This is a genomic window from Shewanella indica, assembly GCF_033842865.1.
Taxonomy (GTDB): Bacteria; Pseudomonadota; Gammaproteobacteria; order Enterobacterales; family Shewanellaceae; genus Shewanella; species Shewanella indica.
Window position 1 is genome coordinate 1,263,851 of record NZ_JAWXXR010000001.1, and the last position, 54,654, is coordinate 1,318,504.

Annotated in this window: 62 protein-coding genes, 4 tRNA genes and 2 pseudogenes (2 of these 68 only partly in view); 17 read left to right on the top strand and 51 right to left on the bottom strand. The window is 51.3% G+C overall.

Annotated features, from left to right (window positions below):
* From rpsM to SIL79_RS05955, 29 genes are all read right to left on the bottom strand, one after another.
* Positions 1-217 carry the 5' portion of a 30S ribosomal protein S13 gene (rpsM, locus tag SIL79_RS05815; RefSeq protein ID WP_039036047.1) on the bottom strand. The gene continues 140 nt to the left of window position 1, outside the view, so the window shows 217 of its 357 coding nt (coding positions 1-217); it begins with the start codon at positions 215-217; its stop codon lies beyond the left edge, outside the window.
* A 115-nt stretch (positions 218-332) separates the two neighbouring features.
* Positions 333-446, bottom strand: a complete 114-nt coding sequence (gene rpmJ / locus SIL79_RS05820) for a 50S ribosomal protein L36 (RefSeq protein ID WP_006083579.1) — start codon at positions 444-446, stop codon at positions 333-335.
* Positions 447-468: 22 nt separating this feature from the next.
* Positions 469-1,809, bottom strand: coding sequence for a preprotein translocase subunit SecY (secY, locus tag SIL79_RS05825; protein ID WP_039036046.1), 1,341 nt, complete (start codon positions 1,807-1,809; stop codon positions 469-471).
* Positions 1,810-1,816: 7 nt separating this feature from the next.
* Positions 1,817-2,251, bottom strand: a complete 435-nt coding sequence (gene rplO, locus SIL79_RS05830; RefSeq protein WP_039036045.1) for a 50S ribosomal protein L15 — start codon at positions 2,249-2,251, stop codon at positions 1,817-1,819.
* A 3-nt stretch (positions 2,252-2,254) separates the two neighbouring features.
* On the bottom strand, positions 2,255-2,437 hold the full coding sequence (gene rpmD / locus SIL79_RS05835) for a 50S ribosomal protein L30 (RefSeq protein WP_025011974.1): 183 nt from the start codon (positions 2,435-2,437) through the stop codon (positions 2,255-2,257).
* 6 nt (positions 2,438-2,443) lie between these two features.
* Positions 2,444-2,947 (bottom strand): 30S ribosomal protein S5, encoded by a 504-nt coding sequence (gene rpsE, locus SIL79_RS05840; protein WP_025011973.1) that lies wholly within the window; start codon positions 2,945-2,947, stop codon positions 2,444-2,446.
* Positions 2,948-2,958: 11 nt separating this feature from the next.
* Positions 2,959-3,309 (bottom strand): 50S ribosomal protein L18, encoded by a 351-nt coding sequence (gene rplR, locus SIL79_RS05845; RefSeq protein WP_025889969.1) that lies wholly within the window; start codon positions 3,307-3,309, stop codon positions 2,959-2,961.
* A gap of 10 nt (positions 3,310-3,319) precedes the next feature.
* Complete coding sequence (rplF, locus tag SIL79_RS05850; protein WP_039036044.1) at positions 3,320-3,853, bottom strand: 50S ribosomal protein L6; 534 nt, start codon at positions 3,851-3,853, stop codon at positions 3,320-3,322.
* Between the two features lie 10 nt (positions 3,854-3,863).
* Positions 3,864-4,259: a 30S ribosomal protein S8 gene (gene rpsH / locus SIL79_RS05855; protein ID WP_025011970.1), complete on the bottom strand. Its 396-nt coding sequence runs from the start codon at positions 4,257-4,259 to the stop codon at positions 3,864-3,866.
* A 24-nt stretch (positions 4,260-4,283) separates the two neighbouring features.
* The gene (rpsN, locus tag SIL79_RS05860; protein WP_025011969.1) at positions 4,284-4,589 is read right to left on the bottom strand and encodes a 30S ribosomal protein S14; all 306 of its coding nucleotides are present in this window, start codon (positions 4,587-4,589) and stop codon (positions 4,284-4,286) included.
* A gap of 11 nt (positions 4,590-4,600) precedes the next feature.
* Positions 4,601-5,140, bottom strand: a complete 540-nt coding sequence (gene rplE, locus SIL79_RS05865) for a 50S ribosomal protein L5 (RefSeq protein WP_025011968.1) — start codon at positions 5,138-5,140, stop codon at positions 4,601-4,603.
* Between the two features lie 12 nt (positions 5,141-5,152).
* A complete protein-coding gene (rplX, locus tag SIL79_RS05870; protein WP_025011967.1) occupies positions 5,153-5,467 on the bottom strand; it encodes a 50S ribosomal protein L24 in 315 nt (104 codons plus the stop codon).
* 11 nt (positions 5,468-5,478) lie between these two features.
* Positions 5,479-5,847 (bottom strand): 50S ribosomal protein L14, encoded by a 369-nt coding sequence (gene rplN / locus SIL79_RS05875; protein ID WP_011494644.1) that lies wholly within the window; start codon positions 5,845-5,847, stop codon positions 5,479-5,481.
* A 179-nt stretch (positions 5,848-6,026) separates the two neighbouring features.
* Complete coding sequence (gene rpsQ, locus SIL79_RS05880; RefSeq protein WP_025011966.1) at positions 6,027-6,275, bottom strand: 30S ribosomal protein S17; 249 nt, start codon at positions 6,273-6,275, stop codon at positions 6,027-6,029.
* Positions 6,275-6,466, bottom strand: a complete 192-nt coding sequence (rpmC, locus tag SIL79_RS05885; RefSeq protein WP_011758342.1) for a 50S ribosomal protein L29 — start codon at positions 6,464-6,466, stop codon at positions 6,275-6,277. The genes rpsQ and rpmC overlap by 1 nt, the downstream gene beginning before the upstream one ends.
* A complete protein-coding gene (gene rplP / locus SIL79_RS05890) occupies positions 6,466-6,876 on the bottom strand; it encodes a 50S ribosomal protein L16 (RefSeq protein ID WP_039036042.1) in 411 nt (136 codons plus the stop codon). Before rplP ends, rpmC begins: the two co-directional genes overlap by 1 nt.
* An 11-nt stretch (positions 6,877-6,887) precedes the next feature.
* The gene (gene rpsC / locus SIL79_RS05895; RefSeq protein WP_039036041.1) at positions 6,888-7,577 is read right to left on the bottom strand and encodes a 30S ribosomal protein S3; all 690 of its coding nucleotides are present in this window, start codon (positions 7,575-7,577) and stop codon (positions 6,888-6,890) included.
* Between the two features lie 9 nt (positions 7,578-7,586).
* The gene (rplV, locus tag SIL79_RS05900) at positions 7,587-7,919 is read right to left on the bottom strand and encodes a 50S ribosomal protein L22 (RefSeq protein ID WP_039036040.1); all 333 of its coding nucleotides are present in this window, start codon (positions 7,917-7,919) and stop codon (positions 7,587-7,589) included.
* A 15-nt stretch (positions 7,920-7,934) separates the two neighbouring features.
* The gene (gene rpsS, locus SIL79_RS05905; RefSeq protein ID WP_025011962.1) at positions 7,935-8,213 is read right to left on the bottom strand and encodes a 30S ribosomal protein S19; all 279 of its coding nucleotides are present in this window, start codon (positions 8,211-8,213) and stop codon (positions 7,935-7,937) included.
* Between the two features lie 14 nt (positions 8,214-8,227).
* Positions 8,228-9,052 carry a 50S ribosomal protein L2 gene (gene rplB, locus SIL79_RS05910; protein WP_039036039.1) on the bottom strand — a complete coding sequence of 275 codons (825 nt, stop codon included), beginning with the start codon at positions 9,050-9,052 and terminating at the stop codon, positions 8,228-8,230.
* An 11-nt stretch (positions 9,053-9,063) separates the two neighbouring features.
* Entirely contained in the window at positions 9,064-9,366 is a 303-nt protein-coding gene (gene rplW / locus SIL79_RS05915; protein ID WP_039036038.1) for a 50S ribosomal protein L23, read from the bottom strand.
* Entirely contained in the window at positions 9,363-9,968 is a 606-nt protein-coding gene (gene rplD, locus SIL79_RS05920) for a 50S ribosomal protein L4 (protein ID WP_025011959.1), read from the bottom strand. The genes rplW and rplD overlap by 4 nt, the downstream gene beginning before the upstream one ends.
* A gap of 17 nt (positions 9,969-9,985) precedes the next feature.
* Complete coding sequence (rplC, locus tag SIL79_RS05925; RefSeq protein WP_025889970.1) at positions 9,986-10,624, bottom strand: 50S ribosomal protein L3; 639 nt, start codon at positions 10,622-10,624, stop codon at positions 9,986-9,988.
* Between the two features lie 27 nt (positions 10,625-10,651).
* The gene (gene rpsJ / locus SIL79_RS05930) at positions 10,652-10,963 is read right to left on the bottom strand and encodes a 30S ribosomal protein S10 (RefSeq protein WP_011635639.1); all 312 of its coding nucleotides are present in this window, start codon (positions 10,961-10,963) and stop codon (positions 10,652-10,654) included.
* Positions 10,964-11,324: 361 nt separating this feature from the next.
* Positions 11,325-12,509 (bottom strand): elongation factor Tu, encoded by a 1,185-nt coding sequence (tuf, locus tag SIL79_RS05935; RefSeq protein WP_233962833.1) that lies wholly within the window; start codon positions 12,507-12,509, stop codon positions 11,325-11,327.
* 115 nt (positions 12,510-12,624) lie between these two features.
* Positions 12,625-12,700, bottom strand: a tRNA-Thr gene (locus SIL79_RS05940).
* A gap of 9 nt (positions 12,701-12,709) precedes the next feature.
* Positions 12,710-12,783: transfer RNA gene (locus tag SIL79_RS05945), tRNA-Gly, on the bottom strand.
* A 35-nt stretch (positions 12,784-12,818) separates the two neighbouring features.
* Positions 12,819-12,903, bottom strand: a tRNA-Tyr gene (locus SIL79_RS05950).
* Between the two features lie 8 nt (positions 12,904-12,911).
* Positions 12,912-12,987 (bottom strand) — tRNA-Thr (locus SIL79_RS05955).
* A gap of 233 nt (positions 12,988-13,220) precedes the next feature.
* Here SIL79_RS05955 and coaA point away from each other — a divergent pair.
* Entirely contained in the window at positions 13,221-14,168 is a 948-nt protein-coding gene (coaA, locus tag SIL79_RS05960; protein WP_039036033.1) for a type I pantothenate kinase, read from the top strand.
* Here the strand turns inward: coaA and birA are convergent, their stop codons facing one another.
* The 6 genes and pseudogenes from birA to SIL79_RS05990 all read right to left on the bottom strand — a co-directional run bounded on the left by birA (position 14,169) and on the right by SIL79_RS05990 (position 20,177).
* Complete coding sequence (gene birA / locus SIL79_RS05965; protein WP_162207307.1) at positions 14,169-15,128, bottom strand: bifunctional biotin--[acetyl-CoA-carboxylase] ligase/biotin operon repressor BirA; 960 nt, start codon at positions 15,126-15,128, stop codon at positions 14,169-14,171.
* A 2-nt stretch (positions 15,129-15,130) separates the two neighbouring features.
* A complete protein-coding gene (gene murB, locus SIL79_RS05970; protein ID WP_162207306.1) occupies positions 15,131-16,156 on the bottom strand; it encodes a UDP-N-acetylmuramate dehydrogenase in 1,026 nt (341 codons plus the stop codon).
* 300 nt (positions 16,157-16,456) lie between these two features.
* On the bottom strand, positions 16,457-17,830 hold the full coding sequence (locus tag SIL79_RS05975) for a M16 family metallopeptidase (protein WP_405130431.1): 1,374 nt from the start codon (positions 17,828-17,830) through the stop codon (positions 16,457-16,459).
* Positions 17,831-17,886: 56 nt separating this feature from the next.
* On the bottom strand, positions 17,887-19,215 hold the full coding sequence (locus SIL79_RS05980) for a M16 family metallopeptidase (RefSeq protein WP_039036029.1): 1,329 nt from the start codon (positions 19,213-19,215) through the stop codon (positions 17,887-17,889).
* A gap of 170 nt (positions 19,216-19,385) precedes the next feature.
* Positions 19,386-19,670 (bottom strand): annotated as a pseudogene (locus tag SIL79_RS05985) (M20/M25/M40 family metallo-hydrolase); the annotation flags it as partial.
* A 153-nt stretch (positions 19,671-19,823) separates the two neighbouring features.
* Entirely contained in the window at positions 19,824-20,177 is a 354-nt protein-coding gene (locus SIL79_RS05990) for a hypothetical protein (protein WP_052248289.1), read from the bottom strand.
* A gap of 332 nt (positions 20,178-20,509) precedes the next feature.
* Here SIL79_RS05990 and SIL79_RS05995 point away from each other — a divergent pair, with 332 nt between their 5' ends.
* Positions 20,510-22,612, top strand: a complete 2,103-nt coding sequence (locus tag SIL79_RS05995; protein ID WP_162207304.1) for a putative bifunctional diguanylate cyclase/phosphodiesterase — start codon at positions 20,510-20,512, stop codon at positions 22,610-22,612.
* 178 nt (positions 22,613-22,790) lie between these two features.
* On the opposite strand, the gene SIL79_RS06000 is transcribed toward SIL79_RS05995, so the two are convergent.
* Both SIL79_RS06000 and SIL79_RS06005 read right to left on the bottom strand, forming a co-directional pair.
* Positions 22,791-23,381, bottom strand: coding sequence for a tRNA-uridine aminocarboxypropyltransferase (locus SIL79_RS06000; protein WP_071476139.1), 591 nt, complete (start codon positions 23,379-23,381; stop codon positions 22,791-22,793).
* Positions 23,382-23,833: 452 nt separating this feature from the next.
* Positions 23,834-24,682: a PfkB family carbohydrate kinase gene (locus SIL79_RS06005; protein ID WP_039036026.1), complete on the bottom strand. Its 849-nt coding sequence runs from the start codon at positions 24,680-24,682 to the stop codon at positions 23,834-23,836.
* Between the two features lie 342 nt (positions 24,683-25,024).
* On the opposite strand from SIL79_RS06005, the gene SIL79_RS06010 reads away from it, so the two are divergent.
* Positions 25,025-26,191, top strand: coding sequence for an MFS transporter (locus SIL79_RS06010; RefSeq protein WP_039036025.1), 1,167 nt, complete (start codon positions 25,025-25,027; stop codon positions 26,189-26,191).
* Between the two features lie 75 nt (positions 26,192-26,266).
* Here the strand turns inward: SIL79_RS06010 and SIL79_RS06015 are convergent, their stop codons facing one another.
* Positions 26,267-27,175 carry a patatin-like phospholipase family protein gene (locus tag SIL79_RS06015; protein ID WP_071476144.1) on the bottom strand — a complete coding sequence of 303 codons (909 nt, stop codon included), beginning with the start codon at positions 27,173-27,175 and terminating at the stop codon, positions 26,267-26,269.
* Between the two features lie 333 nt (positions 27,176-27,508).
* On the opposite strand from SIL79_RS06015, the gene SIL79_RS06020 reads away from it, so the two are divergent.
* Complete coding sequence (locus SIL79_RS06020) at positions 27,509-27,682, top strand: hypothetical protein (RefSeq protein ID WP_157822972.1); 174 nt, start codon at positions 27,509-27,511, stop codon at positions 27,680-27,682.
* Between the two features lie 345 nt (positions 27,683-28,027).
* A pseudogene (locus SIL79_RS06025) lies at positions 28,028-28,171 on the top strand (excalibur calcium-binding domain-containing protein); the annotation flags it as partial.
* A 253-nt stretch (positions 28,172-28,424) separates the two neighbouring features.
* On the opposite strand, the gene SIL79_RS06030 reads toward SIL79_RS06025, so the two are convergent.
* Positions 28,425-29,342 (bottom strand): LysR family transcriptional regulator, encoded by a 918-nt coding sequence (locus tag SIL79_RS06030; protein ID WP_039036024.1) that lies wholly within the window; start codon positions 29,340-29,342, stop codon positions 28,425-28,427.
* A gap of 178 nt (positions 29,343-29,520) precedes the next feature.
* On the opposite strand from SIL79_RS06030, the gene SIL79_RS06035 reads away from it, so the two are divergent.
* Both SIL79_RS06035 and SIL79_RS06040 read left to right on the top strand, forming a co-directional pair.
* Positions 29,521-31,497, top strand: a complete 1,977-nt coding sequence (locus tag SIL79_RS06035; protein WP_071476137.1) for a ligand-gated channel protein — start codon at positions 29,521-29,523, stop codon at positions 31,495-31,497.
* Between the two features lie 174 nt (positions 31,498-31,671).
* The gene (locus tag SIL79_RS06040; protein ID WP_319619067.1) at positions 31,672-33,198 is read left to right on the top strand and encodes a tetratricopeptide repeat protein; all 1,527 of its coding nucleotides are present in this window, start codon (positions 31,672-31,674) and stop codon (positions 33,196-33,198) included.
* Between the two features lie 96 nt (positions 33,199-33,294).
* Here SIL79_RS06040 and SIL79_RS06045 read toward each other — a convergent pair whose 3' ends face one another.
* On the bottom strand, positions 33,295-33,639 hold the full coding sequence (locus SIL79_RS06045; protein WP_200888005.1) for a hypothetical protein: 345 nt from the start codon (positions 33,637-33,639) through the stop codon (positions 33,295-33,297).
* A 285-nt stretch (positions 33,640-33,924) separates the two neighbouring features.
* On the opposite strand from SIL79_RS06045, the gene SIL79_RS06050 reads away from it, so the two are divergent.
* Complete coding sequence (locus SIL79_RS06050) at positions 33,925-34,989, top strand: type I restriction endonuclease (protein ID WP_039036201.1); 1,065 nt, start codon at positions 33,925-33,927, stop codon at positions 34,987-34,989.
* Positions 34,990-35,138: 149 nt separating this feature from the next.
* The gene (locus SIL79_RS06055; RefSeq protein WP_071476135.1) at positions 35,139-35,681 is read left to right on the top strand and encodes a type II secretion system protein; all 543 of its coding nucleotides are present in this window, start codon (positions 35,139-35,141) and stop codon (positions 35,679-35,681) included.
* On the opposite strand, the gene SIL79_RS06060 is transcribed toward SIL79_RS06055, so the two are convergent.
* Complete coding sequence (locus SIL79_RS06060) at positions 35,678-36,547, bottom strand: AraC family transcriptional regulator (protein WP_039035744.1); 870 nt, start codon at positions 36,545-36,547, stop codon at positions 35,678-35,680. The two genes, SIL79_RS06055 and SIL79_RS06060, sit on opposite strands and share 4 nt — an antisense overlap.
* A gap of 192 nt (positions 36,548-36,739) precedes the next feature.
* Between SIL79_RS06060 and SIL79_RS06065 the strand changes: the two genes are divergently transcribed.
* On the top strand, positions 36,740-37,897 hold the full coding sequence (locus SIL79_RS06065) for an iron-containing alcohol dehydrogenase (protein ID WP_071476134.1): 1,158 nt from the start codon (positions 36,740-36,742) through the stop codon (positions 37,895-37,897).
* 210 nt (positions 37,898-38,107) lie between these two features.
* On the opposite strand, the gene rpoH is transcribed toward SIL79_RS06065, so the two are convergent.
* The 4 genes from rpoH to ftsY form a co-directional block, all read right to left on the bottom strand.
* A complete protein-coding gene (gene rpoH, locus SIL79_RS06070) occupies positions 38,108-38,965 on the bottom strand; it encodes an RNA polymerase sigma factor RpoH (RefSeq protein WP_028780766.1) in 858 nt (285 codons plus the stop codon).
* A gap of 171 nt (positions 38,966-39,136) precedes the next feature.
* Positions 39,137-40,102, bottom strand: a complete 966-nt coding sequence (gene ftsX, locus SIL79_RS06075) for a permease-like cell division protein FtsX (protein ID WP_071476133.1) — start codon at positions 40,100-40,102, stop codon at positions 39,137-39,139.
* 3 nt (positions 40,103-40,105) lie between these two features.
* On the bottom strand, positions 40,106-40,798 hold the full coding sequence (gene ftsE, locus SIL79_RS06080; RefSeq protein WP_025012145.1) for a cell division ATP-binding protein FtsE: 693 nt from the start codon (positions 40,796-40,798) through the stop codon (positions 40,106-40,108).
* A 3-nt stretch (positions 40,799-40,801) separates the two neighbouring features.
* Positions 40,802-42,421 (bottom strand): signal recognition particle-docking protein FtsY, encoded by a 1,620-nt coding sequence (gene ftsY / locus SIL79_RS06085; protein WP_319619068.1) that lies wholly within the window; start codon positions 42,419-42,421, stop codon positions 40,802-40,804.
* Between the two features lie 225 nt (positions 42,422-42,646).
* Here ftsY and rsmD point away from each other — a divergent pair, with 225 nt between their 5' ends.
* Both rsmD and SIL79_RS06095 read left to right on the top strand, forming a co-directional pair.
* On the top strand, positions 42,647-43,234 hold the full coding sequence (gene rsmD / locus SIL79_RS06090; RefSeq protein WP_071475533.1) for a 16S rRNA (guanine(966)-N(2))-methyltransferase RsmD: 588 nt from the start codon (positions 42,647-42,649) through the stop codon (positions 43,232-43,234).
* Complete coding sequence (locus SIL79_RS06095) at positions 43,231-43,533, top strand: DUF1145 domain-containing protein (protein ID WP_071475532.1); 303 nt, start codon at positions 43,231-43,233, stop codon at positions 43,531-43,533. Before rsmD ends, SIL79_RS06095 begins: the two co-directional genes overlap by 4 nt.
* On the opposite strand, the gene SIL79_RS06100 is transcribed toward SIL79_RS06095, so the two are convergent.
* From SIL79_RS06100 to SIL79_RS06110, 3 genes are read right to left on the bottom strand one after another with little or no spacing between them, the layout of a single operon-like run.
* Complete coding sequence (locus tag SIL79_RS06100; RefSeq protein WP_071475531.1) at positions 43,530-44,006, bottom strand: hypothetical protein; 477 nt, start codon at positions 44,004-44,006, stop codon at positions 43,530-43,532. The two genes, SIL79_RS06095 and SIL79_RS06100, sit on opposite strands and share 4 nt — an antisense overlap.
* A gap of 47 nt (positions 44,007-44,053) precedes the next feature.
* A complete protein-coding gene (locus tag SIL79_RS06105) occupies positions 44,054-44,389 on the bottom strand; it encodes a DUF4870 domain-containing protein (protein ID WP_039035737.1) in 336 nt (111 codons plus the stop codon).
* Between the two features lie 17 nt (positions 44,390-44,406).
* A complete protein-coding gene (locus SIL79_RS06110; protein WP_071475530.1) occupies positions 44,407-45,111 on the bottom strand; it encodes an MOSC domain-containing protein in 705 nt (234 codons plus the stop codon).
* A 147-nt stretch (positions 45,112-45,258) separates the two neighbouring features.
* Between SIL79_RS06110 and SIL79_RS06115 the strand changes: the two genes are divergently transcribed.
* The 3 genes from SIL79_RS06115 (at position 45,259) to SIL79_RS06125 (ending at position 48,512) form a co-directional block, all read left to right on the top strand.
* Positions 45,259-46,047: a MipA/OmpV family protein gene (locus SIL79_RS06115; protein ID WP_052248256.1), complete on the top strand. Its 789-nt coding sequence runs from the start codon at positions 45,259-45,261 to the stop codon at positions 46,045-46,047.
* Positions 46,048-46,473: 426 nt separating this feature from the next.
* Positions 46,474-47,169: a response regulator gene (locus SIL79_RS06120; RefSeq protein WP_039035735.1), complete on the top strand. Its 696-nt coding sequence runs from the start codon at positions 46,474-46,476 to the stop codon at positions 47,167-47,169.
* On the top strand, positions 47,169-48,512 hold the full coding sequence (locus SIL79_RS06125; protein ID WP_052248255.1) for an ATP-binding protein: 1,344 nt from the start codon (positions 47,169-47,171) through the stop codon (positions 48,510-48,512). The genes SIL79_RS06120 and SIL79_RS06125 overlap by 1 nt, the downstream gene beginning before the upstream one ends.
* Positions 48,513-48,666: 154 nt before the next feature.
* Here SIL79_RS06125 and SIL79_RS06130 read toward each other — a convergent pair whose 3' ends face one another.
* Positions 48,667-49,875, bottom strand: a complete 1,209-nt coding sequence (locus SIL79_RS06130; protein ID WP_039035734.1) for a multidrug effflux MFS transporter — start codon at positions 49,873-49,875, stop codon at positions 48,667-48,669.
* Positions 49,876-49,988: 113 nt separating this feature from the next.
* On the opposite strand from SIL79_RS06130, the gene SIL79_RS06135 reads away from it, so the two are divergent.
* On the top strand, positions 49,989-50,948 hold the full coding sequence (locus tag SIL79_RS06135) for a LysR family transcriptional regulator (RefSeq protein WP_071475527.1): 960 nt from the start codon (positions 49,989-49,991) through the stop codon (positions 50,946-50,948).
* A 24-nt stretch (positions 50,949-50,972) separates the two neighbouring features.
* Here SIL79_RS06135 and SIL79_RS06140 read toward each other — a convergent pair whose 3' ends face one another.
* Positions 50,973-52,844: a methyl-accepting chemotaxis protein gene (locus tag SIL79_RS06140; RefSeq protein WP_319619960.1), complete on the bottom strand. Its 1,872-nt coding sequence runs from the start codon at positions 52,842-52,844 to the stop codon at positions 50,973-50,975.
* A 293-nt stretch (positions 52,845-53,137) separates the two neighbouring features.
* On the opposite strand from SIL79_RS06140, the gene SIL79_RS06145 reads away from it, so the two are divergent.
* The gene (locus SIL79_RS06145) at positions 53,138-53,437 is read left to right on the top strand and encodes a hypothetical protein (RefSeq protein ID WP_039035732.1); all 300 of its coding nucleotides are present in this window, start codon (positions 53,138-53,140) and stop codon (positions 53,435-53,437) included.
* Here the strand turns inward: SIL79_RS06145 and SIL79_RS06150 are convergent.
* Positions 53,434-54,654 carry the 3' portion of a tetratricopeptide repeat protein gene (locus SIL79_RS06150; protein ID WP_039035731.1) on the bottom strand. 192 nt of this gene lie beyond the right edge of the window, so 1,221 of the gene's 1,413 nt are visible here — the last part of the coding sequence; its start codon lies off the right edge, out of view; the stop codon is at positions 53,434-53,436. The genes SIL79_RS06145 and SIL79_RS06150 overlap by 4 nt on opposite strands.

Genomic DNA, 54,654 nt, shown 5'->3' on the forward strand with positions numbered 1-54,654 from the left:
CCTCGCGGCGTAAGTCACCCTCTACTGAGTATTTGGCAACTTCTTCGCGTAGAGTATCGATTTGAGCTTCGCTCAATTCCTTGATCTTAGCGTCTTCGGCAATGGAAGTAGCCGCGCAGATAGCTTTAGCGCGAGTACGACCGATACCGTAGATAGCAGTCAGTGCAATGACTGTGTGCTTTTGATCAGGAATGTTAATGCCAGCGATACGGGCCACTATGCACTCCTTAAGTTAAAGGCCATCTGTGAAAAGCCCGAAAGGATACTCGACAGATGACTAGTTTGCAAACAATATTTTTGGCCAGCCCAGTTAAGAGCTGGCCAAGATTTTTTTAGCCTTGACGCTGTTTGTGTTTTGGTTCAACACAGATAACGCGTACAACGCCACTACGCTTGACGATCTTGCAGTTACGGCAGATCTTCTTCACGGAAGCTCGAACTTTCATTTCATCACTCCGTAAAGCTATCTTATCGACCAAAGCGATCGAGATTCGCTTTGTTCACCAGATTAGCTTTCTTCATCACAGACTCATATTGATGAGACATCATATGGGTCTGAACCTGAGCCATGAAGTCCATGATCACAACTACCATAATCAGTAGTGAAGTACCGCCAAAATAGAACTGTACTTTCCATGCGATTAACATGAACTCCGGAATTAAACAGATAAAGGTAATATACAACGCGCCTGCCAGAGTCAAACGGGTCATCACTTTATCAATGTAACGCGAAGTCTGTTCGCCGGGACGGATCCCGGGAATGAACGCACCACTCTTCTTCAGGTTATCTGCTGTCTCACGAGGGTTAAACACCAACGCAGTATAGAAGAAACAGAAGAAAATAATTGCTGCTGCATACAACAGAGAGTACAGCGGCTGTCCAGGAGAAACTGCGAGGGAAACCTCAGTCAGCCATTCCATAGACGGATTCTGACCAAACCACTGAGCCAGTGTGCCTGGGAACAGAATAATGCTGGACGCAAAGATTGGCGGAATTACGCCGGCCATATTAACCTTCAGCGGCAAGTGAGTTGACTGCGCAGCAAACACCTTACGGCCCTGCTGACGCTTGGCATAGTTAACGACGATACGACGCTGACCACGCTCCACAAATACCACGAAATAGGTTACGGCAAACACGATCACCGCAATCAACAACAATACTAATACGTTCAAGTCGCCTTGACGCGCTTGCTCGGCCGTTTGACCGATAGCAGAAGGCAGACCGGCTACGATACCTGCGAAAATCAGGATCGAGATACCGTTACCTATACCGCGCTCGGTAATTTGCTCGCCAAGCCACATCAGGAACATGGTTCCTGTGACTAAACTGACGACTGCAACAAAATAGAATCCGAAACCGGGATCGACCACCAGGCCGGTCACCAAATTTGGCAACCCTGTTGCAATACCGATCGACTGGAATGTACCCAGCACCAGCGTACCCCATCTTGTGTACTGACTGATTTTTTTACGTCCTGACTCACCTTCCTTTTTCAGTTCAGCGAGTGCAGGATGCACAACAGTCAGCAACTGCATGATGATCGAAGCCGAAATGTACGGCATGATCCCCAATGCAAAAATAGAGGCGCGCTCAAGGGCGCCACCCGAGAACATGTTAAACATGCCCAGGATGGTTCCCTTTTGCTGAGCAAACAGCTCTGCCAATACAGCAGCGTCAATACCAGGAATTGGCACAAATGAACCGGCACGAAACACGATAATTGCGCCAATCACGAACAGGAGGCGAGCTTTCAATTCGGAAAGTCCACCTTTCGCGCTTTTTAAATCAAGTCCTGGTTTTGCCATCGACGTATTATTCCTCGATCTTACCGCCGGCAGCTTCGATAGCTGCACGTGCACCTTTGGTTACCTTCAGACCTTTTACGGTCACTGGGCGCTCAATGGTACCTGAAAGAACGATTTTCGCAAACTGGATGTTGCGAGTTATTACGTTCGCATCTTTCAGTGCGTTCAGGTCGATAACGTCACCATTAACTTTTGCCAGTTCGCTCAAGCGAACTTCAGCAGTTACCATAGCGATACGCGAGGTAAAGCCAAACTTAGGCAGACGGATCTTAAGTGGCATTTGACCACCCTCGAAGCCAGGACGTACACCGCCACCGCTACGAGATTTTTGACCCTTGTGACCGCGACCAGCGGTCTTACCCAAGCCAGAACCAATACCACGGCCTACACGCTTAGGTGCAGACTTAGCGCCTGCAGCTGGAGATAAAGTATTCAGACGCATTGATTAGTCCTCCACCTTTACCATGTAGTAGACCTTATTGATCATACCGCGAACAGCAGGAGTATCTTCCAGCTCTACGGTGTGACCAATACGACGCAGACCAAGACCAGTCAGAGTGGCCTTGTGCTTAGGCAGACGCCCGATAGCACTTTTGGTCTGGGTTACTTTGATAGTTTTAGTAGCCATGGTGCATTACCCCCGAATTTCGTCAACATTCAGGCCACGCTTGGCTGCTATCTGCGCTGGTGACTTCATATGTACCAGTGCGTCAACAGTTGCACGAACGATGTTGATCGGGTTAGTAGAACCGTATGCTTTCGACAGTACGTTGTGAACGCCTGCTACTTCCAATACGGCACGCATTGCGCCACCGGCGATAATACCGGTACCCTCTGAAGCAGGTTGCATGTAAACACGTGAACCAGAGTGACGACCCTTCACCGGATGGTGCAGAGTGCCTTCGTTCAGGTTTACAGTAACCATGTTGCGACGGGCTTTTTCCATTGCTTTTTGAATAGCAGCTGGAACTTCACGCGCTTTACCATAGCCGTAGCCGATCTTACCGTTACCATCACCCACTACAGTCAGAGCGGTGAAGCTAAAGATACGACCACCTTTAACTACTTTAGAAACACGATTAACTGCAATCAGCTTTTCTTGCAGATCGTCTTTTTGCTGAGCTTCTAATTTAGCCATTGTTTTACCCCTTAGAACTGGAGGCCAGCTTCACGAGCGGCTTCTGCCAGAGCAGCAACACGACCGTGATACTTGAACCCAGAACGATCGAAAGCAACAACAGTTACGCCTTTTTCGATCGCGCGCTCAGCAATAGCTTTACCTACTGCCTTGGCCGCATCTACGTTACCGGTGTACTTCAGTTGTTCCTTTACTGCTTTCTCAGCAGTAGAGGCAACAGCCAGCACCTGAGCTTCAGGGTTGATTACCTGAGCGTAAATGTGACGCGGTGTACGATGTACAACCAGACGGTTGACGCCCAGCTCTTGGATCTTCTTGCGAGCGCGAGTGGCGCGGCGCAAGCGAGATGTTTTCTTATCCATATCGCGTTACCTACTTCTTCTTAGCCTCTTTACGGCGTACTTGTTCGTCATCATAGCGAACACCCTTGCCCTTATAAGGCTCTGGTGGACGATAGCCACGAATTTCAGCCGCAACCTGACCAACCAGCTCTTTATCGATACTTTTCAGTACGATGTCTGTTTGGCTTGGGCATTCAGCTGTAACGCCTTCTGGCAATTGATGAACCAGAGGGTGAGAGAAACCCAAGGTCAGGTCCAGAGCGCTGCCGCTAACTTTGGCACGGTAACCCACACCAACCAGCTTCAGCTTCTTTTCGAAACCCTGAGAAACACCAACAACCATGTTGTTGATCAGTGCGCGAGCAGTACCTGCCTGTGCCCAAGCGTTAACAACGCCTTCAACAGGAGAGAACTTGATTTCTGCACCTTCAACAACAACGTTAACTGCGCTGTTGATTACTCGAGTCAGACTACCTTTACCGCCTTTAACGGTAATAGTTTGGTCGTTTAAAGTCACCTCTACGCCGGCTGGAATAGATACTGGTGCTTTTGCTACACGAGACATTCCTAGCTCCTTACGCTACGTAGCAGATAACCTCACCACCCATGCCTGCAAGGCGGGCGGCACGATCAGTCATCAGGCCTTTAGAAGTGGACACAATTGCGACACCCAGTCCGCCCATAACCTTTGGCAGCTCGTCTTTACCTTTGTAAATACGAAGACCAGGACGGCTTACGCGCTGGATAGTCTCAACAACAGGTTGGCCCTGGAAATACTTCAGAGTGATTTCCAGTTCAGGCTTAGCGCCTTCTTCTGCTACGGCGTAGTCAGTGATGTAACCTTCATCTTTCAGCAGCTTTGCGATAGCAACTTTCAGTTTGGCAGAAGGCATCTTCACAGATACTTTGTTAGCAGCTTGGCCGTTACGAATACGGGTCAACATATCCGCAATAGGATCTTGCATGCTCATATTAGCTTACTCCGTGACAAGTGCTTACCAGCTGGCCTTACGCAGACCAGGAACTTCACCACGCATGGTTGCTTCACGCAGCTTGATACGGCTCAGGCCGAATTTGCGCAGGAAACCATGAGGGCGGCCAGTTTGATTACAGCGATTGCGTTGACGCGATGCGCTTGAATCACGTGGTAGAGCTTGCAGCTTAAGAACCGCATCCCAACGAGCTTCGTCAGAAGACTCTGGGCTGCTGATGATAGCCTTAAGAGCTGCACGCTTTTCAGCATACTTGGCCACGAGCTTTGCACGTTTTGCTTCACGTGCCTTCATTGACAATTTTGCCATTTCGCTACCCCTTATTTCTTGAATGGGAAGTTGAAAGCATCAAGCAAAGCGCGACCTTCTTCGTCAGTATTCGCAGAGGTAGTGATAACAATATCCATACCACGAATCTTATCGACTTTATCGTAGTCGATTTCTGGGAAGATGATCTGCTCGCGCACGCCCATCGCGTAGTTACCACGGCCGTCGAACGACTTAGCGCTCAGACCACGGAAGTCACGGATACGAGGGATTGCGATGTCAACCAAACGCTCAAAGAATTCCCACATGCGCTCACCGCGCAGGGTTACTTTACAGCCAATAGGGTAGCCTTCACGGATTTTAAAACCAGCAACTGACTTACGAGCTACAGTCACAACTGGTTTTTGGCCAGCAATAGCAGTCATATCACGGACAGCATTTTCCATGATTTTCTTGTCAGCTACGGCTTCGCCAACACCCATATTCAGGGTGATTTTCTCAATCCGAGGGACTTGCATGACACTGGTATAACCGAACTTTTTAGTTAGTTCAGCAACAACAGTCTCTTTGTATCTATCATGCAGTTTCGCCATCGTTTACTCCAGTTACTTAACGAGTTCACTGTTCGATTTGAAGAAACGGACTTTTTTACCGTCTTCGAATCGGAAACCAACACGATCCGCCTTGCCAGTGACAGGGTTAAAGATCGCAACATTAGATGCTTGAATCGGTGCTTCTTTCTCAACGATACCACCAGTCACACCCAGTTGAGGGTTAGGCTTCTGGTGTTTCTTAACGAGATTGATGCCTTCAACAATTAACTTACCGGTAGTAAGTACACGAGTAACCTTACCGCGCTTACCCTTATCCTTACCGGCCAGTACAATTACTTCGTCTTCACGACGGATTTTTGCTGCCATTTTGAAGCTCCTTACAGTACTTCTGGTGCCAGCGACACAATCTTCATGAATTGCTCAGTACGCAGTTCACGTGTCACAGGTCCAAAGATACGAGTACCAATCGGGGCAAGGTTTGCGTTAAGCAATACCGCTGCATTCCGATCGAAGCGAATGACAGAACCGTCTGGACGACGTACGCCTTTCTTAGTACGGACTACCACCGCGTTATACACATCACCTTTCTTCGCTTTAGCGCGAGGAATGGCTTCTTTAACAGAAACCTTGATGATGTCGCCGATACCGGCATAACGACGATGAGAGCCACCCAAGACCTTAATACACTGAACTCTGCGCGCGCCGCTGTTACATGCGACATCGAGAGTCGATTGCATTTGGATCATTTTAAGTGCTCCGCTATCGTTACTACACAATCCCCACCATGGGGCTAAATAAACACCATTTTTGCCGTTCAAATCGGTCAAAAATGGCGCGCAAGTATAACACCATAAATAGAGGATGGATAGTATTAAAAAACAAACGGCCCCAAAAAGGAGCCGTTTACCAGTTTACCTAATAAAAATTAGGCCTTGCTTACTACTTCAACCAGAGTCCAAGACTTAGTCTTAGACAGAGGGCGACATTCGCGAATAGACACGAAATCACCTTCTTTACACTGGTTTTGTTCGTCATGTGCATGGATCTTAGTAGTACGTTTGATGTACTTACCGTAGATTGGGTGCTTAACTTGACGCTCAACAGCTACAGTGATGGACTTATCCATCTTGTCGCTGATGACTTTACCCTGCAAAGTACGGATTTTCTCAGACATTATGCACCTGCCTTAGAAGTAATAATGGTCTTAACGCGCGCAATGTTACGGCGCACTTGCTTCAGCTGGTGAGTTTGTGCCAGCTGACCAGTGGCGTGTTGCATACGCAGGTTAAACTGCTCACGCAGCAGACCAAGCAGTTCAGCGTTCAATTCCTCAACGCTCTTTTCTCTCAGTTCGCTCGCTTTCATTACATCACCGTCTTAGTTACGAAGGTAGTCTTGATAGGCAGTTTAGCAGCGGCCAGTGCGAAAGCTTCGCGAGCCAGCTCTTCTGAAACGCCATTCATTTCATAGAGTACCTTGCCTGGTTGAATCTGACATACCCAGTATTCAACGTTACCTTTACCTTTACCCATACGCACTTCAAGAGGCTTAGAGGTAATTGGCTTGTCAGGAAAAACCCGAATCCAGATTTGACCTTGACGCTTAATGTGACGTGTCATGGCACGACGTGCAGATTCGATCTGACGGGCAGTTAAACGGCCGCGGCCAACTGCTTTCAGACCAAATGTACCGAAGCTAACTTCAGTACCGTTCGCCAGACCGCGGTTGCGGCCTTTGAACATTTTGCGAAACTTCATACGTTTAGGTTGCAGCATTGCCGGCTCTCCTATTTACCACGAGGCTTGCGCTTAGGTTGCTGCTTCGGCTCTTCGATCTGAGGCACGATACCGTCCAGGACTTCACCTTTGAAGACCCAAACTTTAATGCCGATCACACCGTATTGAGTGTGACTTTCAGAGGTTGAATAGTCGATGTCAGCACGCAGTGTATGCAGAGGCACACGGCCTTCGCGATACCACTCGGTGCGCGCAATCTCAGCGCCGCCTAAACGGCCACTAACTTCAACTTTGATACCTTTAGCGCCCAGACGCATAGCGTTCTGTACCGCACGCTTCATAGCGCGACGGAACATAACACGACGCTCCAGCTGTTGAGCGATAGAATCAGCTACCAGCTTGGCGTCCAGCTCAGGCTTACGGATCTCAGCGATGTTAATTTGCGCAGGAGTGCCAGTAATTTTGGCAACTTCAGCACGCAGAACCTCAACGTCTTCACCTTTCTTACCGATCACAACACCTGGACGGGCAGTGTGAATAGTAACGCGGATGCTTTTCGCTGGGCGTTCGATAACGATCTTAGATACTGATGCGGCTTTCAGCTTCTCTTCGAGAAACTTACGCACTTCCCAGTCGCCGTGCAGATTAGCAGCGTAGTCTGCTTTATCAGCGTACCAGGTAGAGACCCAAGGCTTAGTGATACCCAGACGGATACCATTAGGATGTACTTTCTGTCCCATTGCTCTCTCCTAGCGATCTGATACAACCACAGTAATGTGGCTGGTACGCTTCATGATACGGTCGGCGCGGCCTTTAGCACGTGGCATGATGCGCTTCATAGTTGGACCTTCATCGACGAAGACTTTTCCAACTTTCAGTTCATCAATGTCAGCACCTTCGTTATGCTCAGCATTGGCAATGGCTGAATCCAGTACTTTTTTGACCAGTACGGCGGCTTTCTTGGGGCTGAAGGTCAGGATCTCGAGGGCCTTGGAAACAGGCAAACCACGGATCTGATCAGCTACCAAACGAGCCTTTTGAGGCGACGTACGGGCAAAACGATGTTTAGCTAAAACTTCCATCTCATTCCTCCCGTATTAACGCTTCTTCGCTTTCTTATCAGCAGCATGGCCGCGATAAGTGCGAGTTGGTGAGAATTCACCAAGTTTGTGGCCGATCATTTCGTCAGTTACGAACACAGGAACGTGCTGACGACCATTATGGACAGCGATGGTCAAACCAATCATGTTTGGAATGATCATTGAGCGACGTGACCAAGTCTTAATAGGCTTTTTGTCACCTGCTTCCACCGCTTTCTCTACCTTCTTCAGCAAGTGCAGGTCAATGAATGGACCTTTCTTGAGAGAACGTGGCATGGCGAATCCTCTTACTATTTATTACGACGACGTACGATGTACTTGTCAGTGCGCTTGTTACTACGGGTCTTGTAACCCTTAGTTGGCACACCCCATGGAGTCACTGGGTGACGACCACCAGAAGAACGGCCTTCACCACCACCATGTGGGTGGTCTACTGGGTTCATTGCAACACCACGAACTGTTGGGCGTACGCCTCTCCAGCGTTTGGCACCGGCTTTACCCAGTTGACGCAGCATGTGCTCGGCGTTACCAACTTCACCCAGAGTCGCGCGGCAATCAACTGGCACTTTGCGCATTTCGCCAGAGCGAAGACGCAGAGTGGCATAAGCGCCATCACGAGCTACAACTTGTACATAAGCACCGGCAGAACGTGCAATCTGAGCACCTTTGCCAGGTTTCATTTCAACAGCGTGAACTACGCTACCCACTGGGATGTTACGCAGCGGCAGGGCGTTACCTGTCTTGATTTCAGCTTCTACGCCAGAAACGATTTTGTCACCAGCCTGCATGCCTTTGGCAGCGAGGATGTAGCGACGTTCACCGTCTGCGTACAGTACCAGCGCGATGTGCGCAGTACGGTTTGGATCGTATTCCAGACGCTCAATCTTCGCTGGGATACCATCTTTATCACGTTTGAAGTCAATCAGACGGTAGTGTTGCTTATGACCACCACCAACGTGACGAACAGTGATACGACCAGTGTTGTTACGGCCGCCACTCTTAGATTTTTTCGCCAACAGGCCAGCAAAAGGTTTACCCTTGTGCAGGTCAGAGTTAACCACTTTAACGACGTGGCGACGACCTGGAGAGGTTGGCTTACACTTAATAACTGCCATGAGTAATCTCCTTACGCTTCAGCGCCGACGAAATCGATGTCAGCACCCTCAGCCAGAGTAACATAGGCTTTTTTCCAATCGCTGCGACGACCAACACGGGCACCGTGACGCTTGGTTTTGCCTTTGTTCACCAGAGTGCGAACTGAATCAACTTCAACTTCAAACAGTTTTTCAACTGCAGCTTTGATCTCAGCTTTAGTGGCGTCGATAGCTACACGGAAAACTACAGTGTTGTTCTTCTCAGCAACCACAGTGCTCTTTTCAGAGATGTGAGGCGCCAGAATAACTTTCAGTAAACGTTCTTCGCGGATCATGCCAGCATCTCCTCGATTTGCTTAACAGCATCAGCAGTTACCAGCACTTTGTCGAACGCGATTAGGCTTACTGGGTCAATACCAGCAACATCACGAACATCAACCTTGTACAGGTTGCGAGCTGCCAAGAACAGATTCTCGTCAACTTCGGAAGTCACAATCAATACGTCTTCCAGACCCATGTCTTTCAGCTTGGCCTTCAGCTCTTTAGTTTTAGGAGCTTCAACAGCAAACTTTTCAACAACGATCAGACGTTCTTGACGTACCAGCTCGGACAGGATGCTCTTCAGAGCGCCGCGGTACATTTTCTTGTTGACTTTCTGGCTGTGATCTTGGGTTTTAGCAGCGAAAGTTACGCCACCGCCACGCCAGATTGGACCCTTGACACCACCCGCACGAGCGCGGCCAGTACCTTTTTGGCGCCATGGCTTCTTGCCAGAGCCAGTCACTTCAGCGCGAGTTTTCTGAGCACGAGTGCCCTGACGCGCGTTTGCAGCGTAAGCTACAACTACCTGATGAACCAGTGCTTCATTAAAGTCACGGCCGAAGGTAGTTTCGGAAACTTCAAGAGCGCTTTGCGCGTCTTTCAATACCAATTCCATTACTATCTCCTCAGACCTTAGGCTTTAACGGCAGGCTTGATGATCAGGTCGCCATTGGTAGCGCCTGGAACAGCACCTTTAACCAGCAGCAGGTTACGCTCAGCATCTACACGTACTACGTCCAGATTTTGAGTGGTAACACGCTCAGCACCCATGTGGCCTGACATTTTTTTGCCTTTGAATACGCGACCTGGCGTCTGGTTCTGACCGATAGAACCGTTAGCACGGTGCGCCAATGAGTTACCGTGAGTCATATCCTGGGTACGGAAGTTCCAGCGCTTAACACCGCCTTGGAAACCTTTACCTTTTGATTGACCGGTAACATCTACTTTCGCTACGTCAGCGAAGATATCTACGTTCAGCTCAGCACCAACTTCAATGCCTTCGCCTTCACCGTCTGCCAGACGCATTTCCCACAAACCACGGCCGGCGTCAACGCCCGCTTTGGCAAAGTGACCTGCTTCTGGCTTAGTGATGCGGTTGGCTTTTTTGGCACCAGTAGTAACTTGAAGTGCACGGTAGCCGTCGTTTTCCAGAGTTTTCACCTGAGTAACGCGGTTTGCATTTACTTCAATTACAGTAACAGGGATAGACACGCCATCTTCGGTGAAGATGCGGGTCATACCCACTTTACGACCAATAAGACCGATAGCCATCTCTCAAACCTCTTCTAAGGATCTCAATTAACCCAAGCTAATCTGTACGTCGACACCAGCCGCAAGATCCAGACGCATCAGCGCGTCGACTGTCTTCTCAGTTGGCTCTACGATGTCAACCAAACGCTTGTGAGTACGGATTTCGTATTGGTCACGAGCATCTTTATTAACGTGCGGAGAGATCAAAACGGTATAACGCTCTTTGCGCGTAGGCAGTGGGATAGGACCACGTACCTGGGCGCCAGTACGCTTAGCAGTTTCAACGATTTCCGCGGTAGACTGATCAATCAAACGATGATCAAATCCTTTCAAGCGGATACGGATTCTTTGGTTCTGCATTGACCAGAGCTCCTAAAATGGACACATAAAAAATCACCCTCTAGCCATTTCCTTTCTTGGAAAGACAGAGCGAGATGATTTAACCGTTCGACTCCCAATCGGAGTCGCTGTATTTGTGTTTAGCCCCGAGGGCTAAATCAACTTTTGTCGCTTACTCAAGTTAAGCGAGGAGGCTATTATACTCATCCAGTTACGGATTACAAGCCTACTGTCGGAATTATCAACAGCATTAACGCCGTCAAAAAGTGGCGCAAATTATACTGACTTCAACGCTCATTGCCAACCATTTTTGAACGACTGACAAACGGCCAATAAAAAGGCGACCTCAAGGTCGCCTTTTTATGATAGCTGAGATCCGCAATTAAGCGATGATCTTGGCTACAACACCAGCACCAACTGTACGGCCACCTTCACGGATTGCGAAGCGCAGACCTTCGTCCATCGCGATTGGGCAGATCAGAGTAACAACCATCTTGATGTTGTCGCCTGGCATTACCATCTCTACGCCTTCTGGCAGTTCGATAGTACCGGTCACGTCAGTTGTACGGAAGTAGAACTGTGGACGGTAGCCTTTGAAGAATGGAGTGTGACGACCACCTTCTTCTTTAGACAGTACGTAAACTTCTGATTCGAACTTGGTGTGTGGAGTGATTGAACCAGGCTTAGCCAGTACTTGACCACGCTCTACTTCATCACGCTTGGTACCACGCAGCAGGATACCGCAGTTCTCACCGGCACGACCTTCGTCCAGCAGCTTACGGAACATTTCTACACCAGTACAGGTAGTCTTGGTAGTGTCGTGGATACCCACGATTTCTACTTCGTCACCAACTTTGATGATACCGCGCTCTACACGACCTGTTACTACAGTACCGCGACCAGAGATTGAGAATACGTCTTCGATAGGCAGCAGGAATGGCTTATCGATATCACGCTCTGGCTCAGGGATGTATGTATCCAGTGCTTCAGCCAGTTCAACAATCTTGGCTTCCCACTGAGCGTCGCCTTCCAGAGCTTTCAGAGCTGAGCCCTGAATTACTGGCAGGTCATCACCTGGGAAATCGTACTCAGACAGCAGTTCACGAACTTCCATCTCTACCAGTTCCAGCAGCTCTTCATCGTCTACCATGTCACACTTGTTCATGAATACGATGATGTAAGGTACGCCTACCTGACGAGACAGCAGGATGTGCTCACGAGTCTGTGGCATTGGGCCGTCAGTAGAAGCTACTACCAGGATTGCGCCGTCCATCTGGGCAGCACCGGTGATCATGTTTTTAACATAGTCAGCGTGACCTGGGCAGTCTACGTGAGCGTAGTGACGAGTTGGAGTGTCATACTCAATGTGAGAGGTATTGATGGTAATACCGCGCTCACGCTCTTCTGGAGCGTTATCGATCGCTGCGAAGTCACGCGCCTCACCACCGTAAGTCTTAGACAGTACAGTTGAGATAGCAGCAGTCAGAGTGGTTTTACCATGGTCAACGTGACCAATGGTGCCCACGTTAACGTGGGGCTTACTACGTTCAAATTTAGCTTTAGACATGGTATTGCCTCAATCTAAGATTTTCTGGTGGTGAAACCATATATAGTGAAAAAGTCCGATGCAAATGAATGTCATCGAACAGATTATAAAGGTAAAAGTAGAATTTAAGAGAGGCTGGTGCTGATAGGCAGATTCGAACTGCCGACCTCATCCTTACCAAGGATGCGCTCTACCACCTGAGCCATATCAGCATGCAAATTTGGAGCGGGCAGCGGGAATCGAACCCGCGTTATCAGCTTGGAAGGCTGGAGTAATACCATTATACGATGCCCGCGCAACCTACTTAAGGCTACCTACTTACCTTGAAAATGGTGGAGGGAGAAGGATTCGAACCTTCGAAGGCGGAGCCGTCAGATTTACAGTCTGATCCCTTTGGCCACTCGGGAACCCCTCCGATAAAATTGGTGCCGGCACCAAGAGTCGAACTCGGGACCTACTGATTACAAGTCAGTTGCTCTACCAACTGAGCTATGCCGGCACTTCATTTCGGTAGCGGATATTAGGTAAATGTTGGGGCGAGTGCAATAGGAAATTGGTTTTTTTTCGCAAAAAACCCCTGAGTGGCGTTTTTTTACCCTGACAATGCGTAGCGATTAGACTTCCCCTTAGCCCTCTGTACACGGGATAAACAATTCGGTCCGGCATAGGGATTTTTTATTGTTCATGAATAATTCATGGTGTACTGTGCCTTGCCTGAGCAGAGGAAATCAGATGACAACAGCCAACTCAATTCAACAGGCATTGTATATGCCTTTTCACCGCCAGCAATGGGCCGAACTTCGTGAGTCTGTGCCTTTGACCTTGAGCGAAACCGAATTGAAGAAGCTGCGAGGGATTAACGAAAAGGTTTCCCTCACAGAAGTCACCGACATCTATCTGCCCCTCAGCCGTCTGCTTAATTTGATTGTTGGCGCCAAGCAGCAAAGAGGTTTGGTGTTAAATGAATTTTTGGGGCAAACTCCGGCCAAGAGCCCATATATTATCAGTATTGCCGGCAGTGTCGCCGTAGGGAAAAGCACCACAGCTCGTATATTGCAGGCACTGTTGAGCCATTGGCCCGAACATCCCAAGGTCGATCTGATCACCACTGATGGGTTTCTCTACCCCTTGGCAGAGCTGAAACAAAAAGGATTATTACAGCGTAAGGGATTTCCGGAAAGCTATGACATGAAACTCTTGGTGGAGTTTATCGCCGCCATCAAGTCAGGCGCCGAATTGGTCGAGGCTCCGCTATATTCCCACATCAGTTACGACAGGCTTCCCGAAGTGCAACAGGTCAGACAGCCAGATATTTTGATCTTGGAAGGCTTGAATGTACTGCAGACAGAGCTGGATTCTCCTGTGAGTATCAAGCGGCCTTTTGTCTCTGATTTCGTAGACTTCTCTATCTATGTAGATGCCGATGAATCACTGCTGAAACATTGGTATATAGATAGGTTCCTGCAGTTCCGGCATACGGCGTTTGCCAATGAGCGCTCCTATTTTCACCACTACGCCAAGCTGAGCGATGCCGAAGCTGAACATATAGCCGCCAATATCTGGGACACCATCAACGGCCCGAACCTGAATCTGAATATTGAGCCCACCCGCGAGCGGGCACATCTTATTCTGAAAAAGGGTCAGGACCACTTGATGGATCAAGTGCTGCTGCGAAAATAATCAAGCGCCGCGTAAACTGATTTCCCCACCAACAAAATGCTGTGTGCCTGTATCTGTCTGCAGGATAACACCGCCTTGCTCATCCACTCCAAGGTAGTGGCCGTTAATCTGTTGCTCACCCAGTAGCAGTTTGACCTGTTGACCGGCAAAGATATCGGCACTCTGCCACCTGCTGCTGAATGCTGCCAATCCTTGAGTTTCAAACAGCTTGAGATCTTTCAATAACTGTTGGTGAAGCTTGATAGCCAACTCAGTCTTATTCGGCATAGATTCAAGCCCACTGAGATCGCTCCAGGGTTGATCCAGTTGTTCACCCAGTTCAGCAGGCATAGCCATATTCAAGCCTATCCCGATCACCAGATCGCATTCACTGTCGGCAGTCCCGGTCATTTCAATCAGTACACCGGCAAGTTTACGCCCATCGAGATAGATATCGTTGGGCCACTTCACTCCCAAACCGGCAATACCGAAAGACTCCAACACACTAACCAGTGAACAGGCAACCACCAGACTTAAGCCCATCGCCTGGGAAAGACCTTGAGAGAACTGCCAGTACATAGAGAAATAGAGGTGACTGCCGTAGGGCGACAACCACTGGCGTCCTCGACGTCCTCGCCCGGCCGATTGGTACTCGGCGATACAGAGATCGCCATTACTCAATTCATCGACATGGTTGAGCAGAAAGGTGTTGGTACCAGCCAACTCATCAAAGTAAAAACAGCGGTTATCTATAGCGGAGAGTAAGCGCGGCTTGTCGATAAGATGCAAACTTCTAGCTAACTTATAACCTTTACCTTTCACGCTGAAGATATCGATCCCAAAGGCGGTCAAGGCACTGATATGTTTGCTGACAGCCATACGGCTGATACCCAGTTGCTCGGCCAGCCTTTCACCGGAGACAAACTCACCCTGCTGCAACAGCTGTAATATTTCCCGCTTGCGCTTCCACTGTTCGCTCATCGTCAGAGACTCCTCTCTCCTGTTGCCGCAAAAATTCGCGGCTCGGGTAGTAATTCAACACCGAAAAGCGCTTGCACTTGCCGGATAATTTCCCGCGCCAAATTGGCCACATCTTCACCGCTGGCGCCGCCTTTATTCACTAGAACCAAGGCTTGCTTATCATGAACTGCGGCTGCTCCCATCTGGAAACCTTTCAAACCTGCCTTATCGATAAGCCAGCCTGCGGCCAGCTTAATCGTTCCATCTTGCTGAGCATAACCCACCAGATCAGGAAAGCGTTCGGCCAACTTAAGATAGTCGGCAGCAGCAACCACAGGATTCTTGAAAAAGCTACCGGCATTGCCAAGCACTACAGGATCCGGCAGTTTTTCCTGACGAACCTGACATACCTGCTCAAAAATCATAGGCGCGGTCACTTCTGTCTCTTCAGCAAGTGACTGCAACGGCCCATAACTCAGTTTGGGCTGCCAATCTTTAGGCAGTTTCAAACCGACAGAGGTGATCACAGCCCTGCCCTTGAGCTCATTTTTGAAAATTGACTCTCGATAGCCAAAATCACAATCAGCGGCCTCGAGGCGAGTTAGCGCACCGGTTTGCAGATCCAGATACTCAACCCAGTCACATACCTGGCACAGTTCAACCCCATAGGCACCTATGTTTTGAATAGGCGCTGCGCCAACCGTGCCCGGGATCAGAGCCATATTCTCAAGTCCCGGCATCCCCAGCTTAAGCGTTTCGCAAACCAAATCGTGCCAGTTTTCACCGGCGGCAACCTTTAAATAGAAATGTGTTTGGTCCTCACTGACCTCGATTCCCTTGGTAGCGATTTGAATCACAGTCCCTTGATAATCCTCAAGCAATAATAGATTACTGCCGCCACCGAGGATCAGCATTGGGACATCATCATCCTTGTGCTGCATACAAGCCCGGACAAGCTCAACGGTAGAGCTCACTCTGATGAGTTCCCGGCAATAACAATTGATTCCAAAAGTGTTCAAGGATTTAAGGGAGTGGACTAGGGCTGGCATCTAAAGCTTTCACTGCAAATAAAAGCAGCATTGTAACGGGATTAACCGACTATTTCAGCCTTCAGCGGTTAAACATACTCAAACAAGTCAATCGTCTACCCAATAGGACTGATATCGCACTTTAGCGTTCAACAGGAAATTCATTAGGGGGACTATGATGTAGCGACCATAGTGGTAAAAAGCTTCCGGTATTATGGCAGGCAATTGCAGATTAGCTTTACCGGGAATGTGTCTGAATCACTATGCTCCAAGCAAGACAGTCAAACAACAAGAGAGCGTTGTTTGACTGCCATGAAAGGGTTAACCGCCGAAACCGACATCCTTGATATCGACCCGGGTCACTTCACCATACTTGGCTGCTATCGGGGCTATCTTGTCGCCGCTGCCAATCAGCACCATCTGCAACTTATCCTTGGGGAAGTAGTTGTCGACCAACTGCTTGGTCTGCGCCAGAGTCAGTCCATCCACCCGTTGCTGGAATTGATTGATATAGGACTCATCAAAACCGTACAGGTACATGTCTGACAGCAGACCTGCCAACTGGCCACTGGTTTCAAACTTGGGTGGGAACTGGCCTTTGACGTAGGCCTTGGCCGAATCCAGAGTCTGCTGATCTATCCCTTTCTGCCACAGGCGACTGTAGGTCTTGAGTGCCAAGTCAATGGCTTCCTCTGTCGTAGCCGACTTGGTGAAAGTACTGATCATAAACACCCCTGAGTCACGATAGGGGACGAAACCCGAGCGCGCGCCATAGGTTAAACCGGCATTAACCCTCAGCTCATCGTTGAGCCAGGAGGTAAAACGGCCACCGAGTATGGTGTTGACCACAGTCAGGCCCACATAATCAGGGTTATCCTGAGTCACACCCAGGCCACCTATGGTGAAGGTGGTCTCTATCGCGTCCGACTTATCCACCAGCAAGACTCGGCTGGCAGACAGAGTCGGCAGCCCCTGCTTGAGGTCGACGGCACGCAGCGATTCGCTGTTGCTCCATTGACCGAATGCCGCCTGCAGCTTGGCCTTCATCTGCGCCGGGTCGAAATCACCCACCACGCTGATAGCGGTATTGGCCGGTTGATAGTAGCCCTTGTGGAAAGCTCTCAACTGGTTGACCGTCAACTGGGACACAGACTCACTGGTTCCCGAACTGGCATTGCCATAAGGATGCTGACCGAAGACCAACTTGTTGAAGTAGCGCCCAATCACGGACTTGGGACTCTCTTTCTCCTGCGCCAGCTCGGCGACTCTGCGACTCTTGAGTTTATCAAACTCGCTGGTCTCAAAGTCGGGACGGGTCAGCACATCGGCAAACAATCCCAGCATGGTATCGACATCTTTGGCCATAAAATCGGCACTGAGGTAACTGCCCTCACGGCCGGCATCAGCATTCAGACTGGCACCGAGAAAGTCCACCTCCTGCTCTATGCTGGCCTTGGTGCGACCGGCGGCGCCGAGCAACAAGCCCTGAGCCGTCACCGCTGCCACACCGGCTGTGGTGTCATTGACGCTGCCGACTTTCACCACGGCGTTCAGGGTGATCAGCGGCACCTCTTTCTGCGGCATCAGCATCAGCGTCAGGCCGTTATCCAGAGTGACTCTTTCATATGTTGGCAGTACAAAGTGGCCGGTATCCTGGCTCACTTTCACCTGGGTAGACTGACAACCTGAAACCATCAAGGCTGCGGCAATGGCCACAGCGCCCAGAGAGGCCTTGAGAGAAAAAACCTTGCTCATTGATCCGCCTCCTCTTGTGCAGCCAGTACCCCCACAGTGCGGTTGGCACGGCGCAGGTATGTTTCTGCCACCCTTTGAATGTCGGCCACTGTGACCTGGTTATAGGCATCCGGCGCCTGGAACAGCTTGTCGAAACTACCGAAATAAAGTTCGTAGGTGCCCAGGGTATTGGCCTTGCCATTGATGGTTTCCATACTGCGATAGAAATCCATCAGCTTGATATTTTTTGCTTTTTCCAACTCTTCAACCTTAATGCCGTCACGGGCAATACGGTTGACCTCTTCGATCAATGCCTGCTCCAGAGTGGTGGCGCTGACGCCTGGGGCCGCCACCCCAAGGATATACAACAGGTTGGGGTCAAAAGACATGGGCATATAAGTCTCGGCGGCAATCGCCAACTGCTTGTCCACCAAAGCCTTGTAGAGGCGCGAGCTATTGCCTTCACTCAGAATCGAGGTCAGCAGATCCAGCGCGTAATAGTCTTTATTGGTGGTGGCCGGTACGTGATAGGCCAGCATGATATTGGGCGTGCTGACAGACTCTTTCTTGACGAAGACCCGTCGTTCCCCTTTTTGCAGCGGCTCGACTGTCTTCACCGCCTTGGGTGGCTCTTGCGCCGGGATAGGGCCAAAGTAACGCTGGGCCAGACGCTTGACCTCGGCCAGCTTAACGTCACCGGCAATCACCACAACCGCATTGTTGGGGGCATAGTAGGTCTTGTGATACTGCACCAGATCTTCCAAGGTCCAGGCCGCAATATCAGATTCATGGCCAATCACTGACCAGCTATAGGGATGCGCCCTGAAGGCCACACCTTTTACCTCTTCCTGCAGGGTTCGCCAGTTGGAGTTTTCCAGCCCCGTGGTACGCTCGGAGGCAACTACGCCGCGCTCACTCTCTACCATCTCGGCATTGATATCCAGCGCCGCAATCCGATCGGCTTCCAGATCAAAAATGGTTTCCAGAGCATTGGAAGGGAACCAGTCGGTATAAACGGTCACGTTTTCAGTAGTGTAGGCGTTGTTGGCGCCACCGGCCGCTTCCATGGTGCGGTCAAACATCTTGGGGCCGTATTTCTTGGAGCCATTGAACATCATATGCTCGAAGAAGTGGGAGATCCCTGTGATCCCGGGCACCTCGTTGCGTGAGCCCACCTTCCAAAACAGATACATGTTGGCATTGGGAATGGATGAGTCTTCCAATACCATGATTTTCATGCCGTTATTCAGGGTAAAACTCTGAATATCTTCGGCCGTGGTCGCCTGTGTTGTCGCCGCCCCAAGAAGGCTGGCTGACATCAGCAGGGCGGTCAGCGTACGCTTCATTGGGTCGCTCCTTGGCTGATTGCTGATTTCAAAAGATCCAATATCGGGTAAAAAAGCACTGCAAATCAAGTAACAAGTGATACGGAATTGTCAGATTTTGTAAGCAAAATGCTTTATCCCGTACGGTTTATTTGCCGCTTAAGCTGGCGAGGCCAGTGTGGCCAACGCCTCTACCCCGTCTTGAACGCTGCTTCATCAGCATAGAAATAGGGGGAGTGATTGCTGGCCGCCGTTGCCGGGTCAGTCCCCTCAGGAGTTACCCCAAGAAAGAAGAACCCCCCCGGGGTTTCTTGCGCGTAGAAAGCAAAGTCCTCAGCCCCTGTGATAAGCCCGGGTTCAACCAGCCTCCCCTTGCCCGCCACTTGCTCCAGCAAAGGCCTGACTTCGGTCACCAATTCAGGACTGTTCACCGACACAGGATAATCCTGGGCTATCTCCGTTTTCGCTTCAGTGCCGTTGGCTTACGCTATCATTTTGGCGGTCTTGCTCAGTGTTGTTTAATATTGGCCCGACCCGGCTAGAGGTTTTGATAGTAAATTGAGCGTCAGCCACTATTGAAAGTCTAATTAAACAACAAGCTAACTTGGAGGCTGAAGTACAGATCCAGCTTAAGGCTCTATTTTCTTCTGTTTCAGCTTCTTCATCTTGGGCTCGTCGATTTTACGCTCTTTGGCCGCAGCCTCTTTGGCTTGCTGCAGGTATTTCTGTTCCCGCTGCGCCCTCTCATCAAACTGTTTACTGGCTTTTAACCTTTGCTCCTCCTGCCAATCTCCGGATTGCTGGCGTTTGAGCACTTTCTGTTCCCGCTCGGCGGTTTCCTTGGCGGCGGCTCTGGCCTTTTCCAGCTGTTCCTGCTCCAGACGCCGGGCATCTTCACTGGCCTGTTCACCCAGCTGAGTCAAATCAGCCGCACTCACGCTAAAGGCCAGCAGCCAGCTCAATAACAGTATTAATCTCGCCATCATTCGCTCCTGCTTAAAGAGAACAAAAATCCATCTTCCAAGGACTATCACACATTTTTTCACCAGTTTGACCGATAATGAAGGTTTTTAGCAACAAAACGAAATTTTGATTGAGCCAAAGAGTAGATCTGTTTAGCTTTAAACTAACGGATTGAAATGCTGTTCCACATAACCGTTTGCCCAACCCGTAAGCTATAGGGTGCAAGGCAGGTCACCACATAGTCGGAAGTGTTAGCTTCCTTCCTGTAGGTTGAAGAGCCAAATATGCGGAGTAGTGTAACCATAACAAAGGGAAGTGGTTCTCAACGGAGAACGACAAGGGAGTATCCTGGATGATCCGATGGACACAACTGTTACAGAGCCTGGTGGCCGACACAAAACTCGGGCCCCAGTTGCAACTCTGGCGCAGCGAGCCTCACTCGACACCTCTGGCCTTATTCATGGGGTGTAAAATTTTTGCCGCCAATCAGGCAGCATTGGATTACTTCGCCTGTGTTCACCAGGAAATTCTCGATGCCACTCTCTATGACTTTGCTCCCAGACTGCAATTAGGCGGTCAGAGCAGCATAGAGTTGGCAAAAAAACTCATGCAAGCCGCAGCGGCCAGCTCTCAAGTACAGGAGTGGTTACACCTCAATCGCCACGGTAAAGAGCTGCCAACCCGCCTCTACCTGGAACCAGTCAGAATAGACAGTAATAAGATGATCTTGGTGCGGTTCGAAGCCTTGGATCGTCGCCTCAGTCCCAGAGGTGAAGCTCAGGATGTATTCGGCCTGCTGCCCCGCAGTGTATTGGCCGGTATTCTCGAAGAAAGTGCCGAAGCCGTTGTCATCAGTGATACCTCGGGCAAAATCCTTGCGGTCAATCGGGCCCTCTGTCGTCTTTGCGGCTTTAGTCAGGCGCAGTTAATAGGTCAGCAGTTGCAGATCCTCGAAACCGCAAACGATCCCAAGCAGAGAGAATGCCGTGCTGCGCTGGCACAGCGGGACTTCTGGCAGGGAGAGGTCAGCCATACCCGAGCCGATGGCAGTCACTTCCCCGCCTGGCAGAGCAGTCGCAGATTGCAGACTGAATCCGGTTGTTATCTGGTCACCATCTTCAGCGATATCAGCGAACGTAAACAGCTGGAATCACGCCTGACAGAACAAGCCATGTTTGACATGCTGACAGGGCTTCCCAATCGCCGTCATATGAAGCGCAAGCTGCGCCAGGTTCTCAGTGCCAGTCTAGAGGCCATCAACCAAGGAAAGCCAACCACTGGAGCCTTGATGTTTCTCGACCTCAACGGCTTTAAACATGTCAACGACAGTTTCGGTCATTCCATGGGGGACAGAATACTGCAACTGGTCGCCGCCAGGCTGGAAGCCGGCTGTATAGAGAGAGCCGATATCGCCCGTATGGGCGGCGATGAATTTACTCTGGTGTTGCAAGATTGCCGCGACAGGGAAGATATCTACCGTTTTGCACAACAGATATTGGCTCTATTCGAGACGCCGTTTGAGTTGGAAGGACAAAAGTTTTACCTGGGTACCAGTATAGGTATCAGTCTTTTTGGCAACCGAGAAATAGACCCTTCCGAACTGCTGAGCCAAGCCGACACCGCCATGTACAGTGCCAAACGCAGCGCCAGTCATATCAATTTCTATGACAGCTCTATGAGTGAAGCCGCCGAACATAAACTTAAACTGCTCGGCGATCTGCGTCACGCCTTGGGGCTGGGACAACTGAGCCTGTTTTATCAACCCATAGTCAGGCTCAAAGATAACCATATGGCCGGTGCCGAAGCGCTGCTGCGCTGGCACAAGAGTCCTCATGAACTGCTGGAAGCGGCCGATTTCGTACCCTTGCTTGAAGAAACCGGTCTAATAGTCACTGTTGGCAACTGGGTCGTAGAGCAAGCCTGCCGACAACTGGCAGTTTGGCGGCAACAGGACAACGACTTTATTATTTCAGTCAATGTATCACCGCTGCAACTGGAGCACCTGGACTTTTACCAACAAGTAAAATCGACGCTGCAACATCATCAGCTTCCCGCAGAAGCCTTGATTTTGGAGATCACCGAATCGGCATTGCTGGGTCACCCACGTCAGGCCAAACAAACGCTCAAACAGCTCAGGGCACTGGGCGTCAAAATTGTCCTTGATGATTTCGGTACCGGACTATCATCATTGAGTCGTTTAGGCAATCTGCCACTGGATGGACTAAAAATTGCCGGTGAATTTGCCGAGCAATTGCAACATCAGAAAGGCAAACGTTTGTGTCAGGCCATAGTGCAGCTGTCACAGGCGCTTGAACTCAAATTTGTTGCTGAAGGAATAGAAACTGAATATCAAAATGATATGGTACGACAGATGGGGGATGGACTGGCCCAGGGGTTCTTTTTCGGTTACCCCTTGCATCCGGAACAGTTTACCTTGGCGCATTTTGATCTATAAGAGCTCAATACCAAAGAGGGTGAACAGGACTGTCGGCAACAGAGTTACTCCGCTACCACTCCCCTGCAAAAGCGGTAAGCCGACAGTCCCACTCCATCATCAGAGATGATGCAGGCTCATTAAAACCGGATTCACTTATAAATGTCGTGATCCACACGGAATTTTCGCGACCGCTTACTCAATACCGCTCCCGCACTTTGACCGGCATCCGCCGTAACCTCTGCTCCACCAGCTCAGCCAGTAATACATGCATAGGCGCCACATCCAGCCCAGGCTCCAACTGAGAAAGGGCCACAGCTGCAGCCTCAAGTGTCGATAAGCTATCACTGCGATTAGCCTTGCGGATGCGATACGCTGTCGGTGCCATCAGTGGTAAATACCTTTGGGGCAACGCCTGTAACCAAGGATTAAGCCGATACATTTTCAAGGTTTTGCGCCAGGTGCCGTCCAGCAGGATAAGCCTTACAGCTTCTGATGAGTCATCTGTCTGCAACAGCTGACTGTTCTCTGAGGGATAGAGCAAGAAAGTCGGCATGTTATCTCTTGCCAGTTCGGCTCTCAACTCGGCAAAATCCGCCTCGGTTTCTCCCACTATCACCCGGACGTCCGGCACGGCCAACTGCAACAAACGCACACTATTTTTTGCATGCTCGACCTCTGAAGGATGTTGCAGCACCAGTAACTGGCTACTAGGGTATATAGCAGACACTGCAGCACAAACACAGGCCGTTTCTGGGTACCCACATTGTTCACAGTAACAGCGCGACATACCTAATAACTTTCCTTAATCAGCACTTGCTCTCTTCAACGCCATCTTGCCATTTATCGTCAGGCTAATAGTCGATCATCTGCCAAGACGGCAACTCAGTAATACCAATATTAACACATGCCCCAGGTTAAATTCGGCTCTGAGTCCAATGCCAAAATGAAACGGTTAATGAGAGTTCCCTGTATGACAACAATGCTTTATAAATAGAACAACTCTGTCCTCATCGCCTTTGCTTCCAGTTATGACTAACAGCTCTTGTCGAAAGTCCGACCTCAAAAACAATGGTAAAAGATATAAAAAAGCCCCGCTCAAAGAGCAGGGCAAGCCAGTTAGCATATAAATAAGAAGGGAGAAACCCGCAGAGCCCTTGAGCTCTAACCAAAGATCGCCAGCAAGATTAAGCCCACTTGATGACAGCGGCATGACACTGATGCGGGATTTTTATGACAAGCTCAATCCTGCTGTGCTTGCAGGTACTGACGCAAGGCATCTCCCGGAATCGAGGTTTCAGAGGCAACCGCCAAAGCCGCCCACTGAGCGGCTTCCTTCATGGCCTGTTCCACTGCCATTCCCGATACCAAACCATGGATAAGCCCGGCGGCAAAAGCATCACCGGCACCCGTGGTATCCACCACTGTCGCCGGCACAGCCGCTATCAGCGTCTCACCATTCTCCTGGTATAACACTGCGCCCTGCTCGCCTTGAGTCACAATAAAGTATTTAAGTGCATCACCGGCTATCTGACGCCCAAACTGCCAGGGGCTAAGCTCACTGCGCCCTTGCATATCTGTTACCGAAGACAGCAATACATGGCAGGGTCTTGGCCTGTCATCTTTGGCCAATTGTGCCACCACCAGAGTGTGTTCCAGCGCGGTTCGCGCCCAACTGACCGCTCCTTCGGCAGAGGAGTTGATATATAGCGCATCCCACTGCGACCACTTGGGCGGCGCCGGCAATTCAAATATCGGCCGCTGCGGCCGAATAATGGTGCGCTCGCCATCCGGGGTCATCACCAACAACATTTCACAGGTATTGCCTGCTCGCCGCTGCACCCTGCGACAATCCAGCCCTTGGGTACTGGCTTCGGCCAGCAACCAATCGCCCATCTCATCCCGTCCGACCTGGCTGACCAGAGCCACATTATGGCCGGCCCACTCCAGTCCTATGCCTGTGTTGGCACCACCGCCCCCCAAGCGTTGGCCACCATCCTGATAATGGAATCGACCTCCGGTGCGCAGGGGTTTATCCAGCAATAAGATTCGGTCACAGTTAAGATTGGCAACGAGCAAAATATTGGCCATAGAAATAGTCCACAGAAACGAATGACCCATCTTACCCCAGGGCAAACACTAAATGCAGCGCAGCCAACAACAAAGGCCCTAAGAGGTGATATTGCCAAACGGCTAAAAACACCGTTTAACTCAGCAAAAACTGCCGTTTAAGCAAGTTTTTATTTACATTTATTCAAAGTTAAAACAGACTATTAAACATCCAGACTTTGGTGAAATTTTCTTTCCAAGACAACAAAATAAACTCACTTTACCCAAGCGCTACAGACTCCTATATTCGCGGAAAATTTCACCATTAAGACCTTTTTAAACTGATCTTCGTTTAAAAGGTCATTTTTCTATTTGGAGTCTGAGTTGTCTCAACCTCATGCCACCGCTCACAACAACAGTGCCTGGGTACCTGTTGCGGGTTTGACCTTGTTTGCTCTGGCTTCCGGCTATCATATGAGTCTGCTGCCGCTGGCATTGGACGGTTTTGGCTTAGCGACAGATCTGGCGGCTTGGCTGGCGAGTATTTTCTATTTCGGCCTGTTGCTCGGGGCAACTTGTATTTCACCTGTAGTGGCACGCCTGGGACACAGAGGCGCCTTCATCCTATTTCTATTACTGCTGGCGGCGACAGTGGCTGGCATGCCCTTGGTGGTTAATGGTCAGTTTTGGCTGGCGGCGCGCTTTATTGCCGGGATTGCCGTGGCCGGCATCTTCGTAGTGGTGGAGTCCTGGTTGTTGATAGCCGACACAGCCAAGCAAAGAGCCAAGCGTTTGGGCTTCTACACAGGCTCACTCTATGGTGGGAACGCCCTGGGACAACTGGGTGTGGGACAATTGGGTGTTGATGGTGCCATGCCGCATATTTTGGTGGCGATAGTACTGGTGTTGGCCGTATTGCCGCCACTGCTGGCCAAGCGCTGCCAGCCACAAAAAATACAGCATCAGAAGATTAGCTTCAAAGAAGTCAGGCATGTGAGTCGCCCTGCCATCATGGGCTGTCTGGTTGCAGGTTTGGTATTGGGCCCCATCTATGGCTTGATGCCTGTATTTCTCAGCGAGCAAACAGGTGACCACCAGCTGACGGGCAAACTGATGGCCATAGTGATCCTGGGAGCCATGTTGGTGCAACCCCTGGTCAGTTGGTTGTCTCCAAGATTCAGCAAGACTCTCTTGATGGCGTTTTTCTGTTTGTTGGGCGCCGCCGGGGTTATGGGTATTTTGCTGAGTCACAGCACTTTGGTGATGGGCTTCAACCTGTTGCTGCTGGGGGCTGCCGCCTTCGCCCTTTACCCTATCGCTATTACGCTGGCCTGTGACAGCCTCGATAGCAGCAAGATAGTGGCGGCAACCGAACTTATGCTGCTCAGTTACTCTGTGGGCTCGGTTATCGGGCCTCTGGTGGCCAATGGCTTCCAGCAACAACAGGGTCTGCTCATGTATCTGGGCTTGTGTCTGACCACAACCTGCATCTATATGCTGATATCCAGTGTACGGCCAACCCGCGGCCGGATGCCGGCACTGCGCCCATGATCCCAATCCCCGAAGTGAGTGTCAGCCATTCAGGCTGACACTAACTTGGCATGCCCCTCAGAACTTCTGAGTCATTTACGCTCTATGGACGCCGCTTGGCTTGTCATCATAACAACAGAACTCCAGCACAGCAGGCAGCACCTCACGGCCATCGGCCAACCCTAAATGATACACAGCCTCTACCTTGTTGATGTCGCGCTCCAGCCTCGACAAGTCCAGTGCCATGTTAGGCTGGATCACCATAGCACTCCCTGCTGCCACCGCCTGTTGTAATTGCTGTTGTGCCTGGTTATACACCTGATGACGCCTCAACAAAGCCTCGGCAACCTTGGGATAACGCCGATAAGCTTTTTGTGCCAACCATTTGAATTTAAAGGCTGACTTACTGTAATCTGCAGCCTGAGTCAGGATAACCAGTTGTTTTTGATAGCCGTCGGCTCTGGCTTGCTCTAGCGGGATAGGAGCCGCGATGCCACCATCAAGATAAGGCACGCCATTAATGGCAACGGGTTTGGAGATAAAAGGCAGACTGCTGGAGGCGATCAGTATCTGCAACAGCTGCTCGTGGCCGTCAAAGTCACTCATACCAAAGAAGTCGGTTTCACCGGAAAGGCAGTTGAAGGCGCCTATTTTGAATTCGGCTCCCGAAGACAGGAAAGTCTCAAAATCGAACGGCAACAACTCATGAGCCATGCGTCTGTAGGTGAAGTCAGTGTTGACGTAATTGCCCGTCTTCAACAGATGTCTCATGCCCATGTAGCGTTTATCTTCAAGATAACGCTGCTGAATTAACAGATTACGCCCCTTCTGCCTGGACAGATACGAAGCCGGGTAGATGGCGCCAGCGGAAACACCCACCTGATAATCAAACATAACTCCGGCTTCCAGAAAAGCATCCAGCACCCCGGCGGTATAAATGGCGCGCAAGCCACCGCCCTCCAGCACCAAAGCCGTGCCTTGCTGTTGCCTAAACGCTATGACCATGATGATTTCCCCCAATACAGCCAATAGCGCAGCATAGCCAAGCATGACCCACAGGGAAAGCCACTCTTACAAAACCTGTACTTTAGCAGTAAGAAAATTGCCCTGAACTACTTAAGCTTATACTGATTTTTTATTAAGAAATCCGCCAAAAATATTCTAGTTGATGACCAGCTTATCCTTGGTAAACCTGGGTGGCACCGGGTTTGGCTATATTTGGACAAATCACAACATTGCGGATATCAGGCGAACCGGCATTATCAGGCAACTGATTAAAAAGTAATTTATCTACCGTGGCAGGAAGCCATGCTGTATTGGCGGACAGGAGTTAAAAGAATGGATGCTAACAATCAAGGGGAAATCTGCTTACTACCGCAGTTGGCCAACAAGCACAAACTCAAACTCTATCGCTGTTGCCTGGAAGAATTTCGACAGTTGGGCTACTGGGACAAATATGTGCAGCAAGTGCAAGACGAAGTTAACAGGCTCCAGGCCTTGGCGGAAGAGTAAACTGCACAGCACCCGGCAATAGGGTGACACAAGTCAAATTTAAGTTAAAACATTCCCCGGAACAAGCTGCAACAACAACGTAAAATTTCACCTTGGGTGATTTCGCCACTCAAAGACGCAAAGCCAACTTCAATTTGGCCAAGGATGCCAAAATTCTTAAGGTAAAAAGATGAAACGCTTTGTTTTTATTTTATTTTTGGTTATGCCTGTTATCTGAGTTGGGTAAAGCTCAGTGGTAATGAACCGCAACAGCTGACCAAAATTCACCAAGACACCCTAAGCAACAGTATCCGCGAAGCGGCTCAAACCTCGCCGCGCTATGCCAGTAAGCCTGTGGAGATGGACACAGGTTTCCACTGCGATGGGCGCCGATATTGCAGCCAGATGACCTCCAGGGCCGAAGCCGAATACTTCAACCGTTACTGCCCCAACACCAAAATGGACGGCGACAATGATGGCCGTCCCTGTGAAAACGACAGCCGCTGGTGAGTCACGCTATTTCTCAAGCAGCGGCTATAGCTCACTCACGACCAGACAACTGCCAACAGTTGCGGCCATGTTTCTTGCCTTGATAGAGCGCTTTATCGGCCAAGGCTATCATGCTGGAAAGCTCATCGTCACATCAAAATCCAGCCCAGGTCTAAGCATCAACACTTAAGTGACAAGCACAACTTGGTATTACTGATACAAAAAGTTTCATCTGTGAGCGGATTTGGTGACCAAACACACGATATCTCAAGGTTTAAAAATCTGGCCGAGGTCCATGTGCGGTGAAACATGCGCCCAGGGTCGCTATCGCCTCACGAATTTTAGGAGCTTGCCCCTCACGCCCAGCGGTCAAGGCATAGACGCTGTACCGCGGCAGTTGCCAGTCAGGCAACAAAGTTAACAGTAAACCCTGCTGCAAAAACTGCCGCACTTCAGGCTCCGGCAAGGCCGCATAACCCAAACCATCCAGGGTAAAACGGATCAGACTCTGCATATTGTTGACGGCCAGGCGCCCTGGCGCCAGAGACAGCTGCTCACCACTGACGGTATGACTCAACATACTGTCTTGCACCATACTCCCCTTATGACACAGACGCTCCCAGTCCTGCAGTTCACCAGGATAGCTTGGCATTGAGTTCCCTCGCCGACGCAGAAAGTCCGGTGCCACGCACAAGAGCATCTGCCAATCGGCCAGATGATGCGCCACCAGCGCCGAATCGGCCAAAGGTCCGATACAAATGGCCAGATCTATGCCACTCCCCACCAGATCCACTGCCTCATCCTGCAGCTGCAACGACAATTGAATGCCGGGATGCGCTTCCAACAGACGCCTTAGCGGCTCACTGAGAAGCCCTCCACCAAAGCCCACAGGGGCGGCTATCCGCAACTCACCGGCCGGACCGTCCTTCAAACGACTCAGCTGTAGCTCTGTCTCATCGGCAAGAGCAATCATCTGCACGCAGCTCTGGTAAAAGAGTTTGCCAGCCTCGGTAGGCGTTAACGCCCTGGTGCTGCGGTTAAGTAGCCCAAGCCCAAGCTGCTGCTCCAGCTTGAATATCTGCTGGCTAACGGCAGATGTACTCATGCATAACTGCCTGGCGGCGGCATTCATGGTGCCCTTCTCAACTGTAGTGGCAAATACCAGCATCGCCTTGACCATCTGCCTATTCATCTTTCAGCCCCATTAAAACAGCAAAAACTCTCAGTTTCGGCAGTCGCTATAAAGCAATCCTTAACTGTGTTTCCAGAAAAATGCGCTTGAGAGGATTGTATCATCGGCGTAAATTCTCGCCATTGAAAATCATTCTCATTTACATAGTTTGCATTTATCATTCAGGAGTCCAAAACCTATGCCTTTATGTCGAATCAGCCCACTGGCCAGCGTCATTGCCGCACTCTTACTCATACCTGCAGCTCAGGCCGATGAAGCGCCCCAAGACATGGAAGTCATAGTGGTTACAGCCTCCGGCTACGAGCAACAACTCAAGGATGCTCCCGCCTCTATCAGCGTGCTTACCCGAGAACAACTGGATAGCCGTTTCTACCGCGATATTACCGATGCCATGCTGGATGTGCCCGGCGTCGTGGTTACCGGCGGCAGCGATCGCCGTGACATTAGCCTAAGGGGTATGGGAAGCCAATACACACTGATCCTGGTGGATGGCATGCGCCAGTCATCCCGGGAGACTCGTACCAACAGCGATGGCCCGGGAGTCGAAGGCGCCTGGACACCGCCATTGTCGGCAATAGACAGAATCGAAGTAGTACGCGGCCCTATGTCATCCCTGTATGGCTCTGATGCCATAGGCGGGGTGATCAATATCATCACCCGCAAGGTTCCGGAAAACTGGCAAGGCGAACTCAGGTTGGACAGCACAGTTCAGGAACGCAGCGAATCCGGCAATATCTATCAGGGTAACTTCTTTGTCAGCGGGGCCCTGATCCCGGACTGGCTGGGTCTACAACTCTATGGACAATACACCAAGCGAGAAGAAGACCAGATCACCGGCGGTTACCGCGGCCGAGATGCCAACAATCTCAGCGCCCGTTTCTCGCTGACTCCGAGTGACGACCACGACATCATTTTGGAGGTCAGCAGTGCCACTCAGGAATTGGACAGCACTCTTGGCAAAACAGTCGCCCCCCTCGCTCCCGGCAAACCTTGTGGCCGTTTTGGCTGCCCGGCGTCCTCCACAACAGAATATGAAAGCCGCAAGTATTCCTTGGCACACACGGGCCGCTGGGAAATAGGCACGAGTAACACCTGGGTCAAATATGAAGAGTTTGAAAACAAAAGCCGGGCAATGACCATCAAAAACACTGATGCCCAGACCAGTCTGATCACCGGCTTTGGAGATAGTCATACTACCACCTTTGGAGCCGCCTTCAATTACCAGGATCTCAGTGATAAAACAGGTAATCAGGTAGGTGACCGTAGCGACATCAGCAGACGCCAATGGTCGGTATTTGCCGAAAACGAATGGCGCATGAGCGACACCTTTGCCTTGACGGCCGGTCTACGCATGGATGATGACGAAAACTTTGGCGAGCACTTCAGCCCCCGTGTCTATGGAGTCTGGAACCTGACTGACAGCACAACGCTCAAAGGTGGTGTTTCCACCGGCTTCAGGGCGCCAAGCCTGAGACAAACAGTGCCGGATTGGGGCCAGGTCAGCCGCGGTGGCAATATGTACGGTAACCCGGATCTAAAACCCGAGACCTCAATCAACTACGAGCTGGGGCTGCACACCGGCTTCGGCGATAATATCACCACGGCCATGACAGTCTTCTATAACGAGTTTGAAGACAAAATTACCCGAGTACCCTGCCCCGAGAGTCAGTGTACCGATGGTCCGAACCGGTTTGGCTCGGATCCCACCACTTATGTGAATGTGGATGAGGCGGTAACCCAAGGGTTCGAGTTGGATTTCAGCTATGACATCAATGATGACATCCAACTTTCGGCCAACTACACCTACACAGACTCAGAGCAAAAAACGGGTCGCTATCAGGGCAGCCCCCTGAATAAACTGCCCAAGCACTTACTGCAAACCTCCCTTAACTGGCAAATCAACGACAGTTGGGGCAGTTGGGCCAGGGTGCACTACCGAGGTGAAGAAAGCCAGCCCACTACGGGCCCCTCTTCATCAACCCTGGTAGCCCCCTCTTACACACTGCTGGATATAGGTGCCAACCTGCAACTGATGGAAAACCTCAAACTCAGCGCCGGTATCTATAATCTACTGGACAAAGAGATTACCCAGGAAGAATACGGCTATATCGAAGACGGCCGTCGCTATTGGATGGGAATGACCTGGAGTTTCTAACGAAGGAAATCTTATGCCGTTTTTATAAGCCGGAACAGTTCTGGGATAGACTGGCGCCATTCAACTCTCTCACTCCAAAGACCGCGCGCTGCCGCGGTCTTTTATTAGCTGTTGCAAAAACATCATGACAGCGTTTACTGTGTCCACGCCAACTTCCCAAGGTTAAGGAAAACAATGAAACTGATACTGATCATTATCGCGTTTGTGGCCTTCTTTATCGCCCTGAAAAAGTGGCAACGAGCCCAGGCGGTAAAAAGTGGCGACCCGGATGCCATGGCCAATGAAGGCTTGAGACTGATTGGCAGAAATAGCGTCGATGAAGGCATAGCGCTGCTGGAACAGGCCGCCAATAAAGATCATCCCGCCGCCGCCCAAATGCTCTATGAGTTCTATACCCGTCCCGAGCTGGAGATGGTCCCCAATGATGCCGACAAGGCGATGCACTGGGCCGCCAAGGCCTCGTCATTGGACAATGAATTTGCCAAGCTCCATGACCTGATGCTGGAGCTGAACCAACACCCTGCTTTTGGTGACAATATTCAGCTGCTGGAGCAAAACTTACTCCCCAGAGCCGAAGCCGGTGATATTGAGAGCCAAAGCCAACTGGGACGGGTCTATGCCCGTAACCCGATACTCGATAAAGATGGCAGCAAGGCGATGAAATGGCTCGAGTTGGCCGCTGCCAAAGATGATCCCGAGGCCTGCTTTCATCTGGGAAAATTACTGCAGGAACCCAGACAAGGTGAAGCCGATATGCAGCAAGCGAGATTCTGGCTCACCAAGGGGCACCAGCTGGGTGAAGCGGCCAGCGGCGGCCATCTGGCGGAAATGATGTTGCAAGGCCAAGGTGGCCCGGTGGATAAACGCCAGGCCGAACGACTCTTGATTGAGCAGGCAAAAGACAGCAGTTACTCGCAACTGACATTAGGACAGCGCTACCTGAGCGGTGACCAATTACCCCAAGATCTGCACAAGGCCAGAGAGTGGTTGGAAAAGGCCGCAGCCGACGAAGAAAACAGCGTGGCTGCCACTATTTGGGCCGGCTTCCTACTCGAACACTCCCACGACAGTCAGGATCATCTGCGTGCCAAGGCAATACTTGAACCCCTGGCGCAAGCCTGGGATCTGGGTGCCCACTTTCAGCTCGGCAAACTCTATCAACAAGGGCTGGGCATCAATCGCCAACTGCCGCTGGCACTGATGCATTTCGAGTTTTCCGCCATGGCTGAAGAAGCCGAGTATATCGCCGCCAAAGAGACTCTGGCAGCACGTCTGAGCCAATCGGAAAAGCAGCAAGCCCAAGCTCTCAAACAGGAATATTTGACCCTGCACCCCATAGACAACCTGGCCCAGGCCAGATTGGACCTACTCAAGGGCCAAGCTCTACTGTATGCGGATGAGCAAGAATACCAGGAGCTGCAACAAGCGCTGCACTGGCTGGAAAAGGCCGCCTTCGGCGGAGAAACTCTAGCCTATGAAGAGCTGTATGAAACCTGCCTCAAGCTGGATAAACGGGTAGATGCCGCCGTATGGCTGTATCTGGAACTGGCAGAACATAACCAGTTTGGTTTTCAGGGGAATCTAGTGCTGCAGCAACAGGAACTGCTGCAAAGCTTTACCGAGGCCGAAACTGCCTGGTATGAGCAGCGTCTCGAAGAGATTCAGGCGCAACTGCCGCAAAACAACCCCGCGGCCGCTTAAAGCCTGTTTATATGTTAAACCTTGAAGATACAGACCCAGGCCAAGGCTTGGGTCTGTTGTTTCTGAGAAGATTGGCAAAATCGCTAACCCAAAGGTTCAACCTTTATTCTTGATGGTCCAGTAGGCGGCGTTGACACCATCTTCACGAAATTCAATATCCACCGGGTACTCACGCTCACAACCTTCTACTATCCAGCGTTCATGCCAGTAGCGCTCACCGACTTCGCCTTTGGGCATCGCCAGCACAAAGGCAAAAAACTGCTCCGGCACCTCGCAGCCGCGGCGAGCCACTTCGGCGGCCACTCCCGGCATAGCATCCTTAAGCAGGGTTTCATTAGCTAAAGTGCCTTGCTGAACTATCTCCTCAGAGAAGTATTCCCCTCCGGCAGCAGCTACCGGCAGTGACACCAGCAAGCCACACAAGATCCCAATCCATTTCATCTGCTTTCCTCCCTGATAGTTTCAGTATCAATATTAGCCCGCCATCCCGCCACAGGCTCAACCAGCCTAGTAGAAGATGGGTCTGCTTTAGGTCGCCGGAGTGTGAACAAAGCTATAGTTTGATACAAAACAATACCTTAACCTGGAAATTGTGCAAACTTTAAGCTAAACCCTAAATCAGCTAACGAGAACTATCGGTCAATGCCGAAAACTTTAAAAACTGCTTCTATTTATATGGTGGTACTTAGGAGCGCCCATTTTCTAAATAAATGACAGGTGAATGAAATGGATTTTATTGAACGAATTCAAGCTCTATCAAAGCGCGTCCCCCAAATATCCGCCAGCCTTCAAACCGAAGAAGCAACTAAGAACGCACTAATAATGCCTTTCCTAAGCTCTGTATTAGGGTACGACGTATTCAACCCAGATGAAGTACTCCCTGAGTACACTGCCGATACTCCAACGAAAAAAGGAGAAAAAGTCGACTATGCGCTGATGAAAGACGGAGAGGTGTTGATGTTGATTGAGTGCAAGAAATATAACGAAAAACTATCAATAAAACATGCTAGCCAATTATTCCGCTATTTTTCAGTCACCAAAGCAAGAATTGCCATATTGACCAACGGTGTTCAGTACCTCTTTTTTACTGATCTGGACGCTCCCAACAAGATGGATGAAAAGCCTTTTTTGGTATTAGATCTGGAGAATATTGATGAACACATAGTGCCGGAAGTTAAAAAGTTGACAAAATCAACATTTGACATGGAGTCTATCGTCAATGCCGCTGGAGAACTTAAATATCTAAGTGACATAAAGAGAATTATCAGTGATCAGTTCAAAAATCCTGAAGAAGAGTTTGTACGCTTTTTTGCCAGCAGGGTTTATGACGGCATGTTAACTCCAAAGGTAAAACAACAGTTTACTGAGATCACGGCCAAAGCTCTCAAACAGTTTATGAAAGACGGTATTAATGAAAGACTTAAGTCTGCAATGGGAGATAGAGCGACCGATGACGTTGAGGAAGTCTCAGGCTCAGATGGCGAAATCGAAAATAAGCCAAGGATAATTACGACCGAAGAAGAGGTTGACGGCTACAATGTCATCAAGGCGATTCTTAGACAAAAAGTCGATGTTAGTAGAATCACCGGACGAGATACGCAAAGCTATTTCGGAGTTCTACTGGACAACAATAATCGCAAGCCTATTTGCAGACTGCACTTTAATACCAAACAGAAATATCTCGGATTAATGGACCATGAGAAGAATGAAACCCGTCATCCGTTAGACTCAGTAGACGATATATTCCTGCATAGTGAAGCCTTACTGCAAACAATCACCTTCTACGAGTAAAGCAAAAGATCGAACGGCGAGCCACTTCATTAAGTGAGTTCGCTGTTATTCTTATCATCCGCGACTTGCCAGACCTCAGAGGCTTGGCTAGACTGCCGCATCGGCGACGATTGTTGGCAATATCTCTATTCTATAAACCGGGCGATGTAATGAAAGCAAAGCAGTATCAGGGCTTTACCCTAATTGAACTTGTAGTGGTGATTATTATCCTCGGGATCCTGGCAGTAGTGGCCGCGCCCAAGTTTCTCAATCTGCGCGACGACGCCACAGAGCAAGTGCTCAGGGGCCAGTATGCCGCCTTTGAATCTGCGGTGAAACTCTATCACAGTGGCTATCTGGCCAAGGGAGAACAGGGCGCCATCGACAATCTGGCCAGCTTTGGTGATGGCAGTGTTGATTCCAGTGTCAACGGCTGGCCCTATGCCACCGCTGGCAAAGACACCCATATTTTCGACGCCTGCGAACAGTTGTGGCATGGCCTCACAGATACCGACCTCAGCATAGCCTATGTAGAAGATGCCAATCTGCCTACAACCACTGTCGACGTGGCCTATACCTATAAACAAACGCCCAATACCTGTATCTACCGCTCAGTGTATTTTATCCAGCAAAATGAAGAGACACTGATCATGGAATATCTGCCGGATACTGGTGAAGTCTCGGTTCACAAAACCTTTTGGAGTCAGCCTTAAAGCCTGGCTGTTTCCCCCGGACTCTGATCGAAGTAACGCTTGAACTCCCGGCTGAATTGAGCCGGGCTCTCATAGCCCACTTCCAGTGCCGCTTCCTTCACCTTGAGGCGCTGTCTTTGCAGTAGCTCTTTGGCCTTATTAAGGCGGATCTTCTTCAAGTACTGAATGGGCGATGAGGCCGTGACCTCCTTGAAACAGCGATGAAATGCCGAGGGACTCATGTTAACCAACTCGGCTAACTGCTCTACCTCCACACTTTCACGATAGTTCTGATGCAGATATTTGAGCGCCTTCTCTACCCGGGATAAACGGGTATGACTGAGCGCCAGCGCATATAAAGGCGCCGCATTGTCGGAAGCCAATACCCGAAACAGCAACTCTTGCACCATGGCCTTACCCAAGACCTCGGCTTCCAACGGCGACTGCAGAGCCAGCAGCAAACGCTCGACACAGCAGAGCATGTCTTCACTGTTGGCGGCAACAAAGAAGCCGCTCTGACGAGCATCATCGAGATCCTTGGGCACCTTGTGGTGTTGATCCATCATGCGGATCAACTGGTTCAGTTGCTGCAGATCTATATCCACCATGAGTACCAATACCGGTTCTTCCTCGGAAGCAAAGGTTTCACACTCCACCGGCATAGGTACTGTCATCACCAAGGTGTTCTGCGGATCATAGTCATAGATCTTATCTTCGAGATAGACACGTTTACGCCCCTGGCCGACTATCATGATCCCTTGGGAATAACACATGGGGCCACGGCTGCCATAGGCCGAACTGCGAAACAGATGCACCCCTGGCAGGCTGGTGCTGTTGACCCCTTCATCCACCGCCAGGGCCGCCATTAAGGCTGCAATATCACTCATAACACTCTCCAATCATCAGGGTTTGGATACTAGCAGCATCACAGAAAAAAGCATCAAAACAGCCAAATTCAAGCCACTATCAACCAAACTAGGCAGGAATAGGCATAAATGCTCCAGCAATGTGTATTTCAATCCAAGCTGAGAGGACTAAGATGGCAACCATAGTTTTCGGCTGTAGAAGAGAGAAATATCATGCTCAATTTCGACTATCGCAACCCTACCCACATAGTATTTGGTAAAGACAGACTGGCAGAATTGGATCAACTGGTACCGGCCAATGCCAGAGTGCTGGTGACTTACGGCGGTGGCAGTGTCAAACGCTTCGGCACCCTGGACAAGGTCATAACCGCGCTGGGCGACCGCGTTGTGTTTGAATTCGGTGGCATTGAAGCCAACCCCAAATATGACACCCTGGCCAGGGCTGCCGAACTGGCGCGGCGCGAATCCATCGACTTTCTGTTGGCCGTTGGTGGCGGTTCAGTGATGGACGGCACCAAGTTTATTGCCCTGGCGGCAAAATTCGATGGCGACAGCAGCAGCTTGCTGCATCACGGTTTCAACCCGGTTCCTGTCACAGAGGTACTGCCTGTCGCTACAGTGGCGACACTGCCGGCTACAGGCTCAGAAATGAATGCTTTTGCAGTGGTCAGCCATCAGGGTGGCAAGTTTCCCGTGACTCATCCGCAGAGTTTCCCGGTATTCTCTGTGCTGGATCCCAGCCTGACCTTCAGTTTGCCGAAGATCCAGGTCGCCAACGGCGTAGTCGACTCTTTCGTGCACGTGGTCGAGCAATACGTCACCTTCCCCGTGGATGCCAGAGTTCAGGACAGAATGGCCGAGGGCATACTGAAGACCCTGATTGAAGTAGGCCCTGTCACTGTGGCCGAGCCGGAGAACTATGATGCCCGCGCCAACCTGGTGTGGAGTGCCACCTCGGCGCTCAATGGCATGATAGGCAGCGGCGTACCGGCAGACTGGACCACTCATATGATAGGCCACGAGCTGACCGCCATGTTCGGCATAGATCATGCGCAAACGCTGGCCGTAGTCCTGCCCTCTGTATGGCGGGTGCGCAAGGAACAGAAACGCGCCAAGCTGCTGCAATATGCCGAGCGGGTTTGGGATATCACTTCGGGTGATGAAGACAGCCGTATCGAGCAAGCTATTGCAGCCACTCAGGCCTTCTTTGAACAGGTTGGCCTCAAGACTCGCCTGCGCGACTATGATGTGCCGCAAGAGCGTATCGCCGACGTTGTTGCCGCACTGGAAGCTCACGGCATGACTGCCTTGTCTGAAACCGGCGATCTTGGTCTGGACAGCAGCCGTGAAATCCTTGAGCTTGCCTGGTAATTCGACCGACCGATAAGACTGAACTTTGAGTCAGTGAATTAACCCACTCAGCTAAATCAAAAATCAGCAAAAGGTGCGAGAAATACCGAGATTATCCAGGTACAAAACGTCTGGATAATACTTTAAACGCCCGTCAAGAAAGCAGAATGCCGTTCACTTGAGGTGAACGGCATTCATTAGCAATCAAAACAACACACTAAATAAGTTATGTTATACGTCCATACAAGCCTTGAGCTTGTTCATGGCGTTTTTCTCCAACTGACGGATCCGCTCGGCAGACACCTGATAGGTATCGGCCAATTCCTGCAGTGTGGTCTTTTCATCGTCCAACCAACGGGCCCGCAGAATATGCTGGCTGCGCTCATCCAAGGTCTTGATGGCAGACAACAGCTTGTTCTGGGCGTTGGATTCCCAGTTGTCATTTTCTACCTGGGCGGCCAAGTCGGAAGAATGATCTTCCAGATAAAGCGCCGGGGCAAAGTCATGATCATCATCGTGATCATTGGTCAGGTCGAAGGCCGGATCCTGCGCCGCCATCCGCGACTCCATCTCGGTCACATCCTGTTTGGATACACCAAGATTCTCCGCCACCATAGTGACCTCTTCATCGCTGAACCAACCCAGACGTTTCTTGGCCTTACGCAGGTTGAAGAATAACTTACGCTGTGCCTTGGTGGTGGCGACTTTAACTATGCGCCAGTTCTTCAGCACATATTCATGAATTTCAGCCTTGATCCAGTGCACGGCAAAAGACACCAAACGCACACCCACATCAGGGTCGAAACGCTTGACCGCCTTCATCAGGCCTATATTGCCTTCCTGGATCAGGTCTGCCTGTGGCAGGCCATAACCCGCATAACCGCGGGCAATATGCACCACAAAACGTAAGTGCGACATAATCAGTTGCTTAGCCGCCTGCAGATCACCGGTTTCCTGCAAACGCTTCGCCAGCTCATACTCCTGCTCGGCGTCCAGCATAGTCATGCTGTTTACCGAATGGATATAGGCCTCGAGACTGCTGCTCCCTTGGGGAACCATCAGTGCCATTGATTGCGTTTGATCAGTCATTCACGCTCCTGTTTCTTACTGCTTTGATGCTCATTTCGGGTCGAAAAAAACGCTGATGAGCCGATGCACTATCGGTCAATTGACATATATTGTCAACGCCGTATCCAACATCCGGGATTATTTTTACCCCGAAAATAGGACAATGCAAGTGAAGATAAGTTCATTTTTACCTCAATGAGGCTCTATGGCTCGCAGGTGTTGACGCACCGACAGGAAAGACCCCAACCAACCTAAAAATGAGGCCAGTGCCATCATTTGCAGCAGCTCAACAAAGGTCAGAGACTGCATCTCGAGTTGGCTGCCATATAGGCCCAAAAGCGAGGCCAGCGCCCCATCCAGATACCAGACCAAGAGGTTGATTATCACCCAGGCGAGCATGCCGCCGATAACACCATACCAGATGCCGGTATAGAGAAATGGCCGCTGAATAAAGGTTTCAGTGGCCCCGACCAGCTTCATGACCTCAATTTCACTGCGCCGATTCATGATAGCCAGGCGAATAGTGTTGCCTATGACCAGCACCACTGCCAGGATAAGCAGCGCCGCCAACGCCAGCACGGTACGTTCCAACAAGCGCACCAGCGCCTGTAAGCGCTCCAGCCACTCGATATCCAGACGGCCAAAGCTCACTTCAGGCTCACGCTCCAGCTTGGTCAAAAGCTCTCTGGCGCCTGCGGGGCTGGAATACTTTTCAGTGGGGATCACGCTGATCACCGCCGGCAAAGGGTTGCTTTCCAGATAGGAAAGCGCCTCGCCGAAACCTGACAGCTGTTGGAACTCCGCCAGTGCCTCGTCACGATTGATATAGTCGACCGTGTCGATTTCCGGGTAGACCTTAATCCGCGCCAGCAGGCTCTGAATACTCTGCTCTGAGCGGTTCCCCTCAATAAACAAGGAGATCTGTGCCGCACTGTTCCAGGATTGGGTAATGGTTTCGGCATTTTTTACCAGCACCTGCAAGGCGGCCGGCAAACTCAGACTGACCCCCAGCACAGCCATGGTCATCAGCGATGAGATAGGGTTGCGCCACAACTCACCCATGCTTGCCATGGCATGCTGTATATGGCGGATAAAAAACATCACTATCCGGCCGGAAAGCGGGAGTTTACTGCGGGTCAATGAAGGCTGGGCAGACATAGCTTATTCCTTAGCGCTCATGGGGCTGGTCCCCAGTTCTTCACCACCTATCATCCGTCCCTGCTTCAGGGTTAGGGTGCGGTATTTCATTCTGGCGATAAGACCGAGATCATGGGTGGCAATCAACACGCTGGTGCCCGCATCATTGAAGGTTTCAAACAGCCTGAGAATATCCATGGATAGCTTGGGGTCCAGGTTACCCGTAGGTTCATCGGCCAGCAATAGAGGGGGTTTGTTGACTATCGCCCTGGCAATGCCTACCCGCTGCTGCTCACCGCCCGAAAGCATGATGGGATTATGGCGCTCTTTACCATAGAGCCCCACCATATCCAGAGCACCGGCGACCCGCTTGCGGATCTCCCCCAGGGTAAAACCTTCGATAACCAAGGGCAGCGCCACATTGTCAAACACGCTGCGGTCCATCAATAGATGGTGGCTTTGGAAGATCATCCCGATATCGCGGCGCAGATAAGGCACATGGCCGCGCTTGATACCGGCGATATCATGACCGTTGATCCATACCCGGCCGGCACTGGCGCGCTCGATAACAGTGATCAATTTGAGCAAGGTACTCTTACCGGCTCCGGAATGTCCGGTAAGAAAGGCCATTTCGCCCCGCTGAAGATGAAAACTCACATCAGACAGTGCCTTTTGGCCCCCGGCGTAAATTTTGCTGACCTGCTCAAATCGAATCATATATCAGTTATCCGCCTTCTCCTGACTGAACAGGGCTTCGATAAAGTCTTTGGCATTGAAGGTACGCAGATCGTCTATCTGCTCTCCCACGCCTATGTAACGAATAGGAATACCAAATTTATCGGCAATGGCAAAGATAACTCCGCCTTTGGCTGTGCCATCCAGCTTACTGATACTGATACCGGTAACCCCGACCGCTTCCTGGAACAGTTGCGCCTGACTGATGGCATTCTGGCCCGTACAGGCATCCAGGGTCAGCATCACTTCATGGGGAGCGTCCGGATCCAGTTTCTTCATCACCCGAACCACTTTCTTCAGCTCGTCCATCAGATGGCTCTTGTTCTGCAAGCGACCTGCGGTATCGGCAATCAACACATCAACATTTCTGGCCTTGGCAGCCTGCAGGGCATCAAACAACACAGAAGCGCTATCAGCACCTGTATGCTGGGCAATCACAGGAATATCATTGCGCTGGCCCCAAACCTGCAACTGCTCAACTGCAGCGGCGCGGAAAGTATCACCGGCAGCCAGCATGACAGACTTGCCTTCGCGCTGATACTGTTTGGCCAACTTGCCTATCGTAGTAGTCTTGCCAACGCCGTTGACACCCACCATTAAAATAACGAAAGGCCCGGCAGCATTGTCCGGCACCAGAGGCGCACTCACAGGCTCCAGCGTCGCCAGCATCTCCTGCTGCAGCAATTCATATAAGGCTTCGGCATCCTTGAGCTGCTTGCGTGAAGCATGATCTGTCAGGCTGGAGATCAACCGACTGGTGGTTTCTACCCCAACGTCGGCAATAAGCAGTTGCTCTTCCAGCTCTTCAAACAGGTCATCATCAATCTTTTTACCACGAAACAGGCCGATAAAACCGCTACCGATATTTTCGCTGGTGCGCATCAGCCCCCGCTTGAGGCGGGCAAAGAAGCCCTCTTTAGCAGGTTTTGCCTGTGGCTCAGGTTGAGCTTGTTCCTCGGCAACCTGTTCAGCTTGTGCTTTTTCAGCGGCCAAACGTTCAGCTTCTGCCTGCTCGGCCTGGGCCTTTTCAGCCGCCAGACGCTCAGCTTCGGCTTGCTCTGCCTGGGCCTTTTCAGCGGCAATACGCTCGGCTTCGGCCTGCTCGGCCTGAGCCTTTTCAACCGCAATACGCTCGGCTTCTGCCTGCTCGGCCTGGGTCTTTTCAGCGGCCAGACGTTCAGCTTCTGCCTGCTCTGCCTGGGCCTTTTCAGCGGCAATACGCTCGGCTTCTGCCTGCTCGGCCTGGGCCTTTTCAGCGGCCAGACGTTCGGCTTCGGCCTGCTCGGCTTGGGCCTTTTCAGCGGCAATACGCTCGGCTTCGGCCTGTTCGGCCTGGGCCTTTTCAGCGGCAATACGCTCGGCTTCTGCCTGTTCGGCCTGGGCCTTTTCAACCGCAATACGCTCGGCTTCGGCCTGCTCGGCCTGGGCCTTTTCAGCGGCCAGACGCTCGGCTTCGGCTTGTTCGGCCTGGGCTTTTTCAGCAGCTAAACGTTCGGCCTCTGCCGCGGCTTCTGCAGCCTGTTGTTCGGCGAGTTTGGCCGCCTGTTCGGCTTCGTCGTTGTGTTTGTCTTTACGAAACCAGGAAAAAAAACCTTTCTTTGCCATCAGTGCTACCAGTGCTCAACATCGTGGGGGATCTTCAGGAGCCGGGCTCCCGCTTGAGGTCGCAACTATTTCCCTGGAGCAGCGGGGCCTGTTACTGGCATTCCCGAGCGATAAAGGGCTTTAGCTTCATCTCACCTTTTCGGCTGAGTTTGTTATAAAATAGCGACGCTTTTAAGGTGGCATAGTCTACCACTTTCTTTCTTCAGGCAAAATCACGGGGGCAAGATGGCCAAAAATAGACCGGGCAGCGGTCAGGTTCGTATTATCGCAGGCCAATGGCGCTCGAGAAAATTACCCATCCAGGATCTGGAAGGCCTGAGACCAACCACAGACAGGGTGCGGGAAACTCTTTTTAACTGGCTGGCAGGTGAACTCAGTGGCAGCTCGGTATTGGACTGTTTCGGTGGCAGTGGCGCTCTGGCATTGGAAGCCCTGTCCCGCTATGCCGCTTTTGCCAGAGTCTATGAACTGCAAAAAACTGCGGCTCAGCAACTGCAGCAGAATCTGCAAACCCTAAAATGCGATAGTGCCGAGGTCATTAACGGCGATGTATTGGCCGGTTTGGCGCGCCCTGCCGATCGCCGTTTCGATATCGTGTTTATCGATCCCCCTTTTCGCAAGGGGCTGGCCGAGCAAACCCTAACCCTGCTGGCCCGGCATCAATGGCTCAACCCAGGCGCCCTCATCTATCTCGAAGTGGAATCTGAATTGCAGCAGTTACCGATACCGGCTGACTGGGAGGCATTGAAAGAGAAACAGGCTGGCCAGGTCAGCTACCGCCTGTATCGCGTCCAGGGAGGAGCCGAGTCATGAAAGCCGTATTAGTGTTGGGAAAACTGGCGACCCTATTGGCCTGGGTGTTGATGTTTTTCAATCTGTTCAGCCCGTTTGAAGGCAATATCGGCGTGATACTCACCATACTTCTCGGGGTAACCGCCATGATGCATGGGCTGCAGGTGCTGATATTCCACACGATATTTTGTCAGTTGTTGCCGCTCAAGGCTAAAGACTATCTCAACGCCTTTCTATTCGGGGTGTTTGCCTTGCTGGATTACCGCCAGCGAGCGCTGAGTAAACTGGCTGCAGAAACCTCGGCAAACACTCAAGATTAAGGTGGCAAAGGCGCCTCTTTACCCTTGGCCAATATTTCCAGAATTTGCTGCAAATGCTGGCTCAAAGCTTCAGCCTCGGCTGCCGCAAACCTTTGCTTGAGGGATGCATCGAGTTGAGTCGCCAGCTCCGCCTTCACAGCTGAGAGGGCCGGTTGGTTCTCTTCAACCTGTAACTTGGCAACGCTGAGAGCCAACAACTTAAGCTCAGGCAACAACTCTATTTGCTTCAGTGGTGCCAATAAGCCTGGGTCGTCAACACTGAGTCGTTGATCCAAAGTCACCAGCAGTTGGTCAACCCGCGCCAAAGTCTGCTCCCCACGCTGATACAGAGGAGTTATGGCAACATCATTGGCAAAATCAGTGAGTTGATAAAGCGTCACACTCAGAGTCAGCACAATTAACAACAGCGGCAGTGACAACCCGAACACCAGACCGACCCAAAAGTTATTGATACCGGATAAAAAGGCTCGCATTGCTCCTCCGCTGTCAGCAACAAGGCCATCCAATGGATGGCCCGGGATCACAGGAATTTGATTGCCAAGGGGTACTTGTATTCCACGCCTTCACTGGCCTTGACTGCTGCGACTATGGTCACCACCACATCAAAAATTGCCAGCACGGCCACCAGCACCAAACCTATGCCAACAAAGATCAGGATCAAGCTGATGATGGTGTAAATGATCATACTGATTTTGAAGTTCAGGCAATTACGGCCGCAAACATCGACAAATTCAAACTCTTCCCGTTTCATCAACCAAACGATCAACGGCCCCAAGATAGTGCCCAAAGGGATCAGGTAACCGGCAAAACTCGCCAGGTGCACCAACATTCCCATGTCTCTTTCCTGCTTTTCCATGTTGTTTCCTAACTTTTTCAGTTCAAAGCCAAACTATCCGGGCCATAGAGGCGCATCTGCCAGTCTTCTATGCTGCCCCGCTCCAGTCGGCGCTGCAAGCTGCCTACCCAGCTGGCGGCCAAACCTTCACAACTGAGCAGCCTATCATAGGCGGCCGCATCAAATTCGGGGCGAAAATACAGCTTCATCGCCTCGGCAACACTGATATCGGTACGCCTTTGTTTCAATATCAGGGCATCCTGACAGTTTATGATGCCAGGCTTAAGCACCCGATAGAACCAACCTGACATACCCGTTTGCTGCATGGCAAGGGCAAAGTCCCGCTGACCATATTGGTGATTGAGCTTAAAGCAGGGGGAACGCGGTTGGGTGACCTGCAGCTCAACTTCGCCAAAGCTGAGGATATCGCCGATATGAATATCCGCCTCGGTCAGGCCAACACTGCTGATGTTTTCTCCCATGGCCGGTGCATCCTGCCCCGCGGTTATCAGCCCCATGCGCCGGTAATAGCCATAGTGCTCGCGAGGAAAATGATGCAGCACCCTATCCGGGCCACCATGATGTTTGGGATCCGCCTGGGCATCACCCGCAACCCTGTCGCCGAAAACCTCCAGCGTCGCCATCCGAGACTTGTTATCTATCCCGCTTGCCAGCTTGTCCCTGAATGTCAGTTTATCACCGGCATACAGCCCAGAAATCTTGTCAATCAAACACTTGGTCACGTTACGTCTCCCTTCGGGTGCCAAAGCCCGATCATACTCCAAGCTTACGGGACAGATCACGGACATTTCCATACAAAGCGGCGCTATTGTATGGCCGCAGCGCCGAGGACAATGCCCGGGATTTCTTATGTATTCAGGAGAAGTAATATGAAAGCATTCAGATTCAGCGCCCTGGCCCTCGTTGGGGCTGCAGTAAGCAGTGCCGCCTTGGCGGACAACACTGACGTTTATATCCGTAATGGCCAGATTTACAGCCATGAAAACAGTTTCTTTGTCTCTGCCGGTGCCTATCAGGGCAGCGAACTCTATCAAGGCGTCGATTCCAAGCTGCGTCCATTCGGTAACCTGGGTTATAACGGCAAGGACTTCAACGCCTCACTGGCCAATATCAACTACCGTTTTTTCGGTAATGATAAAGATCTGTTCAACCTGAGTGTGTTTCTGGGTAGTCCGGGTATTGCCTTGAAAGACTCAGACGCAGCAGCGCTTGGCGGTATCCATGAACGTAAACTGAGTGGCGATCTGGGTATCAACCTGGATACCCAACTGGGATTCGGTACTCTATCCACCTCGGTACAACATGACGTAACCAACAGATACAACGGCTTTATCGGCCAGGTCCGTTACGCCGTACCACTGAATCTGGGCTGGGGCACTGTCGTTCCCTACGCCGGCGTCAGCTACTTGAGCCGTGACTTTACCCAGTACTACTTCGGAGTCAGCAAGGCTGAAGCCAATAAGCAGCATAAGTACTACCAACCGGGCAAAGCCTTCACCTACAACGCAGGTTACAAGCTGATTGTGCCTCTGGGCGAACATCTCGAACTCAGCCAAAGCAGCAACTACAGCTACCTGGATTCCGCCATTGCCGACTCGCCGATTGTCGATGGCAAACAGCAGTGGAACGCCAACCTGGCACTGACTTATTACTTTTGAGTTTGAGATCATTGGATGAAATCGCTTAAAAACCTCTTTTTTACCATAGGCTTAGCCATAGTAGTCAGTGGCTGTGCGACCCATTATGACACCCAGAAATTTTCCTGGGATCTCGACAAAGACTTTACGAGAACTCAGGTGGACTCAAATACTTGGTGGAATAACTACGTTAACAACCATAACGACAAATATATAATGGCGGCACTCTGTCAGAAACACCGCTACTCCCAGTACTGCAAAGGTTAATTTATAGCGACCTATAACTTGGATTTTGGGCTGGCTATATTTTCAATACTGTCAACCGCATTACTGAATGTTTGTGGGTAAAGGGGTGACCAAGTCCCCCTTTATGCCAATTGAGCTGTCACTTATGTAACCGGAGTGATAATTTTGCTTTATCTAAACCCGCATGCTTACCGGCAGGAAATGGCAAACACTCGCATAACACTCGTAGAAGACGATAATAAGATCAGTGACCTTCTGACAGATTATCTCAGAAACCAACATTTCGATGTTGAACGAATAGATGACGGCAGTCGCGCAGGACAACTTATCCTCGAACGTCAACCTGAACTGGTGATCCTGGATCTTATGTTGCCGGGGAGTGATGGTCTGAGTATCTGCCGTGAAATCCGCGCCCAATACCAAGGCAAGATACTGATCCTGACCGCCAGTGAGGACGACATGGATCAAGTGGCCGCACTGGAGATGGGCGCCGATGATTTTGTCAGTAAACCAATCCAACCCAGGGTACTCCTGGCCAGGATCCGCATGTTGCTAAGACGTCAGGAAAATGTGCCAACGGAAAGCAATCGCGAACGCCAGTTCGGAGAACTCTACCTGGATAATGCCCGCAAGTTTTGCGCCATCAGTCAGGTAGAAGTCAACCTCACCACTGCCGAATTTGACCTGCTATGGCTGCTGAGCTCACATCCGGATGAAATACTGTCGCGGGAGTATCTGGTCAAGGAAACCCGCGGCATAGAGTACGACGGAATAGACCGCAGCATAGATAACAAGGTAGTGATTTTAAGGAAGAAATTAGGTGACAACCCCAGCTTGCCGCGCAAGATAATCACGGTAAGAGGCAAGGGTTATCTATTTGTACCGGATAGGTGGTAATGAAACGGCTGTTTATCTTCTCCTACCTGGTGCTGGTGTTTCTGTTTTTCACCTGCTTCATTTTTGTCTTTCAACTGGACTTCTTTTCCTCCGATGAGTGGGAAGCCGACTATCAGGATCGCTCCTATATGTCTCTGATCCAGTTGTTATCGGATATCTCGACGGCCGAGGGCGTTGCCAGTGCCGAGGCCTCGCTTGAGCAAGTGCTCGGCAACCTGCACAAACAGCTGAGGGTCATCTCGCTGGACTCGGATGAGCTGTCGGCTGACGAGAAACAGCGCCTGAGAGAAAACCAGCGTTATATCAAAGATGTGGAAGAGGATATCTCCTACATCATGTTCCAGGGCTCAGACAAGGTGTATGCCATCAGCCGCGATGAGTCCGCGCCCTTCTGGCAGGAATACTACTTCAAAGAATCCATTGCTTTCTGGGTGATGTTTCCGGTACTGGCTTTTATCAACTTTGTGCTGCTCTATCTATTGGCCCGGCGCCTGCGCCGCTTGGAGCGGGTCCACAGCGCCTTTGCCAATGGTGATTTCAAAGTTAGAGCCAAAACAGGTGTGTGGCACAAAGTGGGACACCTGAACCAATCCTTCAATCAAATGGCTGACAAGATAGCCAAACTCATCGATAGCAACAAACAACTCACCAATGCCGTAGCCCACGAAGTGCGTACACCTATATTCAGGATCCGTTGCAATCTGGATATGCTGGACGATTCAGGCGTTCGCCCGGAGCAAATGCCCTATCTGGAAGGCATACATCAGGATCTGGATGAACTCGGCACCATGGTGGACGAATTGTTGCATTACGCCAAGATGGAGCGACGCCAGGCGCCATTACAATTGAGCTACCAATCATTGGATACCGCACTGCAGGAGTTGATCGCCCACCTGCAGTTTGAAACCGACATCGCCCTTGAACTCACCACGGCAGAACCACTAACGGCCATGATAGACCTGCGCCTCTGGCACAGGGCCGTCAGTAATATCATCCGCAACGGCTACCGTTATGCCCACCAAAAAGTCAGCATAAGAATTAGCGGCGACACAGATAGGATCTGGCTGCATATTGCCAACGATGGCCCAGGGATCCGGGATGAAGACAAGCAGCGCATTTTTGATCCCTTTGTTCGCATCGACAAATCACGGGATCGCGGCAGCGGCGGTCACGGCTTGGGACTGACCATCAGCGCCCAGATCATTCGCCAGCACGGTGGAGACATTGCCATCAGCGACAACCAAGACGGTGGCCCAAGCTTCGATATCTGGTTACCTAAACAGATAAAAAAAGCCCCGTTAAGAAACGGGGCACCAGCAAATCAGTGGGGAATCAGCGAGTGAATCACCGCGCCATAAAGAAGACTCGCAATCGAGACTAAGCCCATCACATGACAAGCTTGTGACTCTAATAAGACATTGGTATGAAAATAAAAAATGCCCGCGGCAGCGGTCAACTGCAACGGGCCAAGGGTGAAACCTTACTTGAAACTAAAGCTCAGTGATGCGCACACTGTTGCTCATGATGCCAGGCATTAAAACGGCTCTGGGCCATGACCAGCAGCAGCACCATAGACAGGCTGCCCATCACCAAAGTCACTGCAAATGGCGCACTGAGGTCAGTTTGCTGCACCAGACCGGCCAGCAAAGAAGCGCCGCTCATCTGAATACAACCGAGCAAGGCTGCCGCAGTACCGGCTCGCTCGCCGAAGGCCGCCAACGCCATACTGGTTGCAGGACCCAGTAGGAAGGCGAAACCGACACACAGCAACATCATGGGCAACATAAAGCTCATGGCGGCAGCCATACCTTGCTGAGGACCATAGATCTGCAGCACAGGTTGTATCGCGGCAGAAGCCAACAACAACCAGAGCGAAAACACAACGGTCGCGCGATTTCCAAGGCGTCTGGTGAGCACTGGCGCGGCAAAACAGGCAACAATATTCACCAAGGCGTTGAGGCCAAACAGGCCACTGAATGCCAGTTCTGACATACCCAAATGATCAATCAGCCACACAGGTGCGTAGGACACATAGCTCAATATTGAGGCCATACCCGCCATGCAGCAGAAGGCATAGAACAGGAAGTGGCGTTCGGCCAATACAGGCTGATAGCGGCCCCAGCGGTACAGCGGCCCACTGCTGACGGTATTCTGCGGCCGGGTTTCTGGAAAACGCATACTCACCAGCAGCAGGATCACCAAGCCGTAAACAGCCATAAGCCCAAAGGTAGAGCGCCAACCGAATTGCATCGCCATCACGCCGCCAAGCGTTGGCGCCAGTGCGGGGATGACGCAAATCGCACCGTTGAGATAGCTGTAGATACGGGAACTTTCAGCCGGTGTATAACAGTCACGCACCGCGCTAAACACCACAATAGAGGTGGAGCAGGCCGCCAACCCCTGCAATACCCTGGCAATCTGTAACCATTCGAACTCCATGGCAACCACAGCCAACAGTGCACTAAGCACATAGAGAGCAATCCCCCCCAATGCCACAGGCCTGCGGCCAAATCTGTCTGCCAAGGGGCCTATGAGGATCTGCCCTACCCCCATAGCGAATAGAAAAAGCACCAGAGTCGACTGGACTTCGCCGGCACTGACGCCATATTCAATCGCCATAGTCGGCAAAGAGGGCAAGTAGATATCGATAGCCAGTGGGCTTAACAGCACCATGGCCATCAGCATAGGCAGGAGGTTTTTTGCCATAGGTTGTCGTTCAATCCTGAGTGAAAACTGAGATGGGGCACATTCTAATGAACTGGTGGTATGAAAAGAAATGATATAATCTCACAACATAATTTCCTCTGAGGAATATCAGGGTGAATCTGGATAACCTGGCCCGTATCGACCTCAACCTCTTGGTCATGTTGCAGGTGCTACTGGAAGAGCGCAGCGTGACCCGCGCCGCCAATCGACTGCACCTGAGTCAATCTGCATTGAGCAAAAGCCTCAACCGCCTGCGCGACATGTTGGGCGATCCTCTGTTTCAGCGCACCGCCCACGGCCTCAAACCGACGGCTCACGCTGAACAGTTAGCGCAACATCTGCCTATCGCCTTACAGAGTCTGCATCAACTGACCCAACCTCCCGTGTTTACCCCGGCCAGCAGTAATCGGCAGTTTTCGCTCACCATGGTAGAAAGCGCCTATGAAACCCTGCTGCCCAGTTTTATCGGTCGCCTGCTCAGTAACGCCCCCAATGTCAGGCTCGACTCCTACGTCTGGACCGAAAAATCGATGCAGGCACTACAACAGGGGCAGATAGATTTGGGAATTTCGGGAAGGGATCTGCAGCCCAGCTCCAGTTTTCACTTCAGCCAGTTGCCGGAAGGGATCCTGTATCAAACTCTGTTTCAGGATCATCAGGTGTGTCTGGTGCGCGAAGGACACCCGGCGCTGCAAGCTCAAAAGAACAGGGTCTGGGATCTGGCGGCCTACCTGGCGCTGCCCCATGTACAGGTGCGTTGCGAGGGTAATGATTGGTGGGCGCTGGATTATTTTCTGGCGGACCTCGGTCATCATCGCCGCCTCAGTGCCACAGTGCCGGACTTCTACGGTGCTGCCAGTATTTGCGCTCACAGTGACTTGGTATTTACCCTGCCCTCCAGTTTTGCACTGCACGCCTGCAAGCTTTACTCGCTGCAGCAATTGCCACTGCCGATAGACTTTATGCCCATGGCTTATGTGCTGCTCTGGCATGAGCGCAATAACGACGACCCCGGCCACCGCTGGATGCGACAGCTGATAGGTGACAGCATGAGCAGTAAAAAGACCGCCTGAGCAGCGGTCTTGGGTTAAATGTGATTAGAGCACGAAGGTCGCAACCTTGGCATTGAGATCGGTCGCACGCACCTTGAGCGCCTTGGCGTGCTCAAGGTCGTCCATGGCGGTGGCGGTGATCTCATCGGTAACATCCTTGATGGCCGTGGTGTTTTGGGTAATCTCCCCTGTTACTTGAGTCTGCTCTTCCGCCGCCGTGGCTATCTGTCCGGCCATATCCGATATCTGCGCCACTGCAACGGCTATCTCTTCCAGCGCCTTACTGGCCTCTTCGGCATCGCCGACACTGCGGCCTGCCATCTGGCGGCTGTTTTCCATGGAGGCTACCGCCCTGGCGGTGGTTTGCTGCAATGCCTCTATGGTGTCGTGGATTTCGGAGGCCGAATCCTGAGTTCGTTGGGATAGAACCCTCACTTCATCGGCCACTACGGCAAAGCCGCGCCCTTGTTCGCCGGCGCGGGCAGCCTCGATGGCGGCGTTCAACGCTAACAGATTGGTCTGGTCGGCCACCCCTTGAATTGCGGTGAGAATAGCGCTGATAGCCTGGGCATGACGATTGAGCTCATTAATCACTTCAGTGGTTTGGCCTACTTCCTCGGCCAATGAATGTATCGAGTCTCGGGTCTGCAGTACCAGACTCTTACCCTGCTGCGAGCTGCAGGAAGATTGCTGCGCTGCAGTAGCGGTCAACTCGGCGTTGGCGGCAATCTCCTGAGTGGCACTGGCCATCTCGGTAACTGCGGTAGCCACCATGGTTACTTCCTGCTGCTGCCTTTGCAGCTCAACAACCGAGCTCTGGGTGGTGTTCAACCCCCGCTCGGCATCCAGATCCAATTCGGCCGCCAACTGACGTATATGGCTTATCAGCTGATGCTGGGCCGAGACAAAGCGGTTGAAGTTGTCGGCCAGCTCGGCCACTTCATCATTGCTGTCGACAGTGATCCTTTGGGTCAGATCGCCATTGCCGTCGGCAATCCGTGCCAGCGCCAGGGATACCCGCCCAAGCGGGGCCAACAAGAGTCCAAGAAACCAAGAGATAGCCGCCGTGCTCACCAGTAACACGAGCGCCGCCAAGCCAACCTGGGTCCAAAGCAATTTGCCAAGCGGTGCTTCAAGCGTTGCCTTATCCAGCAGCAGCAAGAGCTGCCAGTCAGTATCCGGGATGGCCGTTGCCCAAACAAGTTTGTCCCGACCATCGGCATCAAAATACAGAGATTGCAACTGCGCCGTTTTTTGAATATTGGCCAGAATGCCCGCACCGAGATCATCATCAATTTCGGCAACCGGACGCATCGCCTTGCTGCCATCCTTATAAGCGATGACGGTACCGTCGTTATGCATCATGATGGCAAAACCCGCGGCCGGGATCGCCATGCTGTTGACCTCGGCCACCAGAGTATCAATTGCCAAGTCACCGCCTATCACCCCTTTGGCGGTTGGCTGCGCCAAAGAGACCACCTGAATACCATAGCCGCTGTCGATATAGGGTTTGGTGATAATGGCCCGGCCTTTGGCCATGGCATCCTGGTACCAGGGACGGCTGCGGGGGTCGTAATGGCTGTTGTCCACGCTGGGATCGGCATCCTGCATTTTGCCGTCACTGCCACCGAAGTAGACAGACTCCAGCTTGCCGGCCGATCTGGCCTGTTGCAGTGCAGGCACAAAGTCATCACTTATGTATTCCCGCAAGGATGAAACCACGTTGGTACGAATCGCCAACCACTCGGTGACACGCTGTGCCTGCATCTCACCAATACGCTTTAACTCTTGCTGACTGGCTTGCAGCAGTTGTGTTTTCTGAGTGCTGTAGCTTTGCCAGGAAAGCAGAGCCACTACCAGGGTCAGTGCCAGTACCACACACACCAGCAACTTGTGTTTCAATGAGCGGAGTTTCATCATTAGCAGGGTCCGATATTTGGGAAAAGCCCACAGCCATAGGCACAGTAAGATTTTGCGAGATAATTACATATTCTGTCGCTGCAGTTGAGAGTTAGTTCACAATCATTTGAAAAACCAACCTAAACTGCAACAAAAACCATTTTTCAAGTACTAAATCACAGTTGATGAATAAATATTTATTCGGGGAACTCCTACCTCTTAACGCTTTCTTAATAAAGCGGTATTAAACATGATAAATAATGAAGTAGATTTAAACCTGACCTGAGCCAAGCAAGTCCGGAGGAAGAAAAATGTATCGACAGTTTGCGCAGAATCTGCCACTCAATCCCAGAACCTTGACGGGAGCCCTGCTGAGTCTCTGCGCTTTTAGCCTGGTCCTCTTGCTTATGCCCCTGGTGTTGATCTTGGCAGCAACCACACTCCTGTGTCTGGGCCTGTTTGGCCGCAACTACTTAAAGCGTCAATTGGCCAGTATCCAGCAATGTCGCCACAAAGGCAGACAAAGAGATCTCTATGACTTGGAGCCCAACTTGTGCCGGGATTCTGGATTGGGTTCAAGAGGTCGAATCCTAGAACACGAACCGGATTAATCGGCGAGTAGTTCCTGCGCCCGTTTCAGGGCACGCCGCTCATCCACCGACTGGCTCAGTTGCAATACGCTCTCCACCTGTTGTTGCAATGACTGCCACAAGGGGCCTATCACCTCCAGTTCACGCTCGTCGGCACGCTCTCGTGCCAGTCGCAACCAGGCAACGGCCTCCACTACGTCTATGCGTCCTAAGCAACCATCGGTCAAGGCTATCGCCAATTCAATCATGGCGGTCACACTGTGACCATAGCGAATAACCTGCCTTAAGTAACTCTCTGCCTGGGACAGATCTGAACCAAATGCAGCATCATCGTTAAGCATATGCTGCGCCCGCGCCAACATGGCATCCAGCTGTCCCTGCTCTGCCGCCTCGGCGAGCCATTGTTCACTGGCACCTGGGTCTGCTTCACAGCCTTCGCCACGGGCCAACATCAGGGCAAGGTGGTATTGAGCGTGAGGATCGCCGGCTCTGGCCGCCCGGGTGATGTGTTCAAAGGCTTGTTGCAGCTGACCGCGTTGATAACAGAGCACCCCGAGATTGGCCATAGCCTCAGATTGCTCGTTGGCGGCGGCAGCACTGAGGAAACGTTCGGCCTCGGCTTCATCTTTAGCCAGCTCACCACTACCCACCAGATAGAAGTAGCCCAGGAGTGCCATGGCATCGGTCACGCCGGCTTCTGCTGCTTGACGAATCGCCCGCTGCCCGGAGGCGATATCGACATCGCCGCGATAGCCATGAATTAGGGCGACGCCGTGCTCAAACAAGGCCTTGGGCTCGCGTGCTGCCGCCTCGGCAAACCAGTGTGCCGCCTTGGCCAGCATGCGCGCCGAATCACCGGCAAGCGGTTCGTCAGCCTTATCTTGCAGGGCCTGCTCCTGGCCCCGGGCAATCAGAGCACGATTCTTGAGCGCCATCCCCAACAGATATTGCGCCTCGGCATCATCTTCCATCACGGCCCGATAGCAGAGCTCACGTCCGGCCTGCAGATCAAAATCATCGAAGCGGTATTCAGGAGCTTCCCGGCCCTTTAGTCTGGGATAGGCCAGTTCCATCAGTTTCAGCAGATCGCCGATGGCCTTTTTGGCCAGTTGCAGCAGTTGTGTTTCGGTGAGGTGGAACTTTTCCGGATGGGCGCCGCGGTTGCCATCGGCCCTCAGCCTATGCAGCGCCCGGGTGATGCGCACATCGATCAGCCGCTGGCGATTGAGCTGTTCGAT

What these genes read in the sequence shown, in the direction of transcription:
- tuf (WP_233962833.1), bottom strand. Translation starts at nt 12,509, where the DNA reads ATGTCTAAAGCTAAATTTGAACGTAGTAAGCCCCACGTTAACGTGGGC.
- ftsY (WP_319619068.1), bottom strand. Translation starts at nt 42,421, where the DNA reads ATGGCAAAGAAAGGTTTTTTTTCCTGGTTTCGTAAAGACAAACACAAC.
- rplD (WP_025011959.1), bottom strand. Translation starts at nt 9,968, where the DNA reads ATGGAATTGGTATTGAAAGACGCGCAAAGCGCTCTTGAAGTTTCCGAA.
- rplX (WP_025011967.1), bottom strand. Translation starts at nt 5,467, where the DNA reads ATGGCAGCAAAAATCCGTCGTGAAGACGAAGTAATTGTACTGGCCGGT.
- SIL79_RS06050 (WP_039036201.1), top strand. Translation starts at nt 33,925, where the DNA reads ATGGATTTTATTGAACGAATTCAAGCTCTATCAAAGCGCGTCCCCCAA.
- SIL79_RS06140 (WP_319619960.1), bottom strand. Translation starts at nt 52,844, where the DNA reads ATGAAACTCCGCTCATTGAAACACAAGTTGCTGGTGTGTGTGGTACTG.
- rplV (WP_039036040.1), bottom strand. Translation starts at nt 7,919, where the DNA reads ATGGAAGTTTTAGCTAAACATCGTTTTGCCCGTACGTCGCCTCAAAAG.
- rpsN (WP_025011969.1), bottom strand. Translation starts at nt 4,589, where the DNA reads ATGGCAAAATTGTCAATGAAGGCACGTGAAGCAAAACGTGCAAAGCTC.
- SIL79_RS06125 (WP_052248255.1), top strand. Translation starts at nt 47,169, where the DNA reads ATGAAACGGCTGTTTATCTTCTCCTACCTGGTGCTGGTGTTTCTGTTT.
- SIL79_RS06120 (WP_039035735.1), top strand. Translation starts at nt 46,474, where the DNA reads ATGGCAAACACTCGCATAACACTCGTAGAAGACGATAATAAGATCAGT.
- SIL79_RS06005 (WP_039036026.1), bottom strand. Translation starts at nt 24,682, where the DNA reads ATGGCCAATATTTTGCTCGTTGCCAATCTTAACTGTGACCGAATCTTA.
- rpmC (WP_011758342.1), bottom strand. Translation starts at nt 6,466, where the DNA reads ATGAAAGCGAGCGAACTGAGAGAAAAGAGCGTTGAGGAATTGAACGCT.
- SIL79_RS05995 (WP_162207304.1), top strand. Translation starts at nt 20,510, where the DNA reads ATGATCCGATGGACACAACTGTTACAGAGCCTGGTGGCCGACACAAAA.
- SIL79_RS06020 (WP_157822972.1), top strand. Translation starts at nt 27,509, where the DNA reads ATGGATGCTAACAATCAAGGGGAAATCTGCTTACTACCGCAGTTGGCC.
- rplC (WP_025889970.1), bottom strand. Translation starts at nt 10,624, where the DNA reads ATGGCTATCGGTCTTATTGGTCGTAAAGTGGGTATGACCCGCATCTTC.
- SIL79_RS06045 (WP_200888005.1), bottom strand. Translation starts at nt 33,639, where the DNA reads ATGAAATGGATTGGGATCTTGTGTGGCTTGCTGGTGTCACTGCCGGTA.
- rplR (WP_025889969.1), bottom strand. Translation starts at nt 3,309, where the DNA reads ATGGATAAGAAAACATCTCGCTTGCGCCGCGCCACTCGCGCTCGCAAG.
- SIL79_RS05990 (WP_052248289.1), bottom strand. Translation starts at nt 20,177, where the DNA reads ATGGCGAGATTAATACTGTTATTGAGCTGGCTGCTGGCCTTTAGCGTG.
- SIL79_RS06040 (WP_319619067.1), top strand. Translation starts at nt 31,672, where the DNA reads ATGAAACTGATACTGATCATTATCGCGTTTGTGGCCTTCTTTATCGCC.
- rsmD (WP_071475533.1), top strand. Translation starts at nt 42,647, where the DNA reads ATGGCCAAAAATAGACCGGGCAGCGGTCAGGTTCGTATTATCGCAGGC.
- secY (WP_039036046.1), bottom strand. Translation starts at nt 1,809, where the DNA reads ATGGCAAAACCAGGACTTGATTTAAAAAGCGCGAAAGGTGGACTTTCC.
- rplW (WP_039036038.1), bottom strand. Translation starts at nt 9,366, where the DNA reads ATGATCCGCGAAGAACGTTTACTGAAAGTTATTCTGGCGCCTCACATC.
- SIL79_RS06095 (WP_071475532.1), top strand. Translation starts at nt 43,231, where the DNA reads ATGAAAGCCGTATTAGTGTTGGGAAAACTGGCGACCCTATTGGCCTGG.
- rpoH (WP_028780766.1), bottom strand. Translation starts at nt 38,965, where the DNA reads ATGACTGATCAAACGCAATCAATGGCACTGATGGTTCCCCAAGGGAGC.
- SIL79_RS06030 (WP_039036024.1), bottom strand. Translation starts at nt 29,342, where the DNA reads ATGAATAGGCAGATGGTCAAGGCGATGCTGGTATTTGCCACTACAGTT.
- rplP (WP_039036042.1), bottom strand. Translation starts at nt 6,876, where the DNA reads ATGCTGCAACCTAAACGTATGAAGTTTCGCAAAATGTTCAAAGGCCGC.
- rplO (WP_039036045.1), bottom strand. Translation starts at nt 2,251, where the DNA reads ATGCGTCTGAATACTTTATCTCCAGCTGCAGGCGCTAAGTCTGCACCT.
- SIL79_RS06065 (WP_071476134.1), top strand. Translation starts at nt 36,740, where the DNA reads ATGCTCAATTTCGACTATCGCAACCCTACCCACATAGTATTTGGTAAA.
- SIL79_RS06115 (WP_052248256.1), top strand. Translation starts at nt 45,259, where the DNA reads ATGAAAGCATTCAGATTCAGCGCCCTGGCCCTCGTTGGGGCTGCAGTA.
- murB (WP_162207306.1), bottom strand. Translation starts at nt 16,156, where the DNA reads ATGCCAGCCCTAGTCCACTCCCTTAAATCCTTGAACACTTTTGGAATC.
- SIL79_RS06000 (WP_071476139.1), bottom strand. Translation starts at nt 23,381, where the DNA reads ATGTCGCGCTGTTACTGTGAACAATGTGGGTACCCAGAAACGGCCTGT.
- coaA (WP_039036033.1), top strand. Translation starts at nt 13,221, where the DNA reads ATGACAACAGCCAACTCAATTCAACAGGCATTGTATATGCCTTTTCAC.
- rpmJ (WP_006083579.1), bottom strand. Translation starts at nt 446, where the DNA reads ATGAAAGTTCGAGCTTCCGTGAAGAAGATCTGCCGTAACTGCAAGATC.
- SIL79_RS06055 (WP_071476135.1), top strand. Translation starts at nt 35,139, where the DNA reads ATGAAAGCAAAGCAGTATCAGGGCTTTACCCTAATTGAACTTGTAGTG.
- rplF (WP_039036044.1), bottom strand. Translation starts at nt 3,853, where the DNA reads ATGTCTCGTGTAGCAAAAGCACCAGTATCTATTCCAGCCGGCGTAGAG.
- SIL79_RS06145 (WP_039035732.1), top strand. Translation starts at nt 53,138, where the DNA reads ATGTATCGACAGTTTGCGCAGAATCTGCCACTCAATCCCAGAACCTTG.
- rplN (WP_011494644.1), bottom strand. Translation starts at nt 5,847, where the DNA reads ATGATCCAAATGCAATCGACTCTCGATGTCGCATGTAACAGCGGCGCG.
- SIL79_RS06015 (WP_071476144.1), bottom strand. Translation starts at nt 27,175, where the DNA reads ATGGTCATAGCGTTTAGGCAACAGCAAGGCACGGCTTTGGTGCTGGAG.
- rpsQ (WP_025011966.1), bottom strand. Translation starts at nt 6,275, where the DNA reads ATGTCTGAGAAAATCCGTACTTTGCAGGGTAAAGTCATCAGCGACAAG.
- rpsJ (WP_011635639.1), bottom strand. Translation starts at nt 10,963, where the DNA reads ATGCAGAACCAAAGAATCCGTATCCGCTTGAAAGGATTTGATCATCGT.
- SIL79_RS05980 (WP_039036029.1), bottom strand. Translation starts at nt 19,215, where the DNA reads ATGAAGCGTACGCTGACCGCCCTGCTGATGTCAGCCAGCCTTCTTGGG.
- SIL79_RS05975 (WP_405130431.1), bottom strand. Translation starts at nt 17,830, where the DNA reads ATGGTTTCAGGTTGTCAGTCTACCCAGGTGAAAGTGAGCCAGGATACC.
- rpsE (WP_025011973.1), bottom strand. Translation starts at nt 2,947, where the DNA reads ATGGCTAAATTAGAAGCTCAGCAAAAAGACGATCTGCAAGAAAAGCTG.
- rpsC (WP_039036041.1), bottom strand. Translation starts at nt 7,577, where the DNA reads ATGGGACAGAAAGTACATCCTAATGGTATCCGTCTGGGTATCACTAAG.
- rpsS (WP_025011962.1), bottom strand. Translation starts at nt 8,213, where the DNA reads ATGCCACGTTCTCTCAAGAAAGGTCCATTCATTGACCTGCACTTGCTG.
- SIL79_RS06105 (WP_039035737.1), bottom strand. Translation starts at nt 44,389, where the DNA reads ATGGAAAAGCAGGAAAGAGACATGGGAATGTTGGTGCACCTGGCGAGT.
- rpmD (WP_025011974.1), bottom strand. Translation starts at nt 2,437, where the DNA reads ATGGCTACTAAAACTATCAAAGTAACCCAGACCAAAAGTGCTATCGGG.
- SIL79_RS06100 (WP_071475531.1), bottom strand. Translation starts at nt 44,006, where the DNA reads ATGCGAGCCTTTTTATCCGGTATCAATAACTTTTGGGTCGGTCTGGTG.
- rplE (WP_025011968.1), bottom strand. Translation starts at nt 5,140, where the DNA reads ATGGCGAAACTGCATGATAGATACAAAGAGACTGTTGTTGCTGAACTA.
- birA (WP_162207307.1), bottom strand. Translation starts at nt 15,128, where the DNA reads ATGAGCGAACAGTGGAAGCGCAAGCGGGAAATATTACAGCTGTTGCAG.
- ftsX (WP_071476133.1), bottom strand. Translation starts at nt 40,102, where the DNA reads ATGTCTGCCCAGCCTTCATTGACCCGCAGTAAACTCCCGCTTTCCGGC.
- rpsH (WP_025011970.1), bottom strand. Translation starts at nt 4,259, where the DNA reads ATGAGCATGCAAGATCCTATTGCGGATATGTTGACCCGTATTCGTAAC.
- SIL79_RS06035 (WP_071476137.1), top strand. Translation starts at nt 29,521, where the DNA reads ATGCCTTTATGTCGAATCAGCCCACTGGCCAGCGTCATTGCCGCACTC.
- SIL79_RS06130 (WP_039035734.1), bottom strand. Translation starts at nt 49,875, where the DNA reads ATGGCAAAAAACCTCCTGCCTATGCTGATGGCCATGGTGCTGTTAAGC.
- rplB (WP_039036039.1), bottom strand. Translation starts at nt 9,052, where the DNA reads ATGGCAGTTATTAAGTGTAAGCCAACCTCTCCAGGTCGTCGCCACGTC.
- ftsE (WP_025012145.1), bottom strand. Translation starts at nt 40,798, where the DNA reads ATGATTCGATTTGAGCAGGTCAGCAAAATTTACGCCGGGGGCCAAAAG.
- SIL79_RS06060 (WP_039035744.1), bottom strand. Translation starts at nt 36,547, where the DNA reads ATGAGTGATATTGCAGCCTTAATGGCGGCCCTGGCGGTGGATGAAGGG.